This window comes from Polaromonas sp. P1_G2 (assembly GCF_056405515.1).
In genome coordinates this window covers 1-53,138 of the sequence record NZ_JBFUBY010000029.1, presented here as the reverse complement: position 1 = coordinate 53,138, position 53,138 = coordinate 1, and the positions used below count along the sequence as shown (strand labels likewise).

46 protein-coding genes are annotated in these 53,138 nt (G+C 63.9%); 32 read left to right on the top strand and 14 right to left on the bottom strand.

The features are described from left to right. Nucleotides 1-181 precede the first annotated feature (181 nt). Together AC1D0P_RS05290 and AC1D0P_RS05285 are read left to right on the top strand one after the other, a co-directional pair. Complete coding sequence (locus AC1D0P_RS05290; RefSeq protein ID WP_477675741.1) at nt 182-1,213, top strand: hypothetical protein; 1,032 nt, start codon at nt 182-184, stop codon at nt 1,211-1,213. Further along, on the top strand, nt 1,210-2,232 hold the full coding sequence (locus tag AC1D0P_RS05285; protein ID WP_477675740.1) for a hypothetical protein: 1,023 nt from the start codon (nt 1,210-1,212) through the stop codon (nt 2,230-2,232). Before AC1D0P_RS05290 ends, AC1D0P_RS05285 begins: the two co-directional genes overlap by 4 nt. A 40-nt stretch (nt 2,233-2,272) precedes the next feature. Here the strand turns inward: AC1D0P_RS05285 and AC1D0P_RS05280 are convergent, their stop codons facing one another. Beyond that, complete coding sequence (locus AC1D0P_RS05280; protein ID WP_477675739.1) at nt 2,273-3,169, bottom strand: LysR family transcriptional regulator; 897 nt, start codon at nt 3,167-3,169, stop codon at nt 2,273-2,275. Nucleotides 3,170-3,322: 153 nt separating this feature from the next. Between AC1D0P_RS05280 and AC1D0P_RS05275 the strand changes: the two genes are divergently transcribed. Genes AC1D0P_RS05275 through AC1D0P_RS05255 form a run of 5 tightly spaced genes read left to right on the top strand, consistent with a single transcriptional unit; the run spans nt 3,323 to nt 7,445 of the window. Continuing rightward, complete coding sequence (locus AC1D0P_RS05275; protein WP_477675738.1) at nt 3,323-3,991, top strand: RraA family protein; 669 nt, start codon at nt 3,323-3,325, stop codon at nt 3,989-3,991. Nucleotides 3,992-3,999: 8 nt separating this feature from the next. Further along, nucleotides 4,000-4,662 carry an RraA family protein gene (locus AC1D0P_RS05270; protein ID WP_477675737.1) on the top strand — a complete coding sequence of 221 codons (663 nt, stop codon included), beginning with the start codon at nt 4,000-4,002 and terminating at the stop codon, nt 4,660-4,662. Then, nucleotides 4,662-5,276 carry an RraA family protein gene (locus AC1D0P_RS05265; protein WP_477675736.1) on the top strand — a complete coding sequence of 205 codons (615 nt, stop codon included), beginning with the start codon at nt 4,662-4,664 and terminating at the stop codon, nt 5,274-5,276. The genes AC1D0P_RS05270 and AC1D0P_RS05265 overlap by 1 nt, the downstream gene beginning before the upstream one ends. Further along, nucleotides 5,267-6,496: a pyridoxal phosphate-dependent aminotransferase gene (locus AC1D0P_RS05260; protein ID WP_477675735.1), complete on the top strand. Its 1,230-nt coding sequence runs from the start codon at nt 5,267-5,269 to the stop codon at nt 6,494-6,496. Before AC1D0P_RS05265 ends, AC1D0P_RS05260 begins: the two co-directional genes overlap by 10 nt. Nucleotides 6,497-6,521: 25 nt before the next feature. Next, nucleotides 6,522-7,445 (top strand): amino acid ABC transporter substrate-binding protein, encoded by a 924-nt coding sequence (locus AC1D0P_RS05255; protein ID WP_477675734.1) that lies wholly within the window; start codon nt 6,522-6,524, stop codon nt 7,443-7,445. Between the two features lie 123 nt (nt 7,446-7,568). Here the strand turns inward: AC1D0P_RS05255 and AC1D0P_RS05250 are convergent, their stop codons facing one another. Then, complete coding sequence (locus tag AC1D0P_RS05250) at nt 7,569-8,876, bottom strand: LacI family DNA-binding transcriptional regulator (RefSeq protein ID WP_477675733.1); 1,308 nt, start codon at nt 8,874-8,876, stop codon at nt 7,569-7,571. A gap of 2 nt (nt 8,877-8,878) precedes the next feature. Between AC1D0P_RS05250 and AC1D0P_RS05245 the strand changes: the two genes are divergently transcribed. The 5 genes from AC1D0P_RS05245 to AC1D0P_RS05225 are packed head-to-tail and all read left to right on the top strand — an operon-like array spanning nt 8,879 to nt 15,740. Then, nucleotides 8,879-10,165 carry an ABC transporter substrate-binding protein gene (locus tag AC1D0P_RS05245; RefSeq protein ID WP_477675732.1) on the top strand — a complete coding sequence of 429 codons (1,287 nt, stop codon included), beginning with the start codon at nt 8,879-8,881 and terminating at the stop codon, nt 10,163-10,165. Between the two features lie 29 nt (nt 10,166-10,194). Next, complete coding sequence (locus AC1D0P_RS05240; protein ID WP_477675731.1) at nt 10,195-11,184, top strand: carbohydrate ABC transporter permease; 990 nt, start codon at nt 10,195-10,197, stop codon at nt 11,182-11,184. Nucleotides 11,185-11,194: 10 nt separating this feature from the next. Then, on the top strand, nt 11,195-12,250 hold the full coding sequence (locus AC1D0P_RS05235; RefSeq protein ID WP_477675730.1) for a carbohydrate ABC transporter permease: 1,056 nt from the start codon (nt 11,195-11,197) through the stop codon (nt 12,248-12,250). Nucleotides 12,251-12,265: 15 nt separating this feature from the next. After that, nucleotides 12,266-13,267, top strand: a complete 1,002-nt coding sequence (locus AC1D0P_RS05230) for an ABC transporter ATP-binding protein (protein WP_477675729.1) — start codon at nt 12,266-12,268, stop codon at nt 13,265-13,267. Between the two features lie 43 nt (nt 13,268-13,310). Beyond that, nucleotides 13,311-15,740 carry a glycoside hydrolase family 31 protein gene (locus AC1D0P_RS05225; RefSeq protein ID WP_477675728.1) on the top strand — a complete coding sequence of 810 codons (2,430 nt, stop codon included), beginning with the start codon at nt 13,311-13,313 and terminating at the stop codon, nt 15,738-15,740. Here AC1D0P_RS05225 and AC1D0P_RS05220 read toward each other — a convergent pair. From AC1D0P_RS05220 to AC1D0P_RS05210, 3 genes are all read right to left on the bottom strand, one after another. Beyond that, nucleotides 15,737-16,456 carry a nucleotidyl transferase AbiEii/AbiGii toxin family protein gene (locus tag AC1D0P_RS05220; RefSeq protein WP_477675727.1) on the bottom strand — a complete coding sequence of 240 codons (720 nt, stop codon included), beginning with the start codon at nt 16,454-16,456 and terminating at the stop codon, nt 15,737-15,739. The genes AC1D0P_RS05225 and AC1D0P_RS05220 overlap by 4 nt on opposite strands. Before the next feature lie 326 nt (nt 16,457-16,782). Then, the gene (locus AC1D0P_RS05215; RefSeq protein ID WP_477675726.1) at nt 16,783-17,136 is read right to left on the bottom strand and encodes a hypothetical protein; all 354 of its coding nucleotides are present in this window, start codon (nt 17,134-17,136) and stop codon (nt 16,783-16,785) included. Nucleotides 17,137-17,185: 49 nt separating this feature from the next. Further along, complete coding sequence (locus AC1D0P_RS05210; RefSeq protein WP_477675725.1) at nt 17,186-18,406, bottom strand: XylR family transcriptional regulator; 1,221 nt, start codon at nt 18,404-18,406, stop codon at nt 17,186-17,188. A 214-nt stretch (nt 18,407-18,620) separates the two neighbouring features. Between AC1D0P_RS05210 and AC1D0P_RS05205 the strand changes: the two genes are divergently transcribed. The 20 genes from AC1D0P_RS05205 to AC1D0P_RS05110 all read left to right on the top strand — a co-directional run bounded on the left by AC1D0P_RS05205 (nt 18,621) and on the right by AC1D0P_RS05110 (nt 39,072). Continuing rightward, entirely contained in the window at nt 18,621-19,388 is a 768-nt protein-coding gene (locus AC1D0P_RS05205; RefSeq protein WP_477675724.1) for an SDR family NAD(P)-dependent oxidoreductase, read from the top strand. Next, nucleotides 19,385-20,386, top strand: a complete 1,002-nt coding sequence (locus AC1D0P_RS05200; RefSeq protein ID WP_477675723.1) for an NAD-dependent epimerase/dehydratase family protein — start codon at nt 19,385-19,387, stop codon at nt 20,384-20,386. Before AC1D0P_RS05205 ends, AC1D0P_RS05200 begins: the two co-directional genes overlap by 4 nt. 97 nt (nt 20,387-20,483) lie before the next feature. Next, nucleotides 20,484-21,461 carry an ABC transporter substrate-binding protein gene (locus AC1D0P_RS05195; protein WP_477675722.1) on the top strand — a complete coding sequence of 326 codons (978 nt, stop codon included), beginning with the start codon at nt 20,484-20,486 and terminating at the stop codon, nt 21,459-21,461. A 168-nt stretch (nt 21,462-21,629) separates the two neighbouring features. Further along, nucleotides 21,630-22,733, top strand: coding sequence for a sugar ABC transporter substrate-binding protein (locus AC1D0P_RS05190; RefSeq protein ID WP_477675721.1), 1,104 nt, complete (start codon nt 21,630-21,632; stop codon nt 22,731-22,733). An 11-nt stretch (nt 22,734-22,744) separates the two neighbouring features. Beyond that, the gene (locus AC1D0P_RS05185; RefSeq protein WP_477675720.1) at nt 22,745-24,295 is read left to right on the top strand and encodes a sugar ABC transporter ATP-binding protein; all 1,551 of its coding nucleotides are present in this window, start codon (nt 22,745-22,747) and stop codon (nt 24,293-24,295) included. Continuing rightward, nucleotides 24,292-25,278: an ABC transporter permease gene (locus AC1D0P_RS05180; protein WP_477675719.1), complete on the top strand. Its 987-nt coding sequence runs from the start codon at nt 24,292-24,294 to the stop codon at nt 25,276-25,278. The genes AC1D0P_RS05185 and AC1D0P_RS05180 overlap by 4 nt, the downstream gene beginning before the upstream one ends. Next, entirely contained in the window at nt 25,278-26,279 is a 1,002-nt protein-coding gene (locus AC1D0P_RS05175) for an ABC transporter permease (protein ID WP_477675718.1), read from the top strand. The genes AC1D0P_RS05180 and AC1D0P_RS05175 overlap by 1 nt, the downstream gene beginning before the upstream one ends. 26 nt (nt 26,280-26,305) lie before the next feature. Next, entirely contained in the window at nt 26,306-27,262 is a 957-nt protein-coding gene (locus AC1D0P_RS05170) for an SMP-30/gluconolactonase/LRE family protein (RefSeq protein WP_477675717.1), read from the top strand. A 117-nt stretch (nt 27,263-27,379) separates the two neighbouring features. Beyond that, a complete protein-coding gene (gene xylA / locus AC1D0P_RS05165; protein WP_477675716.1) occupies nt 27,380-28,705 on the top strand; it encodes a xylose isomerase in 1,326 nt (441 codons plus the stop codon). Nucleotides 28,706-28,727: 22 nt separating this feature from the next. Beyond that, nucleotides 28,728-30,212 carry a sugar ABC transporter ATP-binding protein gene (locus tag AC1D0P_RS05160; RefSeq protein ID WP_477675715.1) on the top strand — a complete coding sequence of 495 codons (1,485 nt, stop codon included), beginning with the start codon at nt 28,728-28,730 and terminating at the stop codon, nt 30,210-30,212. A gap of 4 nt (nt 30,213-30,216) precedes the next feature. After that, entirely contained in the window at nt 30,217-31,206 is a 990-nt protein-coding gene (locus AC1D0P_RS05155; protein ID WP_477675742.1) for an ABC transporter permease, read from the top strand. Nucleotides 31,207-31,261: 55 nt separating this feature from the next. Continuing rightward, a complete protein-coding gene (locus AC1D0P_RS05150) occupies nt 31,262-32,224 on the top strand; it encodes an ABC transporter substrate-binding protein (RefSeq protein WP_477675714.1) in 963 nt (320 codons plus the stop codon). Between the two features lie 7 nt (nt 32,225-32,231). Next, nucleotides 32,232-33,257 carry a sugar phosphate isomerase/epimerase family protein gene (locus AC1D0P_RS05145; RefSeq protein WP_477675713.1) on the top strand — a complete coding sequence of 342 codons (1,026 nt, stop codon included), beginning with the start codon at nt 32,232-32,234 and terminating at the stop codon, nt 33,255-33,257. Then, on the top strand, nt 33,254-34,405 hold the full coding sequence (locus AC1D0P_RS05140; protein ID WP_477675712.1) for a Gfo/Idh/MocA family protein: 1,152 nt from the start codon (nt 33,254-33,256) through the stop codon (nt 34,403-34,405). Before AC1D0P_RS05145 ends, AC1D0P_RS05140 begins: the two co-directional genes overlap by 4 nt. 3 nt (nt 34,406-34,408) lie before the next feature. After that, nucleotides 34,409-35,893, top strand: coding sequence for a xylulokinase (gene xylB / locus AC1D0P_RS05135; RefSeq protein WP_477675711.1), 1,485 nt, complete (start codon nt 34,409-34,411; stop codon nt 35,891-35,893). A gap of 115 nt (nt 35,894-36,008) precedes the next feature. Beyond that, nucleotides 36,009-36,368, top strand: coding sequence for a hypothetical protein (locus AC1D0P_RS05130; RefSeq protein WP_477675710.1), 360 nt, complete (start codon nt 36,009-36,011; stop codon nt 36,366-36,368). Between the two features lie 73 nt (nt 36,369-36,441). Beyond that, nucleotides 36,442-36,990: a hypothetical protein gene (locus AC1D0P_RS05125; RefSeq protein ID WP_477675709.1), complete on the top strand. Its 549-nt coding sequence runs from the start codon at nt 36,442-36,444 to the stop codon at nt 36,988-36,990. A 92-nt stretch (nt 36,991-37,082) separates the two neighbouring features. Beyond that, nucleotides 37,083-37,460 carry a hypothetical protein gene (locus AC1D0P_RS05120; RefSeq protein ID WP_477675708.1) on the top strand — a complete coding sequence of 126 codons (378 nt, stop codon included), beginning with the start codon at nt 37,083-37,085 and terminating at the stop codon, nt 37,458-37,460. A gap of 251 nt (nt 37,461-37,711) precedes the next feature. After that, on the top strand, nt 37,712-38,428 hold the full coding sequence (locus tag AC1D0P_RS05115; RefSeq protein WP_477675707.1) for a DUF1266 domain-containing protein: 717 nt from the start codon (nt 37,712-37,714) through the stop codon (nt 38,426-38,428). A 101-nt stretch (nt 38,429-38,529) separates the two neighbouring features. Beyond that, on the top strand, nt 38,530-39,072 hold the full coding sequence (locus AC1D0P_RS05110; protein ID WP_477675706.1) for a hypothetical protein: 543 nt from the start codon (nt 38,530-38,532) through the stop codon (nt 39,070-39,072). A gap of 181 nt (nt 39,073-39,253) precedes the next feature. Here the strand turns inward: AC1D0P_RS05110 and AC1D0P_RS05105 are convergent, their stop codons facing one another. The 9 genes from AC1D0P_RS05105 to AC1D0P_RS05065 form a co-directional block, all read right to left on the bottom strand. Then, on the bottom strand, nt 39,254-42,073 hold the full coding sequence (locus AC1D0P_RS05105) for a hypothetical protein (RefSeq protein WP_477675705.1): 2,820 nt from the start codon (nt 42,071-42,073) through the stop codon (nt 39,254-39,256). Next, nucleotides 42,060-43,145: a caspase family protein gene (locus tag AC1D0P_RS05100; RefSeq protein ID WP_477675704.1), complete on the bottom strand. Its 1,086-nt coding sequence runs from the start codon at nt 43,143-43,145 to the stop codon at nt 42,060-42,062. Before AC1D0P_RS05100 ends, AC1D0P_RS05105 begins: the two co-directional genes overlap by 14 nt. Nucleotides 43,146-43,150: 5 nt before the next feature. Then, a complete protein-coding gene (locus tag AC1D0P_RS05095; RefSeq protein ID WP_477675703.1) occupies nt 43,151-44,671 on the bottom strand; it encodes a hypothetical protein in 1,521 nt (506 codons plus the stop codon). A 516-nt stretch (nt 44,672-45,187) separates the two neighbouring features. Next, complete coding sequence (gene icmF, locus AC1D0P_RS05090; RefSeq protein WP_477675702.1) at nt 45,188-48,511, bottom strand: fused isobutyryl-CoA mutase/GTPase IcmF; 3,324 nt, start codon at nt 48,509-48,511, stop codon at nt 45,188-45,190. A 172-nt stretch (nt 48,512-48,683) separates the two neighbouring features. Then, nucleotides 48,684-50,069, bottom strand: coding sequence for a TRAP transporter large permease subunit (locus tag AC1D0P_RS05085; protein ID WP_477675701.1), 1,386 nt, complete (start codon nt 50,067-50,069; stop codon nt 48,684-48,686). Beyond that, nucleotides 50,009-50,545 carry a TRAP transporter large permease subunit gene (locus tag AC1D0P_RS05080; protein WP_477675700.1) on the bottom strand — a complete coding sequence of 179 codons (537 nt, stop codon included), beginning with the start codon at nt 50,543-50,545 and terminating at the stop codon, nt 50,009-50,011. The genes AC1D0P_RS05085 and AC1D0P_RS05080 overlap by 61 nt, the downstream gene beginning before the upstream one ends. Further along, on the bottom strand, nt 50,546-51,172 hold the full coding sequence (locus tag AC1D0P_RS05075) for a TRAP transporter small permease subunit (protein WP_477675699.1): 627 nt from the start codon (nt 51,170-51,172) through the stop codon (nt 50,546-50,548). It lies immediately after the preceding gene. Between the two features lie 89 nt (nt 51,173-51,261). Further along, entirely contained in the window at nt 51,262-52,371 is a 1,110-nt protein-coding gene (locus AC1D0P_RS05070; RefSeq protein ID WP_477675698.1) for a TRAP transporter substrate-binding protein, read from the bottom strand. Nucleotides 52,372-52,551: 180 nt separating this feature from the next. Continuing rightward, a partial coding sequence (locus tag AC1D0P_RS05065) for a PPK2 family polyphosphate kinase (protein WP_477675697.1) occupies nt 52,552-53,138 on the bottom strand: 587 nt, incomplete at its 5' end.

Below are 53,138 nucleotides of genomic sequence, written 5' to 3'. Positions count from 1 at the left end.
GCCCTCACCAGGGTTGAGCCGGTTTGCCGATGCGGCCCCAGGCCGCATCCTTGAAAAAAGCGCCTCTTCAGGCGCTTTTTTCATGGCCAAAATGGCTGGCGTCCGGTGAATTGGGTTCGATGCGGTATCCAATCCAGCTAAAAAACTCCTCTTGATGGAAGACGGCCATGATGTTTAATCCATGGATAACGTCAACGGGGGAGTACTGAAAATGTTGTCCAGAATTGCAGTTTTTTTGGCATTGATCCTGGGACTTGGATGTTTTTCCATTTCAAGCAGCCAGCCAGTTGCAAAACCCGTCGTAACAATAAATCCCTGGGTGCCGCACGCATTCCCCGTGGCGATTTACCGCAACATCAGAGCGGATCATTTGAGTCAAATGCTGGTTGATTCATTTTCGGAATTCAATTTTTCCCTGCTTGCTAAAAGAAAAGATGCGGATGACAGCACGGTCTTCCAGTTCTCCTATCCCATGGATAAGAACGGCAAATCCGGAACCGTGATTTTTGAATTCAAGGTCGACGGCACCGTTGTCAAGAACAAGTGCATGAATTGCTTCTTGCGCAGGGGACGAATACTGAATGAAAGGGACATGGGGAAACTGCCATGGATGGCCCAGTACGATCTCAGCAGCCGGCTCTACCCGGACATCGATCAGGCGTATGCGTCGATTAAAAACAAGTCGCAGAACTACCTGGATCCCCAACACGGGTTTGAGTACAAAAACATGTGGAGCGGGGAGCGTAACCGCCCGGGTTACGACAACTCCTACGTCAAGGTCAAACTGCCGGATCTGAAGCGGGAGGTAGCCCGTGCCTTCACGGAGTCCGGATTCATTTTGCTGCGTGACAGCAATCCTGCCGCCGATGCGGCTGATTCGGTTCTGGCGTTTTCATTCCCGATTGACAGCGACAGTCCCAATGGTGTGGTGTATTCGATTCAATTCGCAAGCCAGTTTGATGCCGACGACTTTTGTTTCCCTTGCGAAACAGTGCGGCTGTATGACCCCTATCAAACACTGCAGCCCGCTGGTTTGTCCGCCATGTCCGGCAGGCTGACACTGGCTTCGCGGTTTGAGTCCGGACTCAATGGCGCCTACGAGAAAACCAGGGCGTCAACGGAACGGTATCTTCGGCCGGGAACGCAGTACATTCGGCCGCCAAAAGCTGCTTCGCTGGGCTCCGCACGGCCACCACCACCTCCTCCAACATGAGTCTGCGCTTGCTGGTTGGTCCAGCCAATCACGGCCCGCTCCTCTATGGGCCGTGGTTTGACAGGCTGTTCCTCTTTGGCACCGCCGGCATCGCGCTGGTCCTGGGCGCTTTGGCAACCATCTCGCCCGCGATGTTTGTGGCGGTGGTGCTGGTCGACGTCTGGCTGTTCGCCAGTCCCCACGTCATTGCCACCTATACCCGCATCGGGTTTGACAAAGCCCATGTCAAAAGGCACTGGTTCCTGATTTTTGGGTTGCCGCCCATCGTGCTTGYCGGGGTCACGATGGTGGCCCTGGCCTATGAGTTGGGTGGCTTGTTTACTTTGTATTTCATCGCCCAGACCTACCATGTCACCCGGCAGTCCTTCGGCATTGCAAGGGCATACAGAAGGGCCGACCCGCAAGCCGCGGGACCGGATCGTCTGGCGGAGAGCCTGATCTACCTCTTTCCGCTTTGGGGCTTGATGCACCGGTGCACAACGGCCCCTGAATTCTTCTATGGCTACCCCATCTACCTTCCTCCTGTCGACGCCGCGCTGACAGGCGCAACAGGCATCGTCGCCGTCTTTTCGTGCGCGTGGTGGGGGTACCGGCAGCTGCGCCTTGCGCTGGCCGGGCGGCTCAACGCGGGGCATTGCCTGTTTGTGGCATCGCACCTGCTTGTCACCGCGGTTGCCTACCTGTGGGTCACCGACATCACGTCGGGGTGGCTGGTGGTGAATATCTGGCACAACCTGCAATACCTGCAGTTTGTCTGGCTGCAGAATGTCCGCCGTGACGCACAAGGGCCCATAGCTACCCAGGAGCTTCAACGCCTGGTGAAGCCATTCAAAAATGCGGCCAAATACCTCGCCGTATGCCTGGTGCTGGGCGCGGTGATGTACGAAGCGCTCTCGGTGGCCGGCCGGCAACTGATCTGGCTGGGCTTGCCCACCGTGTTCATCTTGCATTTCACCGTGAATTTCCACCACTACCTTGTGGACGGCGTGATCTGGAAAAGGCCTAAGTTCGCTGCTTGATGCATCCGGAGCAGGCGTACGTGGTGAATGCGAGTTTGCGTCAAGCCTGCGCCCAGCCTTGGGCAATCTTCACAAGGGCATCCACCGACGCATTCGGCCTGTGCCTGTTCCAGGCAACCGCGATGGTCACAACGTCGACCGCATCCCGCAGCGGCTTGATGCTCACCCCTGTTGTATTCATCTTCCCCAGCGCGGAAGGCACGACGGCCACGCCCTGTCCGCACGCCACAAATGCCAGCTGGGACGCGACCGACATCGCTTCGTGAAGAATCCGGGGGGAAAAGCCGGCATCCCTGCACGCGGTCACCACGTCGTCGAAGTATGCGGGGCTGATGGAGCGGGGGAACAGCACGAAGTTTTCCTCCGAAACATCCGCCAGCTTGATCGACTTGTGCCTTGCCAGTTTGTGGCCGGACGGCAGGGCCACGGCCAGCCGGTCCTTGATCAAGGGCACCGCGGTCACGGCGCCGTAGCTGCCGTTTAGCCGGACAAACGCGACGTCCATGTCGCCGCTCTCCAGTGCGGCGAGCGCGCTGGCTGTGTCCGCCTCCTTTAGCGAGACTGTGATGCCCGGGTGATCTTTCTTGACGAGTTCAATGATCTCGGGAAGCACATCGAACATCGCCGAGGTGATGGTTCCCACTGTCAGCACGGCGGTGCGGCCGCCCGTCGCCTCCCTGACGGAAAGCTCAAGGCGCTGCACCTGCTCCGCAAATTTCTGCACGGCTGGAAGAATCGCCAGCCCGGCCGCCGTCAGCGTCACTCCACTTTGCGAACGCTCAAACAGCCTGGCCTTCAGGGCATGTTCCAGGACCTGTATCTGCTTGGTCAGGGGCGGCTGGGACATCCCCAGGCGCTTGGCCGCCTTTYCGAAATGGCGCTCTTCCGCAACCGCCAAAAACAGCCACAGATGCCGAAGGATTCTGAAGTTGATCATTTCGATTCCTTTTGTGTATGGATTCAATAGTCTCAAGGCAATAGACACCCCTCTTCAAGAGAGAGAGACTGATGTCATGCAAAGGAATCGATTTGATCCATTGCAAGAAAAATGTAGCCGAAACAGCGCAGACATCCAACTTCAATCCAACACATGACCGAAGAAAAACTTCTCCAGCGGCTCTACCAGCTCGACACGAACACCGTCTCCGACGCGCTTGATTTCCTTGAACTCAAAGGCGCCACTTTCGGCCTGCGCCCTCTCTGGAACTGTCCCAAGATCGTCGGGCTCGCCACCACGATCCAGCTGGGGCCCAAAACCGATCCCCGCGCCACGGTCCACCCCATCACGCCCGTGATCGCCGAGGTCAACTCGGCGAACCGCGTCCTGGTGATTACAGGGGGACTTGAAGGCATCTCCTCCTGGGGCGACCTGGTGGCGAACGCGTCCCAACTGAAAGGCATCAAGGGCACCGTTCTCGACGGCGTCTCGCGGGACATCGAGGGCAGTGAATCCATTGGCTACCCCGTTTTTGGGCGGGGCATCACGATGATCAGCGCCAGGAACAGGGTCGCGCAAATCTCCTCTGGCGAACCGATTCAAGTGCAGGGCGTGACGGTCCACCAGGACGACTATGTGATCGCCGACCGCTGCGGAACCGTGTTCGTTCCCGCCGGCCGTATTGAGGAAGTGGTCGCCCTGGGCGAAAAGATCGCCGCGCGGCAGGATGGCATGGTCCAGGCCATCCGCGCCGGCCGCTCCGTCTCCGAAGTCATGCATGACAAGGAGTTCGCCGCCATCGTGGTGGAGAAACAAAAATGAGCATGGAAATGAGTATCGAAGACAAAGACCTTGTGGCGCTGTTCGAGGGCCTGGATACGCCGGGTGTGTCGGACGCCATGGACAGGCTCGGCCTCCCAGGTCAGTGCCTGGGCATCGCGCCCTTGGCCAACTACGCCAAAACCGTCGCTGGCCCGGCCTTTACGGTGCGCTACGTTCCAACCAGCAACCCGCCCGGCACGGCCGGCGACTTTATTGACGACGTGGCCGAGGGCGACTTCGTCGTTATCGACAACAGCGGCCGGACGGATTGCACGGTCTGGGGCGACATCATGACCCAGGTCGCCGGCACGCAGAAGTTCGCGGGCACCGTCATCGACGGCGTGTGCAGGGACGTGATGAAAGCGATTTCCGACGGCTATCCCATGTTCACCCGGGGGCGCTATATGCGGACCGGGAAAGACCGGGTCGAATTCCTGGAAGCGAACGTCCCCGTCTCCATAGGCGGCGCCCGGGTCAGGCCTCGCGACATCGTTGTGGCCGACGCGAACGGCGTGGTCGTGGTGCCGCGGGAGAGAGCCAGGGAAGTCGCCGAGGCGGCCCAGAAGATTGAAGGCGTTGAGCGGARGATCAGGGAGGAAATTTCCGGAGGCAAGACGCTGAAAGAAGCCCGGGCGGCTTTGGGGTACCACACCCTGCAAAGGAAGGCCTGATGAACTCCAAGCTGTTTGCAACGGCCGGCGAGCTCGGCTCTTCGACGCTTTTCGAGGCATCGGGCCTGAGATGCGCACTGGACCGGAATATTCGTCCCATCCGCCCCGGCCAGGTGCTCGTAGGCGAGGCCTATCCGCTGTCGTGCGCACCGGGTGACAACCTCGCCATCCACATTGCCCTGGAAAAAGCGCCGGCGAACAGCGTCTTGGTCGTCGACGCCAGTGGTTTTGTCGCCGGCTACTGGGGAGAGGTATTGACCGTCGCCGCCCAGGCCAGGGGCATCGCCGGACTGGTCATGGACGGCGGCGTGCGCGATATCGCGGCCATGAATCGGCGGAGTTTCCCCGTTTTTACGAGAGGAATTTCAGTCCAGGGAACGGCCAAGGCAAGGTTTAACTCCGTCGGGGAATCCATTCAGATAGCGGACTGCGGTATTTCCCGGGGTGACCTGGTGGTCGCCGACGACGATGGCGTCGTGGTGATTCCCCGGATGCACGTCGAACGCGTCATCAGCGCCGCAAAGGAGCGCGCCGGCAAAGAGGCCCTGATGATGGAACAGCTCGGAGCAGGCGCCACGACCCTCGAACTTCTGGGCTTGCAGAAATGGCGCTAGAAACTACCCTGGCGGATGGCGGCCCGCTCAGCGCACGGCTGGCGGCCGTCCAGCCGTCCGCGACCTACGGGATGCTTGCGCGGGCCGCCGCGCTGAAGGAATCCGGCCGCGATGTGATCTCGCTGAGCGCGGGAGAGCCGGACTTCGACACGCCTGCCAATATCCGGGAAGCCGCCATCGCGGCCATCAACGCGGGCCACACACGCTATCCGCCGGTTGCGGGGATAGCACCTCTACGTGCGGCCATCGTTTCAAAGTTCGAGCGCGAAAACGGCTTGCGCTACGGCGCCAACGAGACCATGGTGTCGAGCGGCGGGAAACAGGTCATCTTCAACGCCCTGATGGCAACGCTCGATCCGGGCGACGAGGTGGCCATTCCGGCGCCTTACTGGGTGAGCTACCCCGAAATCGCGCTGCTCTGCGGCGGCCGGCCCGTGATCATCCCGACCCGAATGGAGAACGGCTTCAAGCTGGCGGAGAAAGATTTACGTGCCGCGCTCACACCCCGGACCAAATGGCTGATCCTCAACTCCCCCTCGAATCCCTCGGGCGCGGTCTACAGCCGGCAGGACCTGCAGGTGATCGTGAATGTATTGCGGGACTACCCCAAGGTACTGGTCATGTCCGATGACATCTATGAGCATCTCGTCTTTGACCAGCAACCCTTTCACACCATTGCCCAGCTCGGAGAAGACATCCAACGCCGGACCTTGATCGTCAACGGCGTCTCAAAAGCTTACGCGATGACCGGCTGGCGGATTGGCTATGGCGCCGGGCCTGAGTGGCTTCTAGGCGCAATGGAAAAGATCCAGGGGCAACAGACCTCCGGCGCCAGCTCGGTCTCGCAGTACGCGGCCCTCGAGGCGCTCAACGGGCCGCAAGATTTCATTGCGCTTGCCAGGAAATCCTACGAGCGAAGAAGGGATCTCGTCGTTTCGATGCTCAATACGGTCCCTGGACTCAGCTGCATCAAGCCGGAAGGCGCGTTCTACGCCTACCCCTCCTGCGAAGGGTTGATCGGCAAGAAGACGCCGGATGGCGCGCACATCGCGGATGACGAAACCTTCGCCAATCAGCTCCTGCTGCAAACCGGTGTCGCGGCGGTTCACGGCAGTGCYTTTGGCCTGGGCCCGCATATCCGTGTCGCCTTCGCCGCGGATGACCAACTGCTGGTGGAAGCCTGCAATCGCATCAAGCACTTTTGTTCGTCCCTCACCTAGTTTTTACCTGCAACCTGGAGCACTTATGAAACGACTCAAACCAACGGCATTGCTGGTCGCCGCGGCGATGTTTGCAATGCCTGTCCTTGCGCAGGTCAGCACACTGGAGAAGATGCGAACCACCGGCAAGCTGACGATGGGGGTGAGGGACGGATCCGTCCCGCTGTCGTATACGCTGGGCGACGGAAAGTACGTGGGGTTTCACATTGATATCTGCCAGCAGATCATCAATGCCGCCCGGCGACAACTCAACCTGGGCATGATCGAAGTCGGCTACCAGCTGGTCTCGTCCCAAAACCGCATTCCACTCGTGCAAAACGGCACGGTTGATCTTGAGTGCGGTTCCACGACCAACAACGCGGCACGGCAGAAAGACGTCGCATTCGCCGTGACAACCTACATCGAAGAGGTTCGAATGGCTGTCAGGGTCGATTCGGGGATCACCTCCATAAGCCAGCTCAACGGAAAGACAGTCGTCACGACGACGGGTACCACCTCGGTGCAGCACCTGCGGAAACACAAGAGGGCTGCAGGCCTGGACTTCAAGGAAATTCAGGGAAAGGACCACCAGGACAGTTTCCTGCTTCTGGAGACCGGCCGGGCCGATGCCTACGTCATCGACGGTGCCATGCTGGCAAGCCTGATCGCCACATCCAAGACACCCAGGAACTTCGCGGTGGTGGGAGAAGTCCTGAATGTGGAGCCCATCGCCATCATGATGCGAAAAGACGATAAGGAACTCAAAAAGATAGCGGATGAAACCATCCGGTCCATGGCCGCGTCGGGCGCCCTGCGCGACCTGTGGACGAAGTGGTACCTCAAGCCCATTCCGCCAAAAGGCGTGGCCATAGGCCTGCAAACCCCCGAATCGATCAAGGCAGCATGGGCCAAACCCAATGACAGGCCGATGGAGGACTACCAGGCGGCGCCGGCGGCGGCGAAACCCTAACCAGTCCCTCCCAAGGGCTACACCATCACGACCGGCTGCGGCCAGAAGATCAGCCTGGAGCACGGTTCGCACACCCGCAGCAAAAAGAACCCAGGCAAGCGCCCGCATCAAGCCTGGCCAGTTTCAGGTCTCGAGCGCAGCCGCCATGCGGTGCGGCATGAGGCGTTCGCGCGGCGCTTCGCCGCCCCACAGGCTCAGCATCAGGTCCACGATGACCGGTCCGAAATCCTGATGCGGAATTTCGACCGAGGTGAGCCACGGGGCGAGCCAGGCATTGATCGGGTTGCCGTCGATGCCGACCAACTCGCAATCGGCGGGCACCCGGATCCCGCTCTCGCGGGCCACGCGGTGCAGCCCATAGGCGACCTGGTCGCTGATGCACATCGCGCCACGCGGCCAGGCGCCGGGCGCCGCGAACTGGGCCCCGGCGGCGTAGCCGATTTCCAGATGCGAGATGCCCGGGGCCTCCACCCGGCGGATCCGGTCGGCTGACAAGCCTCTTGCGCCGGCCCGCWCGCAGAAGCCCTGCACGCGTTCCCTGGTCGTGGACGATCCGCGCGACGGAAATACCACGGCCGGCGCGTCGATGCCGCGGTCGAGCAGGTAGTCTGCGGCGGCGGCGCCGGCCGCCAGGTTGTCCGGCCCCACGAAGGCGCAGGTGCCGAACGGGCTGCGCCGGCTCACGAAGACTATCGGCGCACCGCGCTCCACGAAGTCGCGCAGGCCGGCACTGGGCTGGGCCGCGACCATCACGTAGCCCTGCACGACCTGCGAACGCATGGCGTTGAGATAGTCGTCCTGCAGCTCCGGCCGGTCGTGCGTGTCGCACAGGATCATCGTATAGCCGGCCTCGCGCAACGCGGCCTCGGTGGAGGCGGCCAGCGTGGCCATCACCGGGTTGTCGAGGTTGGCGGCCAGCATCGCGACCAGGCGGCTCTCACGGTTGCGTAGCGCGCGCCCCAACTGGTTCGGGTGGTAGCCCACGGTCTTGATCGCCTCGCGCACGCGCGCCAGCGTTTCCGGCGAAGCCCGCCGGGTCTCGCCGTTCACGATGCGCGAGACGGTGGAGATTGAGACGCCGGCCTGCACGGCGACTTCGCTCAGCGAAACCGGGCCGACGCCCTCCGCGACTGACAAGTATGGCAAACGATTGCCAAGCGTTGGCAAACGTTTGCCATAATAGCCAAAACCGCCAACGATCGCAACACAACGGCACAGGACGACATGGTTTTCACTTCCAGCAGCACGCACAGCGACGGCAAGTCCCTGTCGGTGCGCCTGCTCGATCCGTATCCGCGCGCCGAGGAAATACTGCCCTGCGCGACTGGCGCGAGACGCCCGCGGATTTCGCCCTTGCGCCGGCGGCTGACGCGCATTCATGAAGCCGACGACCGATCGGCCCCTCCCTTCCTTTTTTCCAGAAAGAGACAACCATGAACTTCCAGCTTCGTTCCCTCGCCAGGCGCGCCACGCGCGCCGGCCTCCTGGGCGCCGCCGTCGCCACGCTGGCCACCAGCGCCTTCGCCGACATCCGCGTCATGTGCTACCAGGACGGCAATGAATGCGATGTCACGGCCGACCTCATCAAGCGTTATGAAGCCCAGAACGCCGGCGCCAAGGTGATCCTGGATGTGGTGCCTTACAAGACGGTGGTCGAGCAGCTGCCGGTGYAGCTCGCGGCCGGCCAGGGGCCCGACATCGCGCGTGTCGCCGAAATCGGCGGCCTGTCGAAGAACTACATCGACATCAGCGCCCACGTGAAGGACCGCAAGTACTGGGAAGACAACTTCGGCAGCACCTTGCCCTGGATGCGCAACAAGGCGGGCGACAAGGGCATCTACGGTTTCCTGTCGCAAATGACCATGACCGGCCCCTTCGTCAACAAGACCTTATTCGAGCAGGCCAAGGTACCCATGCCCGGCCCCAAGGCCACCTGGGAAGAGTGGGCCGACGCAGCGCGCAAGGTGGCCAAGGCCACGCAGACCCCGGCGGCCATGGCCTGGGACCGTTCGGGCCACCGCTTCGCCGGCCCCGCCGTGAGCTACGGCGCGAAGATCTTCGACGCCAAGGGCAACCTCACGGTTGACACCGGCTACAAGACCGCCGTGGGCAAGTTCGTCGCCTGGCACAAGGATGGCACCATGCTGAAAGATGTGTGGGGCGGCTCGGGCGGCTCCAGCTATGCCGATGCGGTGGGCGAGTTCAAGAACGGCCGCGTGGTGATGATCCTGTCGGGTTCCTGGCAGATCAACCGCATGCAAAAGGAAATCGGCAACGCCTTCGACTGGGTCGCCGTGCCCAACCCCTGCGGCCCTGCTGCCTGCTCGGGCATGCCCGGCGGCGCGGCCTGGGTGGCGCTGAAAACCACCAAGTCCCCGAAGGAAGTGGGTCGCTTCCTGGACTTCATGGCGCAGGAGGCCAATGTCGCCGAATTCGCGTCCCGGACCAACAACATCCCGGCGCATGCCGGCGTGGCCAAAAAAGGCGTGGACTACCCGAGCGCCGGTCCGGCGGCGCGCGCCGCGCTGGGCGTGTTCACCAGCGGCACCGCCACCATCGCGCCGCCGGCCTACGCGCTGCAAGGCTACAAGTACAACCGCGCCCTGATGCTGCCGACCGTGGGCGCGCACTGCGTGCGCGCCTCCCCCCTTGCAGGGGGCGACACCTGCGGCCTGGCGGAGCCAGTTCCGCGCTGTCACTGGCATAAGGCAATGCGCTAGCGGCGTCATAGGTACAGATCGGAGTCGGTATGTCGGTTTTTTCGGCCTTCCTGGGCTTTTTGTTCAACCTGTTCGAGCCGGTCTTCCGGCTGGGCCAGAAATGGCTGGGCGCCTCGCGCATAGGCTGGTTGTTCGTCGGGCCCAACCTGGTGGTGATCAGCCTCTTCACCTTTTTGCCCATCGTGGTGAACCTGGTGTATGCGGTCACGGGCGGGGTGAACCTGCTGCCCACGCAGCGGCCATTCACCGGGCTGGAGAACTTCGCCATCCTGCTTGAATGCCGCGACTACACCGACCTGCAGACCTGCCGCACCGACATCTTCTGGCGCTCCATCGCCAACACGGTGAAGTTCAGCCTGATCCAGGTGGCCTTGATGGTGTTCTTCTCGCTGGTGACGGCCCTGGTGCTGAACCGCAAGATCATCGGCCGCGGTTTCTGGCGCGGCGTGTTCTTCTACCCGGTGCTGCTGTCGCCGGTGGTGGTGGCGCTGATCTGGAAATGGCTGCTGCAAAGCCAGGGCGTGTTCAATGCCGCGCTGGTGTCCATGGGCGCCTCGCCGATGGACTGGCTGCTGGACCGGCACTGGGCTTTTTTCTGGGTGGTGGTGGTGTCGATCTGGGCCCACATGGGCTTTTACACGCTGATCCTGCTGGCCGGCCTGCAGGCCATTCCGAAAGACGTTTATGAAGCCGCCGAGATGGACGCCGCGCCGCCGTGGCGTGTGCTGAGGCGCATCACGCTGCCGCTGCTCATGCCCAACCTGATCGTGGTGCTGGTGCTGGTGATGATCCGCGCGGTGCAGAGCTTTGACGAGGTGTTTGTGCTCACCGGCGGCGGCCCGGGCTCGGCCACCACCTTCATCGTGCAGTACATCTACCAGACCGGTTTCGCCGAGCAGATCCACCTCTACGGCCTGGCCGCCGCGGCCTCGCTGATCCTGGCCGCCGGCCTGATGGCCCTGACGCTCGCGCAACTGCGGCTGTCCAAAGCCGGCGAGGCCGGAAAAATCAAGAAGTAAGGAAAAAGCCATGGCCAATTTCTTTACCCGTACCCAGGGTCACAAGCACGGCGGCAGCCGCCTGCATTGGACCGACTGGGTCTCTTACGCCTACCTGCTGGCCGGCCTCATCGTGATGTTCGGGCCGGTGCTGTGGCTCGTGATGTCGTCCTTCAAGACCGAAAGCGCGCTCAGCCAGTTCCCACCGACCTTCCTGCCCTACAGCCAGAAGGAAGCGGTGGTGGCCGGTTACGACAAGCCCCTGCCGCTGTTCCGTGCCAAGGACGAACAGGGCAACATCCGCGAACTGGCCCAGGTGCGCCGCATCGGCCTGGTCGCCACCATGGTCGACCCCGCCGCGCCGCAAGCCGAGCTCCGCGTCAACATCAACGACCGCAAGCCGGTGAATGAACTCAAGTTCGCCGGCGGCAACTACACCGAGCTGTTCGGCAAGTTCGCCTTCGGCACCTACCTGTGGAACAGCGTGTTCATCACCGTGGTGGCGACCATCCTCACGTTGCTGTTCAACTCGATGGCGGCCTTCGCGCTGTCCAAGTACCAGTTCACCGGGCAAAAGACGGTGTTCGTGCTGATCATCGCCACGCTGATGATCCCGCCCACCATCATCCTGGTGCCGGCCTTCCTGGTGATCTCGGAACTGAACCTCTTGAACAACCTCTGGGGCGTGATCCTGCCCGCGGTGGCCACGCCCACCGGCGTGTTCCTGCTGCGCCAGTACATGCTGACCATTCCCGACGAATTGCTGGAGGCCGCACGTATGGACAACGCCAGCGAGTGGCGCATCTACTGGAAGATCATCCTGCCGCTGGCGGCCCCCGCCATGGCGGTGCTGGCCATCTTCTCCTTCATGTGGCGCTGGAACGATTTCCTCTGGCCGCTGATCGTGCTGTCCAAGTCTGAGCACTTCACCCTGCAGCTGGCGCTCAATGCCTTCCAGGGCGAACTCAACACGCAGTGGCACTACCTGCTGGCGATGACCGTGATCACCCTGATCCCGATCACCCTGGTCTTCGCCTTCCTGCAGAAATACATCGCGACCGGCATCGCCAGCGCCGGCGTCAAATAAACCAAGGACTCTCCCGTGGCCACTCTTGAACTCGCCAGCGTCGTCAAAACCTTCGACAAAGCTACCATCATCCATGGTGTGGACCTGACCGTTACCGACGGTGAATTCGTAGTCTTCGTCGGCCCCTCGGGCTGCGGAAAATCCACGCTGCTGCGCATCATCTCCGGGCTGGAGCCCGCCAGCAGCGGCGACATCCGTATCGACGGCCAGCGCGTCAACGAGGTCAGCGCCGCGCACCGCGGCTGCTCCATGGTGTTCCAGTCCTATGCGCTSTAYCCGCACATGAGCGTCTACGACAACATGGCTTTCGGCCTGGAGAACCTGGGCGTGGCCAGGCCGGTCATCGAAAGCAAGGTCAACGCCGCCGCCGCCCTGCTGCAGCTCACTCCGCTGCTGCAGCGCAAGCCCACCCAGCTTTCCGGCGGCCAGCGSCAGCGCGTGGCCATAGGCCGCTCCATCGTTCGCGAACCCAAGCTCTTCCTGTTCGACGAGCCGCTGTCCAACCTCGACGCCGAGCTGCGCGTCTCCATGCGCGCCGAGATCCGCGACTTGCACGCCCGCCTGGGCGCGACCATGATTTACGTCACCCACGACCAGGTCGAGGCCATGACCATGGCCGACAAGATCGTGGTGCTGCGCGCCGGCCGCATCGAGCAGGTCGGCTCGCCGCTGGAGCTGTACAACCGGCCCTGCAACCAGTTCGTGGCCGGCTTCATCGGCAGCCCACGCATGAACTTCGTGCCGGCGGCGCAGCTGCCCGGCGCCAAACCCGGCGCCCAGACCGTGGGCATACGGCCCGAGCACGCGCGGCTGTCGGACGACGGTCCGCTGCAACTGGCGGTAACCCAGGTCGAGCAGCTCGGCAGCACCAGCATCCTGCACGGCAAGGTGGTACCCGATGCGCCTTTTGAACTGATCCTGAACGGCCAGACCACGATCAAGCGCGGCGACACCGTCAGCGTGAGCGCGCCCGCTGAGCAGCTGCATTATTTCGACGCCAACGGCCTGCGCCTTTGAGCGCCATGCCCGGCTGACCCCATTTCCCTCCGATTCCCCCACCATGCGCCTGGACCATCCCCCCGTATTCGCCCTGCAATCTCGCACCGACAACCACCTTGTGCTGACCAGCGACGGCGCCGCCGTGGCCCACATCTGGGTGCTCGAAGAGGACATCGTCCGCGTGCTGGTGCTGCCGCAGGGCCGGCTGCAGATGCCGCGCAGCTGGACGGTGGCGCCCGGCCTGGAAAACCTGCCCGTCGAAGGCCGCGACCGTTTCGACGTGAGCGGCTTTTCGCTGCCCGCGTTCGAGCTCAAGGAAGAGGGCGCACAACTGCAGATCACCACCGGTGCTGTGCGCCTGAGCATCGCGCTCAAAGGTTTTTTCTGCCACTGGGAAAGCCGGCACCAGGGCCGCTGGCAGGCCAGCGCCGCCGACCGTTCCACGCAAAGCTACAACTTCGGCTGGTGGGACGAAAAGGTCTACCACTACCTGCAGCGTGATCGCGGCGAGGCTTACTTCGGCCTGGGCGAGCGCGCCGGCGACGCCAACCGCGCCGGCCAGCGCTACCGCATGTGCAACCTGGACCCCATGGGCTACAGCGCGCGCAGCACCGACCCGCTGTACAAACACATCCCGTTCTACATCACACGAAAACCAGGTGATGGTGGCGAACAGGACGCGGGCCTTTGCTACGGCCTGTTCTACGACACCTTGTCCGACTGCAGCTTCGACATGGGCCGCGAGATGGACAACTACCACGGCCACTACCGCTACTTTGTGGCCGACCACGGCGACCTCGACCTGTATTACATCGCCGGCGACGGCCCGGCCGCCATCACGCGCCGCTACACCTGGCTCACCGGCCGGCCCATCTTCCCGCCGCGCTACGCGCTGGGCTATTCCGGCTCGACCATGAGCTACACCGACGCGCCCAACGCGCAGGAGCGCATGGGCGAGTTCCTCGAGCGCTGCGAAGAGCATGACATTCCCTGCGACTCTTTTCACCTCTCGTCGGGCTACACCTCCATAGGCAACGGCCGCTACGTCTTCAACTGGAATCGCGAGAAATTTCCCGACCCCGCCCGCTTTGTGAAGAGCTACCTGGATCGCGGCGTGCGCCTGGTGCCCAACATCAAGCCCGCGCTGCTCGGCAACCACCCGCACTTTGAGGAAGCCAGGCAGGCCGGCCTGTTGGTGCAAGACCCGGACGGCCGGCCCACCGCCATCCAGTTCTGGGACGGCACCGGCGCCTACCTCGACTTCACCAATCCCAAGACCATCGCGTGGTGGAAGCAGCAGGTCACGGAGCAGCTGCTCGACTACGGCATCCCCGCCACCTGGAATGACAACAACGAATACGAAATCTGGAGCGACAAGGCGCTGGCCCACGGCTTCGGCGCGCCGCGTGCCGCGCGAGAGGTGCGCCCGCTGCAGACCCTGCTGATGATGCAGGCCTCGCATGCCGCGCAGTCCGAGTTCGCGCCCGCGGAGCGGCCCTACCTGGTGTCGCGCTCAGGCGCCGCCGGCATGCAGCGTTATGTGCAGACCTGGTCGGGCGACAACTACACGTCCTGGGAAACGCTGCGCTACAACATCCGCATGGGCCTGGGCCTGGCGATGTCCGGCGTGTCCAACACCGGCCACGACATCGGCGGCTTCTCCGGCCCCGCGCCGGGGCCTGAGTTGCTGCTGCGCTGGGTGCAGCACGGCATCTTCCTGCCGCGCTTCAGCATCCATTCATGGAACGACGACAAAACCGTCAATGAACCCTGGATGTACCCCGAGGTGACGCCCCAGGTGCGCGAACTGATCCGCCTGCGCTACCGGTTCATGCCCTACCTCTACGACCTGGTGTGGCGTTACCACACTGCCTACGAACCCATCATCCGGCCGACCTGCCACGACTTCCCCGAAGACATACGCTGCCTGGAAGAAAACGACGACATGCTGCTGGGCGGCAACCTGCTGGTGGCCTCGGTGGTCGAGCCCGGCCAGACGCAGCGCCGCGTATGGCTGCCCGGCACCGGGGGCTGGTACGAAGTGCACACGGCGCGGCACTTCGACGCCGGCCGATCGGTGACGCTGGAGGCGCCGCTGGACGGCGCGCCTCCGCTGCTGGCACGCGAAGGCTGCGCCATCCCGCTGAACCTCGGCGAGATTCATTTCGCAAAAGTCGAAGACGTGCGAGGCTTCCAGCTGTTTCCCTTCAGGGGCGACGGCAGTTTCGAGGCCGCGTGTTTTGAAGACGACGGCCATACCCAGGCCTGGCGCAGCGGCGCTTATGGGCAGTGGCGCTTGCGGGTCGAGTCCACCGCAGGGGCTCTGCACATCGCGGTTCATCGTGAGGGCGCGCAGCCGCCTGTGCAAGACAGTCTCATCCTGCTGATGCCGGCGGCCGAGCAGCGTGTGCTGAGCTTTGCTGGCGCAACGTTGGTGCAAGACCGGCTAGAAGAGGCAGGCGCCTGGAGGTGGCTGACCCTGAAGCTCTAGTCCGGCGGCGGCAGTGCCGAAGCTTTTTGTAAAGCAACGTCTTCTTCAATACGCTCTTTAAGCCCGATGAAGTATTCCTGCATCTGGGCGATGGTGGGCGGGTCCGGCAGCAAGATGTCGTATCCCTCGTCCGATTCAGGGATCGAATCCTTGCACATCCTCTGCATGGCAATGTCGAACTTCATCGGAACACCAGCTTCTTCAAAAGCAGCGTAGAAGTCGGCAGGCTTGAAGTAATTTCCGGTGAGCAGGACATACATGTCCAGCCAGTCACGGGATTTGGTCCGGTTGGCGCACGCTATGCATTTCAGTTTGAAAATCTCGTGCAGCGTTGCCAGCCTTGGCCTGTGGTCCAGGCCCGGCAGCAGCAGGGCCGAGACCTCAGGGTCGGGGGCGATCAATGTCAGCTTGACCGTGCCCGCCACGATGTAGTCCTGCATGTAGTCCCAATAGTCCATGCCCGTGTCTTCAAACTCCCTGACCCCGTCAATGCTGTCATTCGCCACGAAAGGAAATCCGGCTTCGCCCGCCATCCGGCGCAAGCCCTCAATTTGCCGGCGAGGCAGCCGGGTTTGCGGAATCATGAAGTCCAGGTCTTCGCTGATCCGGTGATGGAGATGGATGGAGAGCGCCGTCCCTCCGACCAGCACAAACCCTCTCAAGCCACGGTTTTCCTTCAGGTAGTCCCAGAGTTGTTCGGTATCAGGCCTGAGCACGGGAAATGCCTTTCTCGATGTTGCGCAGCATCCTTGCAAGCGCCTCGCCTGAATCGGTGGATGCCTGGAGTTCACCCGTCGCGCGGAGGGCCAGTAGTTGCTCCTGGACAAAAGGGCTTCCGTACTCGAGCACCGCCTGGAGGACCGGCGCGTAGTTGCCTTTTTTCAGTGCGTTCCTTACAAGCGCCTCCGGCTTCGGGGACTGGCTCGACCAGGACAGGCCCCACCGCGGATCCGAGAGCGGCGGGTTGGCGGATGCTTTGGGCTTTCGGGGCGGAAGTGCGGGTGCTGTGTGACCCTGTTGTTCGCGCGCCCGCGTTCCCCCACTAGCCCGCGTGGCTCTGGACCTTGTAGACCAGCCAGGCGCCCGACTTCTGCTTGCGCAGGTGGAAGCGAACCGAACAATCGAAAAAATCCACACTGACTTCCGCTGGATCGGGGTCCAGATTGCCGGCCAGGCGGCGCAGGCGATTGCCGTTTGTCTGGAAGGGTGTGAATGCGGTCGGTGTGGCGCAACGATGCAATCGGGCTTTCCAGCCGGCGTCCGCGTCCACGCCTTCGATGTAGGCATGCGTCGCGGCGATGGCCTCCGCGGGGCGGTGTTCGCGCTTGACCCAGAAGGCAAGCAGCGCCGCAGCGGCGAAAGACGCGGCGGCGATGGCCGTCATGGCTTTGTGCATGGCAATCCTGGTTACCGCAGTTGGTGGATGGAAAACCCCGGGTGAGGCTTCAGCGCAATTCAACGCGCTTGGCCTCCCGCCATGCCACCGGCGTAGCCCCCACTTCGCGCCGGAACACGGCGTTCAGGTACTGCACCGAGCGGAAGCCCGAGGCCTGCGCAATTTCCGCGATGCCGGTGTCCGTGTGGGCCAGCAGCTCGAAGCAGTGTTCCAGCTTGCGCTGCAGGATCTCGTCGTGCACGGAGCGCTTGAGGTCGCGGCGGAAATACATCTCCAGCGACGAGCGCGACATGCCCATCATCTCGGCCACCTGCTCGGTCTTGATGCCCTGGCAGGCGTACTGGCGTATGTAATAGAGCCCCCGCATCACCGCCGGGCTGTGCTTGACGTCGCGCGCGGTCGACGCCCGGCTCTGGACGCCGGCCGGCGGGACCACCACGCGGGTGCCGCGAACCGGCGAGCCGCTCAGCGCCTGGTGCAGCAGCTGCGCCGCCCGGCGGCCCATTTCGGCCGTGCCCTGGCTCACGGAGCTGAGCTCGATGCGGGTGAGGTGCTGCCCCAGCGTATCGTTGTCGATGCCGATGATCGCCACTTCGTCGGGCACGGCGATGTCGGCGACGATGCAGGCCTGCAGCAGCTGGCGCGCGCGCGCGTCGGTGACGGCGACGATGCCGATCGGCTTGGGCAGGCTGTCCAGCCAGGCGATCAGCTTCTTGGTGGCGCTCCCCCAGGTGGGTGCGCTGGTGGCCAGGCCGCGGTGGATCTCGCCCGAAGCGCCGTTGCGCTGCAGCCATGCCGAGAAGGCCCTCTCGCGCTCCTGGGCCCAGCGGTTGAGCGGGGATTCCGGAAGGCTGTAGCAGGCGAATCGCGTCATGCCGGCTTCCACCAGGTGCTCGAGCGCGCGGGCGACCAGCAGCTGGTTGTCCGTGGCCACGTAGGGGACCTGGCCCGGGTAGCTGGCGGGATCCTCGTACGAGCCGCCGATGGCGATCACCGGGACATGGGCGCCCGCGAGCGCCCGCGCGACGGCGGGGTCGTCGTAGTCCGCGATGATGCCGTCGCCCTCCCACTCGTGGATGCCGTCCAGGCGGAAGCGGAAGTCCTCCTCCAGGAACAGGTCCCAGGCCACTCGCGTCTGTTTCACATAGTCGCCGATGCCGATGAGGATCTCGCGGTCGTAGACCTTGCTGGCATGGAACAACAGGGCCACGCGCAGGACTGCGGGGCCGTTTGTCCGGCCGGGCCGGCGCGGGGTCGGGCTTTTTGTCATGGAGGGCCGATCTTGGCACATCGCGCCAATTGCTGCGATGCAGAAAGAAATTTCGTAAGCCGCACTCGGCAATTTCGCAAGCCGCCGCGCGGGCGCACCCGCTAGCATCGCCACTCTGCTTGTCGCGGTGGGGGCACTCCTCCCATCGCGTAAAGGCGCGCCCTCCCTGTGCGCGAAACGGAAAACGGCTTCCAGGAAACCAACGAGGAAATCGATGACTGAGCCAACCCGCTACCCGAGTCTCAACGGCAAGAGTGTGCTCATCTCCGGCGGCGCCACGGGGATAGGCGCTTCCCTGGTGGAGCATTTCGCCGCGYAAGGCGCCCGGGTGGGGTTTGTCGACATCGACACGGAAGGTGCCCTGGCTTTGCTGGCCAGGCTCGAAGGTGAAGGGCTGCGCGGCGTGCATTTCGAGGAATGCGATGTGACGGACATCCCCCGCCTGCGCGGCGCCATAGGCGCGCTGCGCCAGCGCATAGGTCCCATCCAGGTGCTGGTGAACAACGCGGCGAATGACCAGCGCCACCTGATTGAAGAGACCACGCCCGAGTCATGGGATGCCGGCGTGGCGGTAAACCTCAAGCACTACTTTTTCGCCGCGCAGGAGGTTTTCAAGGACATGAAAGCCCTGGGCGGGGGGGCCATCATCAATTTCGGCTCGGTGAGCTGGATGGTCAAGACGGGCGGCATGCCGGTGTACACCACCTGCAAGGCCGYGGCCCAGGGACTCACCCGAAGCCTTGCGCGCGACTTCGGCCCGCATCGCATCCGCGTCAACACGGTGGTCCCGGGATGGGTCATGACCGAAAAGCAGGTCCGGCTGTGGGTGACGCCGCAAGCGAAGATCGAACTGGCGAAGGCGCAGTGCCTGCCCGGCGAACTGGCGCCCAGCGACCTGGCGCGCGCCGTGCTCTTTCTCGCCTCCGATGACAGCAGCATGATGACCGCGCAAGACCTGGTCGTCGACGGTGGCTGGACATGAACGCTCCGGCGGCGCGCGATCTCATCCTGGTGACGGGCGCGACCGGAAAAGTCGGGCGAGCCTTCATCGAGCGCCTGCTGGGCGATGCGCGTTACGACCGGTTCCGGCTTCGCGCGCTGTGCCACAAGCGGACCTTGCCTCCGCATCCCCGGGTCGAATCGGTGCAGGGCTCCATCCAGCATAAAGACGACGTTCGCCGCGCGCTGGAAGGCGCCACGCATGTGCTGCATCTGGCGACCAGCAAGGAGACGCCGGACGATGTGATGGACGTGGCGGTCAAGGGCATGTTCTGGCTGCTCGAGGAGTGCCGCGCCAGCAGCACATTCCGCCAGTTCCTGCTGGTGGGCGGAGATGCCGCGGTCGGCCACTTCTACTATCCGCACAGCGCGCCCGTCGTCGAGAGCCAGCCGCACAGCGCCTACCCGGGATGTTATGCCCTGTCCAAGGTGCTCGAGGAAGTGATGCTGGAGCAATACCAGATCCAGTACGGGCTCGACGGCTGCTGCCTGCGCGCGCCCTGGATCATGGAAAAAGACGATTTCCGCTATACCTTGTCCTTCGGCGACGACGTGTTCGGCGGTCCCCGCTGGCAAGAGCTGGTGGGGGCGGCGAGGGCGCGGGACTACGTGGCCTCCGAGGCCGTCCCGGTGATGCTGGATCCGCAAGGCAAGCCGGTGAAGCGCAACTTCGTGCATGTGGACGATCTGGTGGAGGCGCTTTTGCTGGCGCTCGATGCGCCGCAGGCCAGGCACCAGCGCATGAACGTCTGCATGGACGAGCCCGTCGATTACGGGGCGCTGGGCGACTACCTGGCGCGCACGCGCGGAGCGCCGCTGGTTCCCGTGCCCACCCCCTACCACTCGACCTGGCTGGACAACAGCAAGGCGAAATTTCTCCTGGGCTGGCGCCCGCGCTACGACATGGCGCGGCTGGTGGAGGCCGCATGGGCCTACCAGCGTTCGGCCGAGGAACCCCGGGTCGTCTGGTATCCCGGATAGGAACACCGGCTCCGCCCGTTGCCGCACCGGGAGGAGCAGGGAAGGGAAGCCTCGAGTGCCGGCGCGCTTTGACCAAACCAATATCAGGAGACAAGACATGAGACTTCTTAAGCGACGCACATTCACGGCAGCACTGGCCGGCGCCGGCCTCGCGCTGGCATGGAGCCCGTTTGCCCGGGCCCAGGCCGCTGGCAAGAAACTGGTGATCGGCTTTGCCCAGACGGGCGCCGAGAGCGAATGGCGCACCGCCAATACCGACTCGGTCAAAGCCGCGGCCAAGGCGGCCGGCTACGAATTGAAGTTTTCCGACGCGCAGCAGAARCAGGARAACCAGATCAAGGCGATCCGCTCCTTCATCRCCCAGAAGGTGGACGTCATCATTCTCGCGCCGCTCGTCACGACAGGCTGGGACACCGTGCTCAAGGAGGCCAAGGCCGCGAAGATTCCCGTGATCCTGGAGAGCCGCAACGTGGTGGTGAAAGACCCGTCCACCTGGACCACTTTCATCGGTTCCGACTTCGTCGAGGAAGGCCGCCGGGCGGCGCAATGGCTTCTGGACAACACGAAGAGCACCACGGGGCCCGTCAACATCGTCGAGCTCCAGGGAACGGTCGGCTCAGACCCCGCGATCGACCGCAAGAAGGGATTCGACGAAGTCATCAAGGGGRACTCGCGCTACAAGGTCATCCGCTCCCAGACCGGCGACTTCACGCGCGCCAAAGGCAAGGAAGTGATGGAGGCCTTCCTGAAGGCCGAGGGCAAAAAGATCAATGTGCTGTACGCGCACAACGACGACATGGCCATAGGCGCGATCCAGGCCATCGAGGAGGCGGGCCTCAAGCCCGGCAAGGACATCCTCGTCATCGGCGTCGACGCCGTGAAGGGCGCTTTCGAAGCCATGGTGGCAGGGAAGATGAACGTGAGCGTGGAGTGCAATCCGCTTCTGGGCCCGCAGCTGATGGAGGCGTCGGCGAAGGCCGCCGCCGGCCAGCCGCTGCCACGCTGGATCAAGACGATCGAAGGTGTATTCCCGGCCGAAGTCGCGGCCAAAGAGTTTCCCAACCGCAAGTACTAGTGAAAGTACTAGTGAAAGAACCAGTGAAGGACCAGCGAAACGGTTTTGCATTCGTAGGGTGACGAGAAAGCGGCTGGCCTGGAAGTCGCGGCCCATTACGACCAACCCGCGCGGTTTCGCGATCGCGCGCATGCCGACAGGCCGGCAAAAAACGAGCAGGAGACAGCAATGCATACAAGACGAGACATCCTTGCCGCAAGCGCGGGCGCAGCACTGGCGGGTATCGCGGGAGCGGCGGGCGCGCAGACCTACGAGCCCGGCTGCTTCAAGCCTTTTGCCGCCAGCACCAAGACCATCCAGTACCCCGCCAAGAAAGGCCCCTACCGCATCGCCCTGGCCAACGGCTACGCGGGAAACAGCTGGCGTATCCAGATGATCAAGTCGCTCAAGGCTTATGCGGCGACGCCCGAGATGAAGCCCCACATCAAGGAGCTGAAGGTGGTTTCCACCGGCACCGACGTCGCCGCGCAGCTGGGCGCCGTCGACAACTTCATCAATGCGGGCTTCGACGCCATCCTCACCATCGCGGTGTCGCCCACGTCCTTCAAGCCGGTGATCAAGCGCGCCAAGGACGCGGGTGTGGTGCTGATCCCCTTCGACAACGTGCTGGACACCGACGAGGTGATCCAGGTCAACGAGGACCAGCTCGAGATGGGCCGCCTCATGGGGCGATGGCTGGAGAAAAACGGCGTCACCAGCGGCAAGGTGCTCGAAATCCGCGGGCTGCCCGGAAACTCGGTCGACCGCGACCGGCACCTGGGTTTTCGCGAGATCATGGAAAAGCACAAGGGCATCCAGATCGTCGAGGTGGTCGGCAACTGGGACGACGGCACGTCCCAGAAAGTGGCGGCGGACGCCATCGCCGTGCACGGCCGCTTCAACGGCATCTACACCCAGGCCGGCTCCAACGGCACGGTGCGTGCGCTCATCGAGGCTAAACATCCCTTCGTGCCTATCGGCGCCGAGGGCGAGAACGGCTTTCGCAAGATGGTTTATGCGCACCACAAGGACGGCCTCAAGGGCGCCTCGGCCGCGCAGTCCCCCGGCCTGGTGGCCGTGGCGCTGAAGGCGGCCATCGCCGCGCTGCAGGGACAGAAGCTGCCCCAGTACATCTCGGTGCCCATCCCCTACGTGGAATACCAGCAGATGGAGCCGGGAAAGAACTTCTATCCCGATCTGCCGGACACCTTTTATGTGGCCAATGAGTTCCCGCCGTGCAACATCAACATCACGGCGCCGGACATCATGAAACAGAGCGAAGGCAACACCTGAGGGAAGCCGCCATGCCCGAGGCCTTGCTGCAGCTCCAGGGAATCTCCAAGCGCTATGCGGGCGTGCGCGCGCTGGACGGCGCGGACCTCACCTGCCACGCCGGTGAAATCCATGCTGTGCTCGGTGAAAACGGCGCGGGCAAGTCCACGCTGATCAAGGCCATCGCCGGCGTGGTGCAGCCCGATGCCGGCCGCATCCTCATGGAGGGGGCCGAGCTGCGCCTGGTTTCGCCGAACGTGGCCCGCGACCACGGGATCGCCTGCGTGTTCCAGGAGTTGTCCCTGGTGCCTGACCTCTCGGTGGCGGAGAACATCTTCCTGGCGCGGCCGCCGCGCCGGCGCGGGCTGATCGACGCCAAGGCCCAGCAAGAGCAAGCCGTGGCCTTGCTGGAAATGCTGGGCTGCGGCGACATCCATCCCAAGGAGCGCGTGCGCGACCTGCCGCTTTCCAGGCGCCAGCTGATCGAGATCGCCAAGGCGCTGAGCCTGCGGCCGCGGCTGCTGATCCTCGATGAGGCGACCTCCGCCTTGAGCGGCGAGGACGTGGAGCGGCTCTACAAGCTGCTGTTCCAGCTGCGGGCAGGCGGTGTGGGCTGCCTGTTCATTTCACACCGCATGCATGAGGTCAAGGCGCTGGCCGATACCTGCTCGGTGTTTCGCAGCGGCCGGCGCGTGGACACTTTCCCCAGCGGAAGCCGCTCCGATGAGGAGGTGGTGCAGCTGATGATAGGCCGCGATGTCGCCAAGTCCTATCCGCCGAAAACCGGTCCCGCGCCCTGGGCCCAGCCCGCCATCAGCGTGGAGGGCCTGAGCTGGCCCCCCGAGCTGCACGACATCTCGCTGGAGATCAAGGCCGGCGAAATTGTCGGGCTGGGAGGGCTGGACGGCCAGGGCCAGCGCGAACTGCTGCTGGCCCTGTTCGGTGTGCTCAAGGGCGTCCAGGGCAAGGTGGAGGTGTTCGGCGAGCCGCGCGGCCTGGCGCCGCACCGGTGCAGGGATCCGGAGCTGGGCATCGCGCTGATCCCCGAGGACCGCAAGACCGAGGGGCTGATCCTGCCCATGAGCATCCGGGAGAACATGAGCCTGGCCAGCTTGCCGGCGCTCGGTCGCCTGGGCATCCTCAGCGCGGCGGCGGAGCATTCCGCCGTGGCGCGCATGGTGGAGCAGCTGCGCATCAAGATCGGCTCCACGCAGGACGCGGTGCAGACCTTGTCGGGCGGSAAYCAGCAGAAGGTGGTGATCGCCAARTGGCTCATGACCCAGCCGCGCGTGCTGCTGCTCAATGACCCGACCCGCGGCATTGACGTGGCCACCAAGCAGGAGCTGTATGCGCTGCTGCGCCGGCTCGCCGCCGAAGGCGTGGCTGTGCTGCTGTATTCCACCGACTACGAGGAGCTGGTCGGCCTGGCCGACCGCGTGCTCATCATGTACGAGGGCCGGATCGCCCGCACGCTGGCCGGCGGCGAGATCAGCGAACACGCGATCGTGGCCTCTTCGCTCAACGTCTCGCTCAACGACTCACCCAACGTTCCCTCCGGCGGCGGGGAGGCCGCCATGGCATGACGCGGCGCGGCGAATGGGCCATGGCATTGCGGCGCAACGGCGGGCCGCTCGCCGCCCTGGCGGTGTTCGTCCTGATGTTCGCGCTGTTCTTGCTGGAGCATCCGCGCTCGATCTCCGTGGCCATCGTGACCACCGCCTCCAACAAGGCGGTGCTGCTGGCCATCGTGGCGATGGCGCAGACCCTGCCTGTCATCACCCGGGGACTGGACCTTTCCGTCGGCATGGTGATGGTGCTGACCGGCTGCCTCGCCTCCACGGTGGTGAATGGTGCGCCCTGGCAGGTGGCCCTGGGCATCGTGCTGGTGCTGGCCTGTGGCGCGGCGGCGGGCGCCATCAACGGCGCCATCGTGGTGTTCGGGCGCCTTCAGCCCATCATCGTCACGCTCGCCACCGGCGCGGTGTACTTCGGCTTTGCGCTGCTGCTGCGGCCCGCGCCCGGCGGCGAGGTCAGCGAGGGGCTGGCGGACGCCCTGACCGGCCGGCTGTTCGGGGTGGTCCCCGCCACCCTGGTCCTGCTGGCCGCGCTGGTCGTGCTGGGGTGGATGCCTTTCAGGCGCACGGTGATAGGGCGCGCGTGTTATGCCGTCGGCTCATCGGAGCAGGCCGCCTACCTTTCCGGCGTTCCGTCCGAGGGCGCCAAATTCCTCGCCTACACCCTCGCCGGGCTGCTGTCGGGCGTCGCCGGGCTGCTGCTGTCGTTGATCGCGCTGTCGGGCGAGGCCAGCGGACCGCAGGCGGGGCTGTACACCCTCAATTCCATCGCGGCGGTCGTGATAGGCGGCACCTCGCTGTACGGCGGCACCGGCGGGATGGTCGGCTCCATCCTCGGCGCCTTCGTGCTGCGCACCATCGGCGACCTGCTCTTCGTCTTCAACGCGCCGGCGCTGTGGCAGCCGCTGTTCGAGGGCCTGATCCTGCTGGGCGCCGTGTGCATAGGCGCGGCGCGCGTGCTGCGCGTGAGAAACCGCCTGGAGCTGTTCTGATGAACGCAAGCGACGTGATCGCCGCACAGCCTTCGTCCGGGGGGGCCGGGAAGCGGCCCCTACGCGCTCTGCAGCGGCTGCTGCTGAACCCGCCCGCCGTGGTCGCGCTGTGCTGCCTGCTGCTACTGCTGGCCGGCAGTGCCGTGAACCGTAATTTCCTGATGCCCACTTACCTGCTGCAGCAGCTGCAGATCGCCGCTTTCCTCGGGCTTGCCGCGGCGGGGCTGATGGCCGTCATCCTGCTGGGCCACATCGACCTGTCCGTGCCGTGGACCATCACCAGCGGCGCCATGATGGCCGCCGCCGCAGGAGCGGCCTTCGGGCCCGGGTGGGCCATTCCCGCCGGCCTGCTTTGTGGCGCGCTGATCGGGCTGGTGAACGGCCTGGGCGTGGCTTTCCTGCGGATTCCCTCGATGATTTTCACGCTAGGCGCGAATGCCGTGCTGCAGGGCCTGATGGTGCTGTACACCGGCGGCCATGCGCCCCAGGACGCGGCCACTCCGCTGATGCGCGACCTGGCAGTGGGCAGGACCGCGGGCTTGCCCAACGCGGTGCTGGCCTGGGCCGCCGTCTCGCTGCTGGTGTACCTGCTGCTGACGCGCACGGCGGCGGGCCGCTACGTCTACGTGATCGGCAACAGCGAGCGCGCCGCCTACCTCAGCGGCGTGCGCACCGCCGCGATGACGGTCGCCTGTTTCGTCGCCTGCGGCACGCTGGCCGCATTCGCGGGCGTGCTGCTGGCCGGGTATTCGGGCAACGCCTACCAGGCCATGGGCGACCCCTACCTGCTGCCGGCGATCGCGGCCGTGGTGCTGGGCGGCACCAACATCCTGGGCGGGCGCGGCAGCTACCTGGGCACGGTCGCCGGTGTGGTATTCATCGTGTTGCTGCAAAGCATGCTGGCGGTCCTGCAGATGCCCGAAGCGGGCCGGCAAATCATTTATGGAGCGCTGATCCTGGTCATGCTGATGCTGTACGGAAGATCGGCCAAAGTGAGGTAAGGTGAGGTAAGTTAAGGCAAGGTGAGATGAGCATGGGTGAACACTACGGCATTCGCGGCGAGTTCCGCCTGCACGACGCGCGCTTTCGCGGCGTGGCGCCGCCCAACGGCTTTGTTGAGAAGCTCTACACCGGCGCGCGCTGGGCCGAAGGACCGGTGTATTTCCCCGCGGGCGATTTCCTGCTGTTCAGCGACATCCCCAACAACCGCATCCTGCGCTGGGTGCCCGATGGCGCCGGGCCCGGATGCGTCGTGGAGTTCCGCAAGCCCTCCAATTTCGCCAACGGCAACACGCGCGACGGCAAGGGCCGCCTGCTCAGTTGCGAGCATGGCACGCGCAGCGTCAGCCGCACCGAACACGACGGGCGCCGTACGGTGATGGCATCCTCGTTCCAGGGCAAGAAGCTCAACTCGCCCAACGACCTGGTGGCCGGGCCCGACGGTGCCTTGTGGTTCTCCGACCCGACCTACGGCATCCTTTCCGACTATGAGGGTTACACGGCGGAGCCTGAATACGGAGGCCGCTACGTGTTCCGCGTCGATCCCGCCAGCGGCCGGGTGGATGCGGCCGCGACCGATTTTGTCCAGCCGAACGGGCTGGCATTCTCGCCTGACGGAAAGCGGCTGTACATCGCGGAATCGGGCGCCTCGCACGACCCCGGGGGGCCGCGCCATATCCGTTCATTCGAGGTGGAAGAAGGCAGGCTGCGCGGAGGCGAAGTGTTCGTCACGGTGGACGCCGGCATCCCGGACGGGCTGCGCGTGGACGCCCTCGGCAATGTGTGGACCAGTGCCGCCGACGGCGTCCACTGCTTCACGCCGCGCGGCGAGTTGCTCGGCAAGATCCTCATCCCGGAGCCTGTGGCCAATCTCGAGTTCGGAGGTCCCCGGGGTAACAGATTGTTCATCACGGCGACCACTTCCTTGTATGCCTGCTACCTGGCGGTGTCCGGCGCCGGCACCCACGCGCCGCGGCCCGGCTGAGTTCACGCCAATTGCTGCGATGCAGAAAGAAATTTCATAAGCCGCGCTCGCCAAATTCGCAAGCTTGCGCGGCGGCGCAAGGGCTAGCATCGCCTCTTTGATTGTTCTGACGCAGACATGACCTCCTTCGAATCCCTACCCCAGGTCCGCTATGAGGGCCCGCAGTCGACAAATCCGCTGGCCTACCGCCATTACGACGCCAAGGCGCGCGTGCTGGGCAAGACGATGGAGCAGCACTTGCGGCTCGCCGTCTGCTACTGGCATACCTTTGTGTGGCCGGGTAACGACGTATTCGGGCAGGGGACCTTCGCACGGCCCTGGCACGTGCCCGGCGACGAACTGACGCTGGCGCGCCGCAAGGCCGACGCCGCCTTCGGCCTGATCTCGCGGCTGGGTGTGCCCTTCTACACCTTTCACGACACCGATGTGGCGCCCGAGGGCGCGAGCCTGGCGGACTACCGCAGCAACCTCTCTGCCGTGGTGGACGTGCTGGCGCAGAAGCAGCAGGAGACGGGCATCCAGTTGCTGTGGGGCACGGCCAACCTGTTCAGCCATCCGCGCTACGCCGCCGGGGCCGCGAGCAATCCCGACCCGGAAGTCTTCGCCTATGCCGCGACGCAGGTTTTCAGCGCGCTCAATGCCGCCCACCGCCTGGGCGGCGCCAACTATGTGATGTGGGGCGGCCGTGAAGGCTACGACACGCTGCTCAACACCGACCTGCGGCGCGAGCGCCGCCAGCTCGGCCGCTTCATGCAGATGGTGGTGGAGCACAAACACAAGATCGGCTTCCAGGGCCAGCTGCTGATCGAGCCCAAGCCGCTGGAACCCACCAAGCACCAGTACGACTACGACAGCGCCACGGTCTATGGTTTCCTCAAGGAATTCGGCCTGGAGCACGAGATCAAGCTGAACATTGAAGCCAACCACGCCACGCTGGCGGGCCACAGCTTCCAGCATGAAATCGCCACGGCCGCTTCGCTGGGCATCTTCGGCAGCATCGACGCCAACCGGGGCGACCCGCAAAACGGCTGGGACACCGACCAGTTCCCCAACAGCGTGGAAGACCTCACCCTGGCGATGTATGAAATCCTGCGCGCCGGCGGCGTCGGCAGCGGCGGCTTCAACTTCGACGCCAAGGTGCGCCGCCAGAGCATGGACCCGGTGGACCTGCTGCATGGGCACACCGGCGCCATCGATGCGCTGGCCCTGGCGCTCAAGAGCGCCGCGCGGCTCATCGAGGCCGGTGAGCTCGAGCGCTTTCGCGCCGAGCGTTATGCCCGCTGGGAGGGCGACCTGGGCCGCGGCATCCTGGGCGGGGACATGAAGCTCAGCGAGGTCGCCGAATATGCCTTTGTCCAGGACATCAGGCCCAAGCCGGTGAGCGGGCGGCAGGAGTGGCTGGAAAACCGCGTGAACGCCGCGATCTTCGATCCGGTCGTCTGAATCACCGGCAGGAGCGCCCAGCATGAACCCGGCCGTCGGCTTTCAGCAGGTGACAAAGCGCTTCGGGCCCGTGCAGGTGCTGCATGGCGTGAGCTTCGCTTTCGCGCCCGGCCGCGTGTACGGTGTGCTGGGCGAGAACGGCGCCGGAAAGTCCACGCTGATGAAGATACTGGCCGGCTACGAGCAGGCCAGCGAGGGTTCGGTGGAGATCGCCGGCCAGGCCGTGAGTTTCCGCGGCCCGCGCGACGCCGAAGCCGAAGGCATCGTGATGATCCACCAGGAGTTCAACCTCGCCGACGACCTGACCATCGCCCAGAACATCTTCCTCGGGCATGAGTTGATACGCCATGGTTTTCTCGACGAGGCAGAGATGGCGCGCCGCGCCGAGGCGGCCATGCGCTCGGTGGGGCTGACCTGCAGTCCCGGCCGGCGGGTGCGCGACCTGATCGTGGCCGAGAAGCAGCTGGTGGAGATCGCCAAGGCGCTGAGCCGCAATGCCCGTGTGCTGGTGATGGACGAACCCACCGCCACGCTCACGCCGTCGGAAACCGATCGCTTGTTCGGCCTGATCGCGCAATTGCGCGACCGGGGCGCCACGGTGCTGTACATCTCGCACAAGCTGGACGAAGTCGAACGCATCACCGATGAGGTGCTGGTCATGCGCGACGGCCGCCTGGTGGCGCAGCGGCTCACGGGCAGCGTGAGCCGGCACCAGATGGCCAGCCTCATGGTGGGCCGTGAACTCAGCGACCTGTTCCCGCCGCGGCAACCCGTGCCGGACGGCGCACAGGTGCTGCTCAAGGTTGAGGGCCTGCAGGTGCCCGGCTGGGCGAAGGACGTGAGCTTCCAGGTGCGCTCCGGTGAGATCCTGGGTTTCGCCGGGCTGGTCGGCGCCGGGCGAACCGAATTGTTCGAGGGCTTGCTGGGCCTGCGCCCGTCGAGCTGCGCGGCGGTGGAGATCACGGGCCGCCCGTGGACGCGGCGCAGCCCGCGCTCGGCCGCGGGCCGGGGGCTGACCTACCTGAGCGAAGACCGCAAGGGCCGCGGCCTGCACCTGCGCATGGGCCTGGCGGAGAACCTCACGCTGATGGCGCTGGAGCAATACGCCCGGCCCTGGCTCAATCCCGCGGCGGAGCGCGCGGCCCTCAAGCAGGCCAGCGAGGCCTTCGGCATCCGCGCCTCGGTCGGTGTGCCGGCCTCGGCGCTGTCCGGCGGCAACCAGCAGAAACTGGCGCTTGCCCGCGTGCTGCAGCCGAAGCCAGAAGTGGTGGTGCTTGACGAGCCCACGCGCGGCGTGGACGTGGGGGCCAAGCGCGACATCTATTTCCTGATCCAGCGCCTGGCCGCCGAGGGCCGCGCCGTGGTCATCGTCTCGTCCGAGCTGCTGGAGCTCATCGGCCTTTGCCACCGCGTCATCGYGATGCGCCAGGGCAGGCTGGCGGCCGAGCTGCCGCAGGACCAACTCACCGAAGAATTGCTGATCGCCCATGCAACTGGAACCCACTAAGCCCATGGCCGGCGCACCGCCGGGGACGATGACCGCGCGCCGGTGGTCCGGCCTGCGCGGCGGCGGCCCGCTGGCGGGCCTGGTCCTGGTGTGCCTGCTCGGCGCCATGCTGAACGAGAACTTCGCCAGCCTGGACAACGTCATGAACGTCCTTACGCGCACGGCCTTCATCGGCATCATCGCCGTGGGCATGTGCTTCGTGATCATCTCCGGCGGCATAGACCTTTCCGTGGGCTCGATGGCGGCGCTGATCGCGGGAACCATGATCCTGCTGATGAACGCCGCCGCGGGCGCCGGCTGGCCGCCGCTGGCCGCCATCCTGGCCGGCATGGCCTGCGCCATCGCGCTGGGTGCGCTGTTCGGCTTGGCCCATGGCCTGCTGATCACCAAGGGACGCATCGAACCCTTCATCGTGACCCTGGGCACGCTGGGTATCTTCCGCGCCTACCTGACTTACTTTTCCAACGGCGGCGCGATCACGCTGGACGGTGCGCTGGCCAGCGCCTACGGCCCGGTGTACTACGGCAGCTGGCTGGGCGTGCCGGTGCCGGTATGGGTTTTCATCGTGGTCGCGCTGCTGGGCGGCCTGATCCTCAACCGGACCGCCTACGGCCGCTACGTGCAGGCCATAGGCTCCAACGAGCAGGTGGCGCGCTACGCGGCTGTGGACGTGGACGGCGTCAAGGTGCTCACCTACATGCTGCTGGGCATCTGCGTGGGTGTTGCCACCGTGCTCTACGTGCCACGCCTGGGGTCGGCCTCGCCGGCCACCGGCCTGCTCTGGGAGCTCGAGGCGATCGCGGCGGTGATCGTCGGCGGCACTGCGCTCAAGGGCGGCGCCGGCAGCATCACCGGCACGGTGATCGGCGCGGTGCTGCTCTCGGTGATCAGCAACATCCTGAACCTCACCAGCATCATCAGCGTGTACCTGAACGCCGCGGTACAGGGCTTTGTGATCATCGCGGTGGCGTTCTTCCAGCGCGGGCGCAAATGATGGATTTCACCACCGGCACTGCCGTTTTTCAGCCAACCCAAAGAGGAGACAAACCATGAAACCGATCACCCAACTACTGGCGGCTGCCGCCGCCGTCCTGGCCTTGCTCGGCGCCGCGCCAGCGGCGCTGGCGCAGAACAAGCCGCACATCGGCGTGTCCATCCCGGCCGCCACCCACGGCTGGACGGGCGGGGTGGTGTACTGGGCCAACCGCACCAAGACGGAACTGGAAAAGCAATACCCCGGCCTGAAGGTCACCGTCAAGACCGCCGGCTCCGCCGCGGAGCAGGCCAACCAGGTCCAGGACCTGCAAACGGCCAACAAGATCGACACGCTGGTCATCCTGCCCTTCGAGTCGGCCCCGCTGACGCAGCCGGTGGCCCAGGTCAAAGGCAAGGGCGTGTACGTGACGGTGGTTGACCGGGGCCTGACCGACCCCAGCGCCCAGGACGCCTACGTCGCGGGCGACAACCCCGGCTTCGGCAAGGTGTCGGGCGAATACCTGGCCAAGGCGCTGGGCGGCAAGGGCAACGTCGTCGTGCTGCGCGGCATCCCGACGGTCATCGACAACCAGCGCGTGGATGCGTTCATGGCCGTGATGAAGGGCCAGCCGGGCATCAAGGTGCTGGACGCCAAGCACGGCAACTGGAACCGCGACGACGCCTTCAAGGTGATGCAGGACTTCCTGACGCGCTTCAAGCAGATCGACGCTGTCTGGGCTTCCGACGACGACATGGCCGTCGGCGTGCAGAAGGCCATCGAGCAGGCCAAGCGCACCGACGTCAAGCTGGTGCTGGGAGGCGCAGGCTCCAAGGACTACATCAAGAAGGTGATGGACGGCGACAAAACCGTGACGGCTGACGTCACCTACTCGCCCAGCATGATCGCCGACGCGATGAAGCTCACCGCGGCCGCGCGCGTCAAGGGCGAGAAGCTGCCGGCCTCCACCATCATCCCCTCGGTGCTGGTGACCAAGGACAATGCCAAGCAATACTATTTCCCCGACTCCCCGTTCTGAGGCAGCCATGGCCAGACCCGTCACACTTTTTACCGGACAGTGGGCCGACCTGCCGCTGGCCGAACTCGCACCCCTGGCGCGCGGCATGGGCTATGACGGGCTCGAGCTGGCCTGCTGGGGCGACCATTTCAACGTGCAGGAAGCGCTGGCGAGCGAAAGCTATGCGAAGGACAAGCGCGCGCTGCTTGAAAAGCACGGCCTGCGCTGTTTCGCCATCGGCAGCCACCTGGTGGGCCAGGCCGTGTGCGACCTGATCGATGAGCGCCACAAGGCCATCCTGCCCGCGCATGTCTGGGGCGACGGCGATCCGGAAGGGGTGCGCCAGCGCGCCGCGCGCGAGATGCAGGACACCGCCCTTGCGGCCGCCAGGCTGGGCGTGAAGGTCGTCACCGGCTTCACGGGCTCGTCGGTCTGGCATTCGCTGTACGCCTTCCCGCCGACCTCGCAGGAGTACTGGGAGCAGGGCTTTCGCGACTTCGCGCAACGCTGGAAGCCCATCCTGGACACCTTCGAGTCCGTGGGCGTGAACTTCGCCCTGGAAGTCCACCCCACCGAGATCGCTTTCGACACCGCCTCGGCGCAGCGCGCCGTGGAAGCCGTGGCGGGGCACAAGCGCTTCGGTTTTAATTTCGACCCCAGCCACCTGGGCTACCAGGGCGTGGACTACGTGAAGTTCCTGCGCACCTTCCATGACCGCATCTACCACGTGCACATGAAAGACGTGTGGTGGGGTAAAGGCGACGGCACCGTGGGCGTGTTCGGCGGGCATACCAGCTTCGGCGATGCGCGCCGCCACTGGGACTTCCGCAGCGTGGGCCGCGGCATGATCGACTTCGAGTCCATCATCGTGGCCCTGAACGACATCGGCTATGCCGGCCCGCTGAGCGTGGAATGGGAGGACAGCCGTATGGACCGGGTCCACGGCGCCACCGAGAGCGCGGCCTACTCCAAGCGCCTGGACTTCAAACCGGCGGCCGGCGCCTTCGACGCGGTCTTCGACAAGGCCAAACAAGGCGGGATGGCCGGATCATGAAAAAGCTGCGTTATGCCATGGTGGGCGGCGGGCAGGGCGCTTTCATCGGCGCCGTGCACCGCAAGGCCATGGCGCTGGATGGGCAGATGGAACTGGTGGCCGGTGCGCTGTCGTCCGATGCTGAGCGCGCGCGCACGTCAGGCCGGGAACTCGGCCTGCGCCCGGAACGCAACCACGGCCGCTGGCAAGACCTGCTGGCCGACGAGCTCAAGCGGCCGGCGCAGGACCGCATCGACTTCGTCTCCATCGTCACGCCCAACCATGTGCACTTCCCGGTGGCGCTCGCCTTTGCCGAGGCGGGCATCCACGTGGTCTGCGACAAGCCGCTGGTGCACAGCAGCGAAGAGGCCCAGGCGCTGGAGCGCGCCGTGCAGCGCAGCGGCTGCGTCTTCGGGGTGACCTACAACTACACCGGCTATCCCATGGTGCGCGAAGCCCGCGAGCTGGTGGCCAAGGGCGCGATCGGCGAAGTGCGCAAGGTCATCGTCGAATACAACCAGGGCTGGCTTGCCACCAACCTCGAAGCAACGGGCCAGAAGCAGGCCGACTGGCGCACCGACCCAGCGCGCAGCGGCCTGGCCGGCGCCATCGGCGACATCGGCTCGCACGCCGAAAACCTGGTGGCGACCGTCACCGGGCTGGAGCTGGACAGCATCTGCGCCGACCTGACGGCCTTTGTGCCCGGACGCCGGCTGGACGACGACGGCAATGCGTTGCTGCGCTTCAGCAACGGCGCCAGGGGGGTGCTCATTGCCTCGCAGATCGAAGTGGGCTGCGAGAACGACCTGCGCCTGCGGGTGTTCGGCACGCAAGGCACGCTGACCTGGCACCAGGAAGAGCCGAACCGGCTCATTCACTCGCCCATCGATGGGCCCGCGCGTGTGCTGACCCGCGGCTCGCCATGGCTGGGCGAGGCCGCGCGCCGCGCCACACGCCTGCCGACCGGCCATCCCGAGGCCTTCCTCGAAGCCTTCGCGAATGTGTACCTCGGCGTGGCCGCGCACATCCGCGCGCTGCAGGCGGGCCTGGCACCGGATCCGCTGGACGCCGACTATCCACGTCTGGCCGATGGCGCGCGCGGCGTGCGCTTCATCGAAAAAGTGGTGGAGTCCGCCGGCAGCCAGGCCAAGTGGACGCCGATGCGCTGACGCATGTTCCTAGGCATCGATCTCGGGACCTCCAGCGTCAAGGCTGTCGTGCTGGACCGCCGGCACCAGGTGCTGGCCGTCGGCACGGCGCCCCTGGCGGTCGACCAGCCGCAGCCGCTGTGGCGCGAGCAGGATCCGGACGCCTGGTGGCAGGCTTGTGATGGCGCCGTCCGGGAAGCGCTGGCCGGCTTGGCGGCGGCGGGGCACAGCCCCGGCGACGTGGAGTGCATCGGCCTGACCGGCCAGATGCACGGCGCAACCCTGATCGATGCGCAAGACCAGGTGCTGCGGCCCTGCATGCTCTGGAACGACGGGCGTTCCGCCGCGGAATGCGGGTTGCTGGAAAGCCAGGTGCCCCGCTCGCGGCAGATCACCGGCAACATGATGATGCCCGGCTTCACCGCGCCCAAACTGTTATGGGTGGCGCGCCACGAGCCGGCGGTGTTCGAGCGGGTGCGCCGCGTGCTCTTGCCCAAGGACTGGCTGCGCTGGCGCATGACCGGCGAATACGCCAGCGACATGTCGGATGCGGCGGGCACGCTGTGGCTAGACGTTGCCAGGCGCGACTGGAGCGACGAGCTGCTGGCGGCCTGCGGTTTGTCGCGCGAGCACATGCCGGTACTGCACGAAGGTCCCGAGGCCACGGGCAAGTTGCGCGCCGACCTCGCGCAGCGCTGGGGCTTGCGCCCCATCCCGGTGGCGGCCGGCGCGAGCGACAACGCCGCCGGCGCGCTCGGCGCCGGCATGTTCCGCCCCGGCGACGCCATGCTGTCGCTGGGCACCTCGGGCGTGGTCTTCGTCGCCACGCGTGAATTCGTCTCCAATCCCGGACAGGCCGTGCACAGCTTCTGCCATGCCTTGCCGCAGGCCTGGCACCTGATGTCGGTCATGTTGTCGGCGGCGTCCTGCCTGGATTTCACCGCCTCGTTGGTTGGCGAGCCCGACGTGGAACGGCTGCTGGCCGAGGCCGAAGCGCGCGGCTTGAGATCGTCCACGCCGCTGTTCCTGCCCTACCTGAACGGGGAACGCACACCGCACAACAACCCGCATGCCCAGGCCGTGTTCTTCGGCCTGAATGCCGGCACCTCACGCGCCGACATGGTCAATGCCACCCTGGAAGGCGTGTGCCACGGGCTGGCCCAGGGCATCGCAGCCTTGCAGGCCACCGGCGCCGGGCTCGAACAGGTCAGCCTGATCGGCGGCGGCTCGCGCAGCGCGTACTGGGCCCAGATGCTGGCCGACGCCACGGGGCTGGAAGTGATACGGCGCGAGGACTCCGCCGTGGGCCCCGCCCTGGGCGCGGCACGGCTGGCCTGGCTTTGCGCGGACAAGGCGGACGCGCAGGACGTCCTCAAGGCGCCCGCGGCATTGGACAGCTTCGCGCCTCGGCCCGCCGAGCAAGCACGATGGAAAGAGCGCGCGGCGCGTTTTGCGTCGCTGTACAACAGTGTTGCGCCTTTGTACGGACCGGGCGCTGCGCCTGGTTGAGCACTTTTTTTTGGAACCCCGCTTCGTTCATTGTGCGGAGGTGAAAGTCACACTGTCARCCTAGAATCGGTCCGCGGGGTTCCCCCGACCGATCACCAGCGTTCAGGCTTTACCCATGAATGACCTTGTTAACGAGTATCGAGCCATGCCCTGGGCCACGGATCACTTGCCAGATTCAGGCATGAACCATCGCAAATGCGAAATCATCCGGGCGCTTGATTCGGAGGCGAACCAGGGCGATGTCTCCCAGCTGCTGCTTGATGTGCTCCGGGAACCCCTGGAGGTTGACCTGGCGCGCGTTGAGGCCATCCAGGTTGTCGGGCTCTACGTCGATGAGAGCAGCCCCCTGCGCAATGAACTTTTCAACGAGGTCATCCGTATATTCAACAGCGAAGACGAGGATGAGATGCTCCAAGGCTGGGCTGAACGGTATGTGGAGCGCCTGGAGCAAGCTCTGGGCAGCAATGGTTCTTGAGCCGGGCGCGGTAAACCAGAGGCGAGAATATCTGTAAAGACAAAAAGATTTACGCCCAATGAAATCAGGTCGAATGACGTTCCCGGGCAACCCGTGGCTTGAAGGCCATGCCCTCAAGCAGTTTCGGTGGTCCGCCGAGCGCAGGGGCTACGACGTCTGGTTTCACTTCCACTTGGAAACCGAGGATTACGACGCTGAAAGAGATATCGAAGAAGAGGAGGACGAGGACCATCCCTCGGCTTGGGAGGCCCCGGGAGTCTGGTGCAACTACGGCAGTTGCACCATCTCCTCCGACCAGTGGCATCAGGGCGGCTTTCGAGGCTGTTCCCTCGCACAGTTCGCGCCCGGGTCTGTTGATGGACTTCGGCTCCATGTGGACCCGCCTCCCTATGACCTGAAGGAAGCCTATGAAGCGCGTGCATTCCATATCTATCTGCTCGGGCATGATTGCGTGGTGGATCACACAATCGCCTTTTCCCGTGTGGAGGGTACGGACCTGTTCGATATCATCTGGGAAGGCAAGATTGCCCTGACGTATGTGGGTGACTTTGAGCCGAAACATCGCTTTCTTGCCGAGATCAAAGGCGTTCCGTTCCCGAAGGTCATGGATGGCTCCTTATGACACCGGCTACTTCACTCGCTGCATTTGAGCAGCGCCTCTCGCCTGGCGGTCGCCCCGCGGCGGCACTCACAGCCTCCGAAGGCGTGGAAGCCATGCTTGCCTTCTACGCTTCCGAACGATGCGATGGATGCGTCCTCGAGGAAGATGGAGACATGCTGCTCTTTCAGTGGGGCAGCTATAACTGGGGCGACTCGACGCACTTTGAGCTCAACATCACTCGCCAGCTAATGCCGGGTGGCGACGGTGGCGGCGACGAGGATGAAGATGATGACGAGGGCATTCTTCAGCTGTCCCTGACCTTTCGATTCCCACCTACGGCAGAACTCCAAGCCCTGGGAAGCGGCAATGAATGGTGCGCTACGCCGTCTGGCCTGCCCGCATTTCGGGCCTGCATCGATGCTTGCCCCGCTTTCCAACGGGTCGGCAGCCGGATCCCTTCCGAGGTGGTGCTTCATCTCGACCCGGTGTGATCGCCGCCGCACCGGCGCCGAACTGGCGCATGCGGCAGAGCGCGCGCAGCGTGAGTTGGTTCTGTGCTCTTGCTGCAGTCGTGCCTGCATCGACGATGTGTGACGTTAGACACATAAAGTTACTCGTCATGACGTTTCTTTAGCAAGGCTCGTGTCAGCGTAGCGCTGGAGTATGGGCAGTTTTTTCACGCAGGCGATGCATGACTGTTCATGCGTGGCCTCTCATCATTAATAAATCAGGGAGGAATGTGATGTCTACGATGTCCATCGTTATTTCAGTTGCATGTGTGTTTGCTGTGTACTTTGCCGTGCTTTTTGTCTACATGAAGAAAAAAAAGGCCCGCCAGCTCGACGAATTCAAATCAAAGCACTCCGGCAATCCATTGGATGAAAAGCAAAAAAGAGCCCTGGCATTTGGTGGAATCCTGTTCAGCAACCGGTTCGAAAAAATCCTGACCATTCTTCCAGAAGATAGCTTGGACACATACGTTGCCGGGCTCAAGAATCAATGGGAAATCGAGAATTCCAACGACGCCAAAGAGGCGCTCGAAAACCTGCTCAATCTCAATAAAAGCAAAGACATCGATTCCTTCGTCGCAGGCTCGTCAGAGCAGGTCAAGACAGCGCAAAAAGAGATTTCAAAAGAACTGGGTATTCCCCTGGCGACCGTGGAAGCGACGCGGTCGACTTTCGGCTGGGACACCATGAGGGCGGTGTCATTGGCCAGGTGGTGCTATTGGGCGGGCTATCTCACGGAACAGGAAACCTGGGAGTTCATCCACAAAGCCGCGGGCATCGCCAGCACGCTCGGCAAAAGCTGGGAAGACTATACGGTTTCGTTCCTGTTGGGCAGAACCATTCATGGGTTTGACCTGGAAGACATCGGCTCAATGGCCAAATACATCCTGAATGGGAAAACAAGAGGCGATGAGAATACCGATATTTATTTGAAGTATTCGTACAAATAAAACAGCTTGCCTGACCCGGCGCCGGAACTTTGAAGGAGCGCCGGCGCATAGCGCCGCTTCTCGCTAGATTCCCAATCAATCAATGACAGTAAGGGCAATCCGTGCGCAATACCTGCATCGCGATAGCGGTGAGTTCAATTCTCGCCGCTTGCGGTTCGCACGATCCCCAGCCGTTTGAGCGAACGCCACCCGCGCCTGTTGCCTACAACACGGTGGTACTGCCGCCCGTCGTGTACGGGTATTACCAGGGCCGCCAGATGTCTGAGTCCGATGATGCGTGCGGCGTGCCGGACCCATTGCGCCAGGCGGTGCAAGATCGGTTGAAAGCGCGGCATGAAGTGGTGCTTCCCGCGCTGGGTGCCGGCAGGGGTGCGGCCCCTTTGCTGAAAATCGAAATCATGGACATCGTGACCGTCAGCGCCGGCGGCCCCACGATCATGGTCATCCACGCTGTGCTCGAACGGCCGGGACTGCCGGCCGTGCACTTCAAAGGCATGCGCCAGATGCACATTCAGCATTCCGATATCAAGGCGGAGACCACCGAGTGCAGCGCAATGGATGCGGTGATTCAGGGCTTGGGGGCGGACCTTGCAGAATGGATGCTCAAGCCGGTGGACGGGGTGTCTCTGGCGAATGGAGCGTGAATTCCGTCCAATTCATGGAGCTCGGTCCGCGCACGGGGCAACGGCATAGTTGTGCGTGTGGGGGCCCGGGTTCTTCTACAGCCTCGTTAGGCCAATTACTTGGACTGGTTATGCCGTAAGTCCAAGTAATTGTCCGCCCCTCCCTCGGGTCAGACTTCAGCGGAATTCAACAGTGTGAGGCTTATTTGAGTTCCGTTGCACTGCGACTGCGCATGTAGTTGTCAAACTTGCTGCCACCCAGTGCGTGCAGGGCGACGGGGTTCCAGACAAAGCTCGCCTCGACATTCACCCGCTGGGGATCCTTGGCTAAGATGGTGTCGTCATCCAGGAAAATGATTCCCGACAGATGCCGGACCACATGACCCACGGTAATGTCCGACTGGAACTTGCCGTTGAATTTGCTCGCAGGTTCTGGCGAGTCCAGGAGTCCGGAGAAAAATTCCTCACCGAACGCTTTGCAGAACTGCATCTTCGGCTCTTTGAAGAGGAAGATGCTCTCGCCAGCCCACGGGAACAGCACGAAGATGATCACGGTCGGCTCAACGCGGGAGAACTTCTTCGCGTGACTGAATAGCAGGCGCTGATGATTTTTCGCGTGGGTGCTCGGTGAATATGTGCTCGCACCGGCTGTGACACCCGCTTCCCACGCAAACTCGTACGACAGATCGGGGATTACTGCGCTGGACAGCTTCCGGGGTCGCACGGTGGTATCGACCCCGTTCACCAGTTCCGCGAGCAGTTGCCTGCGATTCGCCTGATACACCGCGAAGTCGTTATCCTGGTCGTAGGATGGAACGATCGTGAGGCGACGGATTCCCTTGGCGCGGCGGAAGTCATTGAAGACGCCCTCGAGAATGCCGCCGATCTTGTCCGACAGGAGCTTCGTGTCCATCACGACGCCAAGGCCCGGGAGGCTCATGTCGTAATTGGTGTTTTGCATGCCCATCGCAGAGGCCAATGTCTCCTTGGCGGGTACGGTGCGATCAAGCRCAATATTTCCGGGGCCGCTGGCAGCCGCTGCTAGGAAGTAGTCGAGCGCCGAGAGCTCAGCATACGCACCATCCCAGCCGGATCCCACGATTCTGTTCACGACGGCGAGTATCTCCTTGCGAAGGCTCGGGTCAGACTGGATCGCGGCATTCAGGCGATGCAGGCGATGCTGGAAATTGGCCTTAAATTCGACAAAGCTATTTGGGCTCGCAAGAGCGCCTATCACGTTGTTCGTATCCGCCACAGACTTGTCGAATTTGGCCGAGCCCGCGCCAAAAATCGTATCGACAAGCGCCGCATAGTGGACCCGGTGCGTGATGCGCTTCGGGTCGATCTCGACGCGGAATTTCTCTAGCGAACGAGTGAGCTTGTCCGTTCCGAGTTCTACGGCAGCTTCAACCGCGTGCTCTAGTCCCACGCTCATCCACCCGCCGAGCTCGATTTGCTGAAGGTCTTCGGCGAGCGATTGCAGCGGCACGCGATGCGAATCGAGCAGGGAGCCAATGAAGTTCTCGTCGATGGCCTTGTGAGCCTTGTCATCGCCGTCGATGGAGTTCAGCATCATGACGAGACTGCGCTGCAGAGGCGACAGCGGATCCATCCATTTCGGGTTGCGCCTGAGCTCAGACGTGACCTTCGGCCATTCATATGCCTGCGAAAGTTCGACTAGCGCGGCCGCGGCTTCTTGGTTGGTCGAGATATGGCCCAATCGCTCCGTGAGCGTGGCGGGGTCCGCTCCACCAATGCGATTGCGAAAGGCGCCCAAAGCGCCGGTAGCGAACTTCAGGAGTTCCCCCGCCAGCGACTTAGTCTGCGTCCCCTGCGCCTGCGCCGTTGTCGCGGCAAGGGGGCCTACCCATCCGGTGAAAATCCCTTGCGGTGAATACGAAGATGCGCGCGCCAGCGCCGGCGAGCGGGTCACGCCGGGCCCACCTAGGGCATCGGCTTGCGCAACGAGCAATTGCCAGCTACGCGCCAACAGCGGCGGACCGCTCAATTCCCAAAACGTGCGTGCGCCCTCATCCGGCTTATGGCTCCCCGTAGCAAGGCGCAATGCCGCTACATCCGGGAAGTTCTTTCCGAGCATGTCGCTCGTATTCGTGATGACTTCCTTGAGCGCTTTGGGATCCCCTGACGTGGCGATCAGGTGATGCGCGGCATAGAGCCCAAGAATCGGGTTCTGGAATTTTCCCTGGTACAGCACATCGAGCGTCTGTGGTGGCACGAACCCCCGCCCGTATGCCAGCGACTTGCGCACCGTCTCTGCGGCTACAAGCTCGGGTCGCGACGGATTGAACGAGCTGCCTAGCGTGTCATAAAAAACAGAGATCCCCGCGAGGTCCGGCTCCATCTGGCCGGAGCTGCCGGGCATGAGGTTTACGTAGACCTGCAGAGCCCAGCCTTTTGCCGCTGGCAACGAGAGGCTGATGTCACCGCTTTTCGTGCTGTACGTCAGGAAGTACGAACCCGCCGCGACGGACGCCGCCATCGCCGAAAACCCGAATCGCAATTTGTCATCATTGATAACCTCGGGCCACGCGACAAGTCCATCGGCCGTGTCACGCACGCTGAACTGCTCGAACACACCTGCATAACTTTGCATCCGCATGTCAGCCCGTGCATCGTGCGGGTCAAAGGGGCTCGGGTCCCGAACACAAACGATGATGCGCGACTCCGCTGTGCCTGCGGACTTGCGAGCTGCATCGATCACGCGTGCAGTTCCGTCTTGTTGGAACTGATGCCGGAAAGAGGAATTGTCCAGCGGTACAGGGCTTTCGAACAGCGGCGCCGCAAGCCAATGAGTGAAGCTATCCGGATCGGGCCGCACTTCCAGCACTGCTTCGGCCTGTTCGTCGCCGACCTTTACCTTCATGACGTACAGACCTGGTCGCACTCGCAAACGCAAGGGTGTCGCGCTGCGCGCGACGAGCTTGAATTCACCGTCCAGCAACAGGATTTCCGCCAGCGGGTTGTCAGTGGTGAGTTCGAGGTCTCTCTCAAAGGTTGACACGGCAATCACCTCCTTCGACCTTGATAGGAGCCTCCTTTGCCGGATCGCTCAGGCGGTAGAGGTACGGACCTGGACGCATGCGCAGTCTCAGTCCCTGCGGCACTCGCTCATGGTGTAGCACGGGCCCGTTGGCCGCAATCGTGTCGTTCGCTGCCCCGGCGAGGTTGAACGTTGCGACTTCCTGGAACTGATTGTCGATCAGGGTTAGTGTGGCGCCGTCGGTGGGCGGCTGTATCCAGACAAACTCTACCGAGGTGCCCTTGCCCACCAGCGGGAAGTAGATTTCCCCGTTCTGTGGCGGCAGCACTTCGGGCTGAGGGGCGGCATCTTCGCCGCAAATCGACTTCCAGCCGTTCCACAGGGCGTTGCGGAGGTCAACGGACGCAATGCCGGCAGCGTCCCGTGAAGGCAACTCCTCCAGCAACTTGACGAGTGCGTGCGTCAGCAGCCCGTGAACGGCACCGCCTCTTTCCGGGATGGCGCGCTCCTGCGCCTTACCGCCCTTGGGGGCCGCGTAGATCGCAAGGAGATGGACTTGGGCGGCCAGGCCGTCGTCGGGCGTGTCGCGATACGGGTGAGGTGTTGGCGTGCGCGCCAGTTCGGAGTCCCGGCAGCAGTCCATGATGAGCACTACTTCCTTGAAGAGAGCCTGGCCTTGTGCCACGCGCGCGAGTTGCGTGCCGAAGAGGTGTGGGTGATACGTCTTCGTGGCATTGGCACAATAAAGAGCGGCTTCGGGTGCGGCGTTCTGGCTGCGGTTGCAAAAGCCGTGACCCGAAAAATAGAGGTACAGCCTTCCGCTCACGCGAGCTCTTCCCATAGCAATGCGTTGTTGCAGCATTTCGTTGAAGATCAGGTCGAAATCGAGCCCCACCGGAGGWGCTTTTCCGAGGTCCACGGGGTCCGGTAGCGGCGAAGGCGTGACGACCTTCCTGATATTGCCGGGGTCCAATCCCGCCCGTTCCGTGAGCCATGTCTCCATCAACGCGATGTCATTCGGCGGCCCGTCGAGGTTGCTGTACCCGGGGTTCGGGTACCAACTGATGCCGGTAAGTATGGCGAAGTCGGCCATGGACTTCAGGCGTAGCCGGACTTGATGATAGAAACCACGCTCGCGAGCGTCGCCGCGTCATTGTCGAAGTCACCGTGCTTCACCGACGCGCTCCCCAGCCCTGGAGCGCCCGCCGCTATCGACCACACGCCGCGTGAAGCCATTGCTGCGAGGTACTGGCGCACGGCATCAACTGCGGGGAACTTCTTGGCGTCCTGGAAGGGCTTGTCCTTCAGGAAACGCTGCATGCCGAGCAGGGGCGCGTCGACCTCCGCCTCTACCACGCCGGACACGAAGTAGAGCAAGGAGCGCGGATAGAGGATGGGCACCAGCACGTCGTCCCTCTCCTTCTCATCCTGCATCGCGAATATGCGTACGTTGCTCATTGCCTTCGCATGCTCCTGCATGACCTTTGCGAACTCATCGGTCACGCAGGCAGGGGCGAGCAAAACGATGTCGTACACGAGATCGGGTGCGACCACTGCCGATGCGCGGATCCAGTTGATGATGTAGACGGCACCAGTACTGTGGCCCACCAGCACCACGCGTGGCGGAACTTCACCCTTAACGATGCGCCCGGCCCAAGCCTGGAGAATCACGTTGCCGGCACCGGTCTCGCCCACAAATGCGTCGGCCGTGTCTTTTTTCATCTGCCCCCACGCTATGCCACCGGCCTTTGCGAGATAGGCGGCGCGGAGCACTTCTTCAATCACGGTCACGTACACACCATGGTCTCGGCCTGAGATGAGGCGGCGTGTCACGGCCATCACAACCTTCGCGATAAACTTGGCGGTGGCCACCCAGCTGAGTACACCCTTGGTGGTGATGCCGTGCGAAGCGGCGCCGCCGGGTAAAAGCTGATCCAGCGCAGCATCGTCAACCAACACACGACTGATGGGACGTGGCGTCGTCGTCATGCCCTTGGTGGTCGCGCCGGGCGTACTGGCCGCTGCGGCGGCAAGGCCCGCGATCGTCATCTCGAAGGTGGGATCGTTCGGGAGTTCGGCTTCAATCTTGAGCGCCAGATCCTCCTCATCGGGCTCGGCATTCTTTAGACCGATGGCAGCGGCAGGTTTGGAGTCCACAAGTGGAGGCTGCGGGGAAGTGCCCGCGAACCACGCATCGAAGTCCTGCCGGTACTGGTCCACATCGATCGCCTTGCCTGCGGCACTTTTTGTACCGGCCTCGGGCGCGCCCTCGCGCAAGACCCATTCTCCTACTTTCTTCACTAACTCCTGGAAGACCGGATCTTGCAGAATGTCGCGCCAATTGTTGCGCAGCGTCTCGATTAGGCCCGCTTCCCACACTGAGAAGATCGGGTAGGCGCCCGCCTTAGTCGCGTAGGTCTCGTAGAGGCGTTCCGCTCCTTCGCGTGCGGCCTTCTCGTTGACGAGGCCACCGTGGAAGTGCATGACGATGGGGCCTTTCTTGGTGAGCCCATAGTCCCAAGCTTGCAATGCAATGCGCTTCGCGTCGTCTACGCTGGTGCGGCTGCGGCCGAGTTGGCCGGAGCCGGAATGGATGATGTGGTCGCCGGGGACTGGCATGATTCCTCCTCGAGGGTCTTTTGTTGATGCGGCGAGAGCCGCCAACGGCATTTGTGGTTCAGTTTAAGAGCGGAACAGGCGACTGTCATCCTGCAATGAGAGGAGTCGCGTCTCAATCGGAAGCGCACCAATTTCAAAGATTCCCAAGAAGCGACGCACTATAGTGTGGTTAATGGCGAGCGAGCCAGGAGTGGCAAGGGTGCTTCAACTGTCAGGGGACGATCGTTCATGATCTGGCGACAGGAAAGTTTGCCCCCGATCTGGCCAATCTCCAGACGTTTCGCAAGGCCTACGATAGTCTCAGGCCTCTACTGGAAAAGCGACTTCGCCGTTAATCTTCGAAAAGAACAAAAAAGCCCAACTGATCGCCAGTTGGGCTTTTTGCTTTGTTGTGCCGATCTTTTGGCCTCATCCGCTGAAAAGCGAAATGAGGCATAGATTGGCCGAGACTTAAATGAAGTTAACGGCAGATTTTTGGAAAGACTATGGGTTAAGTGGCAATGCTCCCCCGCCGGCCTACATATTCCGCCGGTACTGCCCACCCACCTCAAACAGCGCGTTCGTGATCTGCCCCAGCGAGCAGACACGCACGGCCTCCATCAGCACCTCGAAGACGTTGAGGTTCTCGATCACGGCCTGCTGCAGGCGTTTGAGCATGGCCGGTGACTCGTCCGCGTGGCGGCGGTGGAAGTCGTCCAGGCGCTTGAGCTGGCTTTGTTTTTCTTCTTCGGTGGAGCGGGCCAGTTCGAGCTTGTCCTGCACCGCGTCGCCGTGCGGGTTGCGGAAGGTGTTGACGCCGATGATGGGCAGCTCGCCGGTGTGCTTGAGCATCTCGTAGTGCATGGACTCGTCCTGGATGCGGCCGCGCTGGTAGCCGGTTTCCATGGCGCCCAGCACGCCGCCGCGCTCGGCGATGCGTTCGAACTCCAGCAGCACGGCTTCTTCGAGCAGCTCGGTGAGTTCCTCGATGATGAAAGCGCCCTGCGAGGGGTTTTCATTTTTGGCCAGGCCCCATTCGCGGTTGATGATGAGCTGGATGGCCATGGCGCGGCGCACCGATTCTTCGGTGGGGGTGGTGATGGCTTCGTCAAATGCGTTGGTGTGCAGCGAGTTGCAGTTGTCGTAGATCGCGATCAAGGCCTGCAGCGTGGTGCGGATGTCGTTGAACTGGATCTCTTGCGCATGCAGGCTGCGGCCCGAGGTCTGGATGTGGTATTTCAGCTTCTGGCTGCGTTCGTTGGCGCCGTACTTCTCTTTCATGGCCACGGCCCAGATGCGGCGCGCGACGCGGCCCATCACGGTGTATTCCGGATCCATGCCGTTGCTGAAGAAAAAGCTCAGGTTGGGCGCGAAGTCGTCGATGTGCATGCCGCGCGCGAGGTAGGCTTCGACGAAAGTGAAACCGTTGGACAGCGTGAAGGCCAGCTGGCTGATCGGGTTGGCGCCGGCTTCGGCGATGTGGTAACCGCTGATGGAGACGCTGTAGAAGTTGCGCACGCGGTTGTGCACGAAATACTGGGCGATGTCACCCATGACTTTCAGGCTGAACTCGGTCGAGAAGATGCAGGTGTTCTGGCCCTGGTCTTCTTTCAGGATGTCGGCCTGCACCGTGCCGCGCACGTTTTCCTGCACCCATTCGCGTATCTTGGCGGCTTCGGTCGCTGTCGGGTCGCGGCCGTTGTCTTTCTGGAATTTGGCGATGTTCTGGTCGATCGCCGTATTCATGAACATCGCGAGGATGGTGGGCGCCGGGCCGTTGATGGTCATGGAGACCGAGGTCGAGGGGTTGCACAGGTCAAAGCCGTCGTACAGCACCTTCATGTCGTCCAGCGTGGCGATGGACACGCCCGAGTTGCCGACCTTGCCGTAGATGTCGSGCCGCAGCGCCGGGTCGTTGCCATAGAGCGTGACCGAGTCGAAGGCAGTGGACAGCCGCTTGGCGGCCATGCCCTCGCTGAGCAGCTTGAAGCGGGTGTTGGTGCGGAAGGGATCGCCTTCGCCGGCGAACATGCGGGTCGGGTCCTCGCCCTCGCGCTTGAAGGCGAAGGTGCCGGCGGTGTAGGGGTAGCTGCCGGGCACGTTGTCCAGCATCAGCCACTTGAGGATTTCGCCGTGGTCTTCGTATTGCGGCAGCGCCACCTTGCGGATGGTAGTGCCGGAAAGCGATTTGGTGGTCAGCGCGGTGCGGATTTCCTTGTCGCGGATTTTGACCACGTACTCATCGCCGGCATAGGCGGCCTGCATGTCGGGCCATTGGGCCAGCAGGGCGCGGGCGTCGGCGTCCATGCGGGCCTTGCGATGGCCGGCCAGGTCCAGCGCAGCCTCGGCGGCGGGCGCGCGGTCGGGCTTGTCGATCTTGAGCATGGCGGCTGCCGCCTTGAGCTGCTGCACTTCGCGCGCCAGCTGGGCCTGCGCGCGGGCGCGTTTTTTGTAGCCGCGCACGGTGTCGCTGATCTCGGCCAGGTAGCGGGTGCGCGCGGCGGGCACCACGGGTGTCTGGTTGGTGCTGTGGCGCACCTCGGCCGCGGGCAGCACGCCGCCCTCAAGCGCCAGGCCCAGCGCGGCCAGGCGCGGCTTGAGCGCCTGGTAGAGCGCGGTGACGCCGTCGTCGTTGAAGCGCGCGGCCATGGTGCCGAAAACCGGCATCCTGTCGGCCGGCGTGCTCCAGGCTTCCTTGTTGCGCTGCACCTGCTTGGAGACGTCGCGCAGTGCGTCGAGCGAGCCCTTGCGGTCGAACTTGTTGATGGCGATGAACTCGGCGAAGTCCAGCATGTCAATTTTTTCGAGCTGACTGGCCGCGCCGAACTCGGGCGTCATCACGTACATGGGCACGTCGACGTGCGGCACGATGGCAGCGTCGCCCTGGCCTATGCCCGAGGTCTCCACGACGATCAAGTCAAAGCCTGCGCATTTGCAGGCGGCGATCACGTCGGGCAGGGCCTGGCTGATCTCGGAGCCGAAGTCGCGTGTGGCCAGACTGCGCATGAAGACGCGTTGGCCGCTGTCGGCGTTCTTCTGGCCGGCAACGGGAACGGTCCACGGCGAAATAGCATTCATCCGGATGCGGTCGCCCAGCAGCGCGCCACCACTCTTGCGGCGAGATGGATCGATGCTGATGATTGCCACGCGCAGCTTGTCGTTCTGGTCCAGGCGCAGGCGGCGTATCAGTTCGTCGGTGAGCGAGGATTTACCGGCCCCGCCTGTGCCGGTGATGCCGAGCACAGGGATCTTGCGGGTGGCGGCCTGGGCGCGCACCTTGTCGACCAGCGCTGCATCGGCTTTGCCGTTCTCAAGCGCGGTGATCAGCTGGGCCAGCGCCCGCCAGTTCATCTCGCCGTGGCCTTCAATGGCCTTGACGTTTTTGGGCGCGAAGCCGGTCAGGTCCTTGTCGCAGCGCATGACCATTTCGCCGATCATCCCGGCCAGGCCCATCTTCTGGCCGTCTTCGGGGCTGTAGATGCGGGTGACGCCGTAGGCATGCAGTTCGCGGATCTCGGGCGGCACGATGACGCCGCCGCCGCCGCCGAACACCTGGATGTGCTCGCCGCCGCGGCTCTTGAGCAGGTCGACCATGTACTTGAAGTACTCGACGTGCCCGCCCTGGTAGGAGCTGATGGCGATGCCCTGGGCGTCTTCCTGCAGGGCGGCCGTCACGACCTCGTCGACGCTGCGGTTGTGGCCCAGGTGGATGACCTCGGCGCCCATGCTCTGCAGGATGCGCCGCATGATGTTGATGGCCGCGTCATGGCCGTCGAACAGGCTGGCGGCAGTGATGAAACGCACCTTGTGGGTGGGGCGGTAGCTGGCGAGCGCTTTGTATTCAGCGGACATGTCGGTCATGGTTGTCTCCGGGAGGGGCGGGTCGGCGCCCTCGCTCACTGTAGTTGACGTTTACGTAAACGTCAATCTTACTCCGTAAGCGGAGGCTGTTCAAGCGCCCGCCCGGGCGGGGGGTATTCGAGGGGAAGCGGGGGCGCGGCGGGCGGCCCCGCGAAAGGGGCCTGCCTGCCGTTCAGCCGCCGCCGTACAGGAACTTCGGCAGCCAGAGCGTCATGCCCGGCCAGACATACATGAACACCATGCACAGGATCACGATCAGCATATAGGGCATCATGCCGGCGAAGATCTGGTTCAGGGTCACGTGCGGCGGGGAAACGCCTTTGAGGTAGAAGGCGCTCATCGCGACCGGCGGCGACAGGAAGGCCGCCTGCAGGTTGACGAAGACCAGCACGCCCCAGAGGATGGGGTCGATCTGGAAGTGCGCCAGCAGCGGAAGGAAGATGGGCACGAAGATCACGATGATCTCGGTCCACTCCAGCGGCCAGCCGAGAATGAAGATGATGGCCTGCGATACCAGGAGGAACTGCAGCGGCGTCAGCTCCATGGACAGAACCCATCTTTCGATCACGGCCTGGCCGCCCAGCAGGGCGAACACAGCCGAAAACAGCGCTGAGCCGACAAACAGCCAGCACACCATGGAGGTGGTCTTGGCGGTCAGGAAGACCGCTTCCTTGATGCGCTGGAAGTTCAGGGTCTTGGCGTGCCAGGCCATCAGGAAGGCCCCGGCCGCGCCGACCGCCGCCGATTCGGTGGCCGTCGTGATGCCGAACAGGATCACCGCCAGCACGACGAAGGTCAGGATGGCCAGCGGCATGACGGACGACACCAGCATGCGCAGGATCTCGAATTGCTCTGCGTCGAACTTCCAGTAGTACCAGGCCAGCAGCAGCAGCGTGATGCCGCAGGCGATCCAGAAGCCGGTGAAGAACATGGCGGGAACGGCGGCGGTGTGCGGGCCCTCGGCCGACGGGTCGCCAAACTGTTGCATGGGCTCGTCCCTGGCGGGGCCGGCGGCCGGCTCCTCGATGGCGCCAGGCGGGGCCGAAAGTTCCTGCAGGCCGCTGGTTTCGGCCGGCGGTTCCTGGATACCACCGGCAGCCGGCGGCGCCTGGACAGCCGCTGCGCCGGGGGCCTCCTGCAGGCCGCTGGTGCCGGCTGCGGCGGGAGCGGGCGCCTGGGCCCGCTGGGTGACCTGCGCCGCGGCGCTGGCGACGTTGTCTTCCTGGGAGTGGATCACGACATACCACCACACGGCGCCCAGGGTGATGGCCGACAGCGCCAGCGGCACCAGCGCCAGGCCCAGGCTGCGGGCCAGCAAACCCCGGGAGATCTTCATGCCGTCCACGCCGGCTTTCAGGGCGCGGCCGGGCGACGCGGTGGCGGCCAGCAACGCGGGCAGCATGCGGCGCGAATAGGCGCCGGCGACGGCGTGAAGCCAGGGCGGCACCGGCACCTGCTGCTGCTCGGGCGGCAGCCTGGGCGCGATCTTCGGGTTGATCAGTACCCAGCCGATGATGTAGACGAGGTACAGCAGCGCCAGGAAGAAGCCGGGGAACATCGCGGCGGCGCGGTGATCACGCCGGCGGCCAGCCGGGTGTCGTAGCCGGCGTTGAGCATGGGCCGCATGGCGATCACGCCCATCAGCACCACCACCGCGCCCACCAGGCCGCTGGCGATGCCCCAGAAGGTGCAGATGATCAGCGTGGTGACGGCCAGCGAACCGGGGACGCTGCGAAACGCGAGCTGCACGCTGTGGAACATCTTGTCCACCAGCGCGCCGCGTTCCATCACGTAGCCCATCAGCACGAACAGCGGGATGGATAACAGCGTCTCATTGGTCATGGCCCCGAAGGCGCGCTGCACCATGAGGTCGAAGATCTTGTTRTCGAGCCAGTGGGCCGACGGGTCGTAGAAAGCGACGAAGCCGAACATGATGCCCAGCCCCATCAGGGTGAAAGCCGTGGGGAAGCCCAGCATGATCACCACCACGATCAGGCAGAGCATGGTCATGCCGAGTGCTGCGTTGCTCATCATTTATCCCTTCATCCCTTTGGACTTTTCGATGGCGAGCTGCTTGGCGTCCTCATCGACGAATTCGCTGCCGGCCAGTTGCTGGGCCACGACGTCGGCTTCCTCGGCGTCCTTGAGCCGGGGTGTCCATGCGCCGGTCCTGATGCACACCACGCAGCGGATCATCTCGGCGATGCCTTGCATCAGCACGATGGAGCCGGCCAGCGGGATCACGAATTTGAAGGGGTAGAGCGGAATCGGGTCGGCGTTGAAGGTCTGCTCGTGGATGGACCAGGAGTCGTTGAAGTAGGTCCAGCCGGCCCAGGTCAACGCGGCGATGCCCGGCACGAAGAACAGGAGGTACAGCACCAGGTCCAGCGAGGCCTGGGTGCGCGGCTTCATGCTGCCGTATAGAAAGTCTCCGCGTACGTGGCCGTCGTGGGCCAGGGTGTAGGCGCCGCCCATCATGAACAGGGTGCCGTAGAGCATGTTGTTGGCGTCAAAGATCCAGGCCGTCGGCGCATTGAGCGCATAGCGCTTGAAGACCTCGGCGCAGACCAGCAGCATCAGCGCCACGATGAGCCAGGCAAAGGCCTTGCCCACCCAGGTGCTGATGGCGTCGGCGGTGTGAAGGAGACGTTGAACGTTCATGGCGGTTCCGGTGGCAGGCTGCGACAAAGAAAAGCAGCCATCCAGGCGGAACCGGATGGCTGCTGTACTTCAGGCTCAAGCGCTGGCGGTCAGGCTTTTTTGCCGGAAAAATAATGGTTGTAGGCCATCTTGAAGTCGACGGAATAGTCGTTGTGCCAGGACACGGCCCGCTGGGCGAAAGCCTTTTGCGAATCCAGCACCTTCTTGAACAGCGGGTTCTCGCCGGCTTTCTTGGCGATGGTTTTGTCCCAGGCGTCCAGCTGGGCCCTCAGCACGGCATCCGAGGTCTTGTAGAACTTGATCMCCTGCTTCTTCATCTCGATGTAGTCGGTCGAGTTGCGGTCTATCATTTTCCAGCTCATGTCGGCGCTGGCCGCTTGCACCGCATAGTCGATGATGGATTTGAGCTCGGCCGGCAAGGCGTTGTATTTGGTCTTGTTGAACAGGATCTCGAACTGCTCGCCGCTCTGGTGGAAGCTCTGCAGCATGCAGTTCTTGACCACGTCCGGAAAACCCAGTATCCGGTCGGAGGTGGCGTTGTTGAACTCGGCCGCATCGATCAGGCCGCGGTCCAGCGCCGGCACGATCTCGCCGCCCGGCAAGGGATTCACCGCGGCGCCCATCAGCGTGAACATGTCCACGGCCAGTCCCACCGTGCGGTATTTCAGGCCCTTGAGGTCCTCGGCCTTGGCGATGGGTTTCTTGAACCAGCCCAACGGCTGGGTGGTCATGGGGCCGTAGAGGTAGGACACCACGTCCATGTTGATGGTCTTGTAGATTTCCTCGAGCAGAGCCTTGCCGCCGCCGTAGTTGTGCCAGGCCAGGACCATGTTGGAGTCCATGCCGTAGCCGGGGCCGGAGCCCCACAGGGCCAGCGCCGAATTCTTGCCGTAGTGGTAAGCCACCACACCGTGGCCGCCGTCCAGCGTGCCCTTGTTCACGGCTTCCAGCAGCTGGAAGGCCGGCACCACCGCGCCCGAAGGCAGCACTTCGATCTTCAGGCGGCCGCCTGCCATGTCGTTGACCTTCTTCGCGAAGTCATTGGCGAATTCATGGAAGATGTCTTTGGCCGGCCAGGTGCTCTGGAAGCGAAAGGACGTTGTCTGCGCCATGGCGACCATCGGGGCGGACAGGGCGCCCGCGGCAATCGCGGCGCCTTTCAGCAGGCCGCGCCTGCGGGGGCTTTTGCTCTCGGTCATGACTTGTCTCCTGTTGTTTGGGAAAGTAAGAACACTAAGAACACTCATCATTCCGTCTTGCCCAAGCCTTACAAAGAGGGTTTCCACCAACGCAGGCGGCTGATTGGCGTTTCGATTACCCCCGATCCGGGTGAAACAGTTTTGGCCTCACGGGCGGGAATCCCGCGGCGACCTTCAGCCTCAGCGGACTTTCAATCCTTCAAGCGCGGGGTCGCCGGGCGGAAAGCGTAGGCCCAGCTGCACCAGCGTGGCGCGCACCACGGTGGCGATCATCAGGTTGCGGTGGGTTTTGGAATCGGCGGGCACCACCGTCCATGGCGCCCAGGGTGTGCTGGTGGCGCGCAGCAGGTCTTCGTAGGCTTGCTGGTACTGCTTCCACTGCTTGCGCGCCTCCAGGTCGTCCGCATTGAATTTCCACTGCTTGGCCGGGTCCTCGAGCCGCGCCTGCAGGCGTTCGCGCTGCTCATCGCGGCTGATGTGCAGCATGAACTTGAGGACCACGGTGCCGGTCTGCGCGAGCAGGCGTTCGAAGTCATTGATGTGCCGGTAGCGCTCGGCTGTCTGCGCCGGCGTGATCCAGCCCTTGACGGGCGGCACCAGCACGTCCTCATAGTGGCTGCGGTTGAAGAGGGTGATCTCGCCGGCCGCGGGCACCTGCTGGTGGATGCGCCACAGGTAGTCGTGCGCGCGCTCCGCTTCGTTGGGCGCCCGCCAGCTCACGGTGTGCACGCCCAACGGGCTGATGCGGCCGAACACACCGCGCAGCG

Bases quoted from the DNA above. Each gene is read 5' to 3' on its own strand.
- AC1D0P_RS05290 (WP_477675741.1), top strand. From the start codon at position 182: ATGGATAACGTCAACGGGGGAGTACTGAAAATGTTGTCCAGAATTGCA.
- AC1D0P_RS05275 (WP_477675738.1), top strand. From the start codon at position 3,323: ATGACCGAAGAAAAACTTCTCCAGCGGCTCTACCAGCTCGACACGAAC.
- AC1D0P_RS05265 (WP_477675736.1), top strand. From the start codon at position 4,662: ATGAACTCCAAGCTGTTTGCAACGGCCGGCGAGCTCGGCTCTTCGACG.
- AC1D0P_RS05255 (WP_477675734.1), top strand. From the start codon at position 6,522: ATGAAACGACTCAAACCAACGGCATTGCTGGTCGCCGCGGCGATGTTT.
- AC1D0P_RS05240 (WP_477675731.1), top strand. From the start codon at position 10,195: ATGTCGGTTTTTTCGGCCTTCCTGGGCTTTTTGTTCAACCTGTTCGAG.
- AC1D0P_RS05235 (WP_477675730.1), top strand. From the start codon at position 11,195: ATGGCCAATTTCTTTACCCGTACCCAGGGTCACAAGCACGGCGGCAGC.
- AC1D0P_RS05225 (WP_477675728.1), top strand. From the start codon at position 13,311: ATGCGCCTGGACCATCCCCCCGTATTCGCCCTGCAATCTCGCACCGAC.
- AC1D0P_RS05215 (WP_477675726.1), bottom strand. From the start codon at position 17,136: ATGCACAAAGCCATGACGGCCATCGCCGCCGCGTCTTTCGCCGCTGCG.
- AC1D0P_RS05210 (WP_477675725.1), bottom strand. From the start codon at position 18,406: ATGACAAAAAGCCCGACCCCGCGCCGGCCCGGCCGGACAAACGGCCCC.
- AC1D0P_RS05200 (WP_477675723.1), top strand. From the start codon at position 19,385: ATGAACGCTCCGGCGGCGCGCGATCTCATCCTGGTGACGGGCGCGACC.
- AC1D0P_RS05190 (WP_477675721.1), top strand. From the start codon at position 21,630: ATGCATACAAGACGAGACATCCTTGCCGCAAGCGCGGGCGCAGCACTG.
- AC1D0P_RS05180 (WP_477675719.1), top strand. From the start codon at position 24,292: ATGACGCGGCGCGGCGAATGGGCCATGGCATTGCGGCGCAACGGCGGG.
- AC1D0P_RS05175 (WP_477675718.1), top strand. From the start codon at position 25,278: ATGAACGCAAGCGACGTGATCGCCGCACAGCCTTCGTCCGGGGGGGCC.
- AC1D0P_RS05170 (WP_477675717.1), top strand. From the start codon at position 26,306: ATGAGCATGGGTGAACACTACGGCATTCGCGGCGAGTTCCGCCTGCAC.
- xylA (WP_477675716.1), top strand. From the start codon at position 27,380: ATGACCTCCTTCGAATCCCTACCCCAGGTCCGCTATGAGGGCCCGCAG.
- AC1D0P_RS05155 (WP_477675742.1), top strand. From the start codon at position 30,217: ATGGCCGGCGCACCGCCGGGGACGATGACCGCGCGCCGGTGGTCCGGC.
- AC1D0P_RS05150 (WP_477675714.1), top strand. From the start codon at position 31,262: ATGAAACCGATCACCCAACTACTGGCGGCTGCCGCCGCCGTCCTGGCC.
- AC1D0P_RS05145 (WP_477675713.1), top strand. From the start codon at position 32,232: ATGGCCAGACCCGTCACACTTTTTACCGGACAGTGGGCCGACCTGCCG.
- AC1D0P_RS05140 (WP_477675712.1), top strand. From the start codon at position 33,254: ATGAAAAAGCTGCGTTATGCCATGGTGGGCGGCGGGCAGGGCGCTTTC.
- xylB (WP_477675711.1), top strand. From the start codon at position 34,409: ATGTTCCTAGGCATCGATCTCGGGACCTCCAGCGTCAAGGCTGTCGTG.
- AC1D0P_RS05130 (WP_477675710.1), top strand. From the start codon at position 36,009: ATGAATGACCTTGTTAACGAGTATCGAGCCATGCCCTGGGCCACGGAT.
- AC1D0P_RS05125 (WP_477675709.1), top strand. From the start codon at position 36,442: ATGACGTTCCCGGGCAACCCGTGGCTTGAAGGCCATGCCCTCAAGCAG.
- AC1D0P_RS05120 (WP_477675708.1), top strand. From the start codon at position 37,083: ATGCTTGCCTTCTACGCTTCCGAACGATGCGATGGATGCGTCCTCGAG.
- AC1D0P_RS05115 (WP_477675707.1), top strand. From the start codon at position 37,712: ATGTCTACGATGTCCATCGTTATTTCAGTTGCATGTGTGTTTGCTGTG.
- AC1D0P_RS05095 (WP_477675703.1), bottom strand. From the start codon at position 44,671: ATGCCAGTCCCCGGCGACCACATCATCCATTCCGGCTCCGGCCAACTC.
- AC1D0P_RS05085 (WP_477675701.1), bottom strand. From the start codon at position 50,069: ATGTTCCCCGGCTTCTTCCTGGCGCTGCTGTACCTCGTCTACATCATC.
- AC1D0P_RS05075 (WP_477675699.1), bottom strand. From the start codon at position 51,172: ATGAACGTTCAACGTCTCCTTCACACCGCCGACGCCATCAGCACCTGG.